Raw genomic sequence first — 55,950 nt, forward strand, 5'->3', positions numbered from 1 at the left:
GAGTGCGCGCCGCGCGAGCCGTCGACACTGCGCAGGGTCCAGCCGTCCGGATCGGTCACGAGCTCGTCGGTGGTCGCCAGCAGCCACGGCTCGAGCGCGAACACGAGACCTTCGCGCAGGGGGAAGCCGCGGCCGGCCCGACCGTCGTTCGGGACGTGCGGGTCGCCGTGCATGATGCGTCCGACGCCGTGTCCGCCGAAGTCGGTGTTGATCGAGTAGCCCTCGCCGTGCGACACCGCGGCGATCGCGGCGGAGATGTCGCCGATGCGGTTGCCGATCACCGCGGCGGCGATCGCGGCGTCCAGCGCGCGCTCGGTGGTCTCGATGAGGCGCAGATCCTCGTCACGCGGAGTGCCGACCACGAAGGAGACGGCGGAGTCCGCGACCCAGCCGTCGACGGACACCGCGAAGTCGAGCGAGACGAGGTCACCGTCGCGGAGGGTGTAGTCGTGCGGGAGACCGTGCAGCACGGCGTCGTTCACGGACGTGCAGATCACCTTGCCGAAAGGGCTGGCGCCGAACGAGGGGTGGTAGTCGATGTAGCACGACTCGGCACCGGCGGCGCGGATCATGTCGTGGGCCCTGCGGTCGATCGACAGCAGGTTGGTGCCGACCTTGGTCTCGTCGCGGAGGGTCGCCAGTGTCTCCGCCACGAAACGGCCGGCGGCGCGCATCTCGTCGATCTCGGCGGGGGTGCGCAGTTCGATCATCGGGTGTTCCTCTCGTCCCCTCCATTCTCCCCGATACCCACGAGGCGGGCGTCCACGTGCTCACAGCGAACACCGGGGCCGTCCGAAGCCGCGCGTCGTACGATCGAGGCATGTGGATCCGTGAGGCGTTCTTCCGGTGGCTGCTCCCCGCGGCGTTCCTGCTGCCGCTCTGGCTCCTCGTCGGGTGGGGAGTGTTCCAGGGTGGCTGGGCGATCCTGTGGGTCCTCTTCATCGCTGTGCCGTCGGTGTTCGTCGGACAGCTCCTGCTGACCCTGCTCACGCGCTCGCGTCCCTCCGTCCGCATCGAGCGGGCGGTCTCCTGGTGGGACGTCGCCGGATTCACGGTGTGGCACGGACTCACGATCGCGGTCGGGTTCTTCCCGGGCGCCGCCTTCGGCTGGCTCCTCGCCGGAGCCGTCATCGCGGGCATCGGTCTCGTCTGGCTGCAGCTGTGGCAGCTCTGGAACGAGGCGAGGGGGAGCGGGGCCCGACTCCGCGAGACGATCACCTGGTCGACGATCCCGCGCGCGGACGCGCCGACTCCCGAGACCACGGCGCACGAGGTGATCGTGGTCCGCGAGGGCGACCAGCACGAGCGCTGATCGCCCGGCGCGGGTTTTGGCCGAGGGAGGCATCCATGGCAGAATGGATGCTTGTGCCGTGACCGGCTCTGCCACAGGGGAGCCCGCGGACGCTTCGGGCGCCGTTCGGCACGCACCCGTTCTTATTCCTTCCAGAACCATGCAACCGACCTGTGGCGAGTGCAGAGAGAGACGATCATGCAGATCCTCGACGCCGTCGACGCGGCTTCGCTCCGTTCCGACATCCCGGTGTTCCACCCGGGTGACACGGTCAACGTCCACGTGAACATCACCGAGGGCAGCCGCTCTCGTATCCAGGTCTTCAAGGGCGTCGTCATCGGTCGCCAGGGCGACGGTGTGCGCGAGACCTTCACCGTTCGCAAGATCAGCTTCCAGGTGGGCGTCGAGCGCACCTTCCCGGTGCACTCGCCGGTGATCGACCACATCGAGGTCGTCACCCGCGGTGACGTGCGTCGCGCGAAGCTCTACTACCTCCGCCAGCTGCGCGGCAAGAAGGCGAAGATCAAGGAGAAGCGCGACAACTGACGCGCAGGTTCTCCACAGCACCCCGGGACACGATGTCCCGGGGTGCTGTGTTCTGCCCGGGGTGTGCGACCCTTGATCATGTCGTCGTCAGACGGCGCCGCTCTGTGAAGGAACCTGATGACGACTGATTCCGCGTCCGCGTCGACGCCCCGCACCCGCCGCCGCGGGATCCTGGTCTTCCTGCGCGATGTCCTCGTCATCATCGTGATCGCGGCGCTGGTGTCGTTCGTGGTGAAGACGTTCATCGTCCGGTCTTTCTACATCCCGTCGGCATCGATGGAGCGCACGCTCCTCATCAACGACCGCATCCTCGTCGACGAGCTCACGCCGCGATGGACGGGCTACGAGCGGGGCGACGTCGTCGTCTTCAAGGATCCGGGCGGATGGCTCGACGGGCAGCCGCAGACACCGGCGCAGCCGCCGCTCGTGGAGGCCGTGGACTGGGTCCTCAACCTGGTGGGCATCTCGGCGTCGGATTCGCAGGATCACCTCGTCAAGCGAGTGATCGGGACCTCCGGCGATCATGTCGTCTGCTGCAATGCGCTGGGGCAGATCACGATCAACGGAGCCCCCGTCGACGAGTTGTCGTACCTCAATCTGCCGGACGGCGACACCGCCGCCTCCAACGAGCCGTTCGACGTCGTGGTCCCGGAAGGCTCGCTGTGGCTCCTCGGCGACAACCGCGACCGTTCCCGCGACTCCCGCGCGCACCAGGACCTTCCGAGCGGCGGATTCGTGCCGCTGGACAACGTGGTCGGCAAAGCCTTCCTCACGACGTGGCCGTTCGACCGCATGGGCACGATCGACGGCCATCACGACATCTTCAACGGCGTGCCAGACCCCGAATGACCGTCGTCGCCCCCCGGCTCACGCTCGAACGTCGGCTGCTCGCCGAGTGCGACCTCATCATCTCGCTCGACGAGGTAGGGCGCGGTGCGCTCGCAGGCCCCGTGGCGGTGGGGGCAGCGGTGATGGACGCGGCCGGCGCACGACGTCGCGTCCCGGAGGGACTTCGCGACTCGAAGCTCGTGACCGAGAGACGACGGCCGGACGTCGCCGCTCGCGCGGCGGCGTGGGTGCAGGCGTCCGGGGTCGGGTGGGCGAGCGCGGCGGAGATCGACGAGGTCGGCATCATGCGCGCTCTGGGTCTCGCGGCGTCCCGCGCGGTGCAGAGCGTCGTCGAGCAGGGCGCCCTCGTGTCGAACGCGCTCGTGCTGCTCGACGGCAATCACGACTACGTGTCGGCCGTGCACCCCGCTCCGCTCCGCGTGCGTCCGGTGGTGAAGGCCGACCGGGACTGCGCGTCGGTGTCCGCTGCATCCGTGATCGCCAAGGTGGCACGCGACACCTACATGGCGGAGCTCCATCTCGACCATCCTGCGTACCAGTGGGACCGCAACAAGGGCTACGCGAGTGCGGAGCATCGCGACGCCATCCGCTCGCTCGGCCTCTCGCCGCACCACCGCTCGTCCTGGGCCATCGCCGACGCTCCGACGTTGTTCTGACCGCTCTTCAGGATCGCGTGCGGCGTCGGCGCCCTCGCCGACTCTAGGATGGAGAGATCATGGATGAGGAAGCCTTCGACGACTACGACCGCGAGCTCGAGCTGGCGCTGTTCCGCGAGTACCGCGACGTCGTGTCGCAGTTCCAGTACGTCGTCGAGACCGAGCGGCGCTTCTACCTCGCGAACGAGGTGAACGTCGTCCGTCGCGACACCGAGCACGACTTCTACTTCGAGATCTCCATGAGCGATGTGTGGGTCTGGGACATCTATCGCGCTGATCGCTTCGTGAAGGCGGTGCGGGTTCTGACCTTCAAGGACGTCAACGTCGAGGAGCTCCAGCGCCGAGAGTTCGAGCTGCCCCAGGAGCTGTCGCTCGACGGCGAGTGACCCTCTCTCCCCACTGCATCCGCTGACGGGATTCTGCACTCCTGCCGAGCGAACGCGGAGATCCGCGCAGTGCTCGTCGGCGCCGCTCGGCAGGCTGTCGACATGGCAGCGAAAGACGACCTCGGCAGAGCCGGCGAAGAACGCGCGGTACAGCATCTGATCGGACTCGGGTACGAGATCCTCGATCGGAACTGGCGGTGCGCGCAGGGGGAGATCGACATCGTCGGGCGGCTGGGCCGTCATCTGGCGATCGTCGAGGTGAAGACACGCAGCTCCTCGCGGTTCGGTCACGCTTTCGAGGCGGTGGATGCGCGGAAGCTGGGGCGGCTGTGGCAGCTCGCGTTCGCATGGTCCGCTGAGCATCGCGACGAGGCGCGCGGGCGGATCCTGCGAGTCGAGGTCGTCGCCGTCACGGGGCCGGATCCCCGGGCGGCGGAGATCGAGCACCTGGTGGACGTCGCATGAGCACGGTGCGGACCTGGGCGGTCGCCCTGTCCGGCGTCGACGGGCACATGGTCGAGGTCGAGGCCGATCTGTCGAACCAGACTCCCGACTTCCGGATCATCGGACTCCCCGACAAATCGCTCGCCGAAGCGGTGCAGCGGGTGCACAACGCCTGCAACAACGCGGGATTGCAGCTGCCGAGGCGGCGTCTCACGGTCAACCTGTCACCGGCGAGCCTGCCGAAACAGGGGTCGGGGTTCGATCTGGCGATCGCCGTGGGCGCTCTCGCCGCCGGCGGGGCGATCGATCCGCGGGCGATCCGCCAGACCGTGCACATCGGCGAGCTCGGCCTCGACGGACGCCTGCGCCCGGTCGCCGGAGTCCTTCCGGCGGTGCTGGCCGCCTCGCGGGCGGGGTTCGCGACGGTCGTCGTACCCTTCGCGAACGCCGGCGAAGCGGCGCTCGTGCCCGGGATAGAGGTGCGTTCGGCGGCCACGCTGTCAGAGGTCGCGCTCTGGCACGGAGCCGAGGTCGACATCCCCGAGGTCGAGCCGGTGAGCTCGTCGGCCGCCGCGGCTCAGGACGACGACGATCTCGACCTCTGCGATGTCGCGGGGCAGGCGGAGGCCGTGGAGGCGCTGATCGTCGCGGCGGCGGGAGGCCACCATCTCCTGCTCAGCGGACCGCCCGGTGCGGGGAAGACGATGCTCGCGCGTCGTCTTCCCGGCATACTCCCCGAACTCACGATCGAGGAGGCGCTGGATGTGGCCTCGATCCGGTCGCTCACGGGGCAGGTCGTCGACGGTCTCGACCTGCGAGCCCCGATCGAGGCCCCTCATCACAGCGCGTCGGTCGCCGCTCTCGTCGGGGGAGGGTCGCGTGCCGTGCGTCCGGGTGCGATCGTCCGTGCCCACCGAGGGGTCCTGCTCCTCGACGAGTCAAACAATCAGGAATACAACTATATAAGCCTGACAGCCATTCCATGTCCTAGTACAATTGAATCAACGGAACACCGGTGGTCGACCGCACATCTGCTGAGCGGAGAGGTTCGAGCTTCTAGCTCCCTCTCGCAAGTCAGAGCCATCCAGCTCGACCCGTGGTCGCGCAACCCATCTCAACGATAGGAGTTGCCATGGACGTTCCGATCCGTGACATTTACGGAGCCGACCGAGGCTTCAACGTTGCGGCGGACATCGTTACGCAGACGGCTGACGGTGTTCCCCTCAACGACATCTACAACGAATTCATCGACGCTCTCAACGAATGGAACCGAGGGCGCTCGGCGCTGTCGGCCATGTTCACGTCGAACACGACCGATTCGTTCGCGCAGCTTCCGAAGGAGCCCGGCAAGGGCGAGGACTTCGAACCGCAGAGCGAGTTTGGCGTACCGCGTTCGAGTCGCCGCGACGTCGACTACTTCCGAATGGGTCTCCCGCTCGAGTGGTTCGACGCCGCATCGCGGTTCACTGCGGCGTTCCTGCGCGACGCATCTCGCGAGCAGGTCGACCTCCAGTTCCAGGACAAGCTGGAGATGGACAACCGACTGGTCTTCCGCAAGACCATGAGCGCGCTCACCGACAAGCGCGTCGCCGGTTCTCGCGATGTCAACGAGAACGGCGTAGACATCTTCGACCTGTGGGACGGGTCGACAGGCGAGGTTCCTCCGTCGTACGACGGCAAGACCTTCACGGACGCCCATTCGCACTATCTCGTGTCGGGTGCTGCAACCGTCGACGGTGGGGACATCAAGGCGCTGACCGACACGATTCAGGAGCACGGCTACGGTCGTCGCGAGTCCGGCGAACAGGTCGTGATCTTCGCTCACCCCACAGAAGCTGACGCAATCGCGACCTTCCGGCGCGACCCGGCGAACCTGGCGGCCAACCCGTACGACTTCATCCCGTCTGTGAGCGCTCCGGCGTACCTCACCGACCTGACGATCGTCGGCGACAAGCCTCCGGCACAGTTCAACGGTCTGCCAATCGAGGGTTCCTACGGCGATGCCTGGATCAGCAAGAACTACCGCGTGCCGCAGGGCTATGTCATCGCTCTTGCGACTTCGGGTCCGAACTCGTCTCGTAACCCGCTCCTGTTCCGCGAGCACATCAGCGCGCAGCACCGCGGCCTTCGCCTCGTGAACCCGAACGACGGTTCGCGGTACCCCCTCGTGAACTCGTACTTCACGCGCGGGTTCGGTGTCGGTGTCCGACACCGTGGCGCTGCTGCGGTGATGCAGATCAAGGCGTCGGGTTCCTACCAGAGCCCGATCTGGCCGTAACGGGGCCACCGTCCTGCCGGGGCTTCTCTTCCTTCACCCGGCAGAACAAGACCAGGGCGCCGTGCCGCGTGGCTCCGGCGCGGCGCCCTGTCATTCTCCGAGCCACACTCATGAAAGGCCACGCTCATGACATTCCTCGAACCGATGCTTTCCGGTCGCGACATCGCGACGGCTCGCGCCGTACTCGACTTCAAGAACACGACGCCGATGGGCGCTGGGTTCGACCCCGAAATCCGGAGGAGCTTCGAAAGCGCGCTGCACAACGAGGTGGAGCCCATCTCTCAGCGTCTCCACGCGGCCGTCAGCGCCCGTGTGAGCGCTGATCCTGGCGTCCGCGCCCTCTCCGAGCAGTTCGAGGTTGAACTCGTCGCTACGCCGCGCAGAGGGCGTCGAGGCTGACATGTCCCGAGTTCACTGCAACGCAATCACCCGAGCCGGTACACCGTGCCGTCGCTGGGCCGTTCACGGCTCGAAGGTCTGCCAGGCGCACGGCGGGGGCAAGCACAAGCCGAACGACGTGATCGCGAAAGCGCTCGACGGCATCGACGCACCGCGGTGCAGGTACACGAAGCGCAACGGCGAACAGTGCAAGAACGCTCCCATCAAGGGCGGCACTGTCTGCAAGAAGCACGGGGGCGCTGCGGCTCACATTCAGCGCAAGGCACAGGAGCGTCTACAGGCGATGGTCATGCCCGCCCTCGTTGAGCTCAACAAGATTCTGGAAGCTCCTAGTACGTCTGACGGCGACAAGCTCCGTGCTGTCTCGATGGTTCTCGACCGCACCGGATTCGGTAAGGGCGTGACCATCGAGCACAAGCAGGACAAGCCATGGGAGGTCACTATGCAGGCGATCATCATGCCCGTGGCAGAGGACTACACGACCGGCACCGAAGACATTGAGGACGCGGAAGTGGTCGAGGAATCCCTGCCACCAGTCCGCGACATGTCGAAGCTCGAACGCTTCGACGGCCCGCGAATCGTGCCCGATGCAGAGACTGGTCGCGGTCGCGTCCGTGGTTCTGCGAATCCGCTTCGATGATCACGCCTGTAGGGGAGCGTGGCTGGCGCTTACGGTCAGTGGGAGAAGGCCAGGCCTGGGGAACGTACAAGCAGATCGTGTTCGCGGTCGCGCCCGAGTGCCCCGCGTCGCCACATGGCTTGCGGGATTGCCAATGCAAGGCATTCAAGCGTCGAGCGCAGGCCGTTGCGTACATCAGGCAGCACGACGACAGCGTTTCCTAGATTCGCCGTCGATCGATTCGACCAGGTAGTCGAGAAAGTCGCTCAGATCGACGCTCAGCAACGCTCAGCCAGTGTTCCACCGCTCCGGGTCGGTGTCGATCAACGGCTAGGTCTGGTGTAACAAAACGGTTCGATAACGGGCTGATCAGACATCAAAATTTATATCGATTCCTAGTATTGTTGAACTATCGAATCAATCCCCACATCGGGGCCGCCGGGTCACTGCGAGTCGCACGAATGCAACTCTGCACACCAGTGGAGCGGGCGAGGCTGACGGCTCCCATCTCTTGAGGCAGTTCTCTGGTCGATCACACCGTTAGGTGGTGATCCCAGATGGGTCTCCCTTTCCGCCGTCAGCCGCTCGGCAACCACATCGGCGCTCGTGAATTCACCCACAAGCAGGTCGCTCGCGCACTCGGTTGCTCCGTGCCGCGAGTCAACGTGCTCATCAGTGGTCGGAGCTATCCGACTGCGCATGAGATCGACGCTCTCGAACGTCTCATTGAGCTGCCTGTTCAGACCATGTTCGAGCCCGCGTTGCTCAAGTACTTCAATGTCAACGGCAGCCGGTTCTCGCGCTCGGGTCGCGACGCGCGAGCGGTCGAACAGTGAGCGCCCCGGCTGAGCAGGCAACTCCTGCTCCGATCCCGGATGAATACGTTGACTGGTTCGTCGCGTTCCTTCGTGGGGGTGAGTCCGATGCCGCTCACGCATGAGAAAAGGGCCGCCCCGACCAAGGCGACCCTTCTCCCCACCGCAGCGAGAAAGAACAGACCGAAGATCACGATTCCAGTCAACAGCGATACTACCAGGAAGCCCAGGTCAGAGCGATTTTCTGTCACGCTCGACGGATGGTCACTGTTCTTGCTCCTACTTGCCAACGCTGCGGTCGTACTCTCCGCGGCTGCAGTGATCGCGGGTGGTCAAGGTGTTTAGTCTCGATGACCTTCACAAGTACACGGACATGGGGTGGGCAATCTTCCCGTGTCACTCGATCCGCGACGGCAACTGCTCGTGCGGTGACGTCAAGTGCTCTGCTGCGGGGAAGCACCCGCGAATCTTCAACGGCGTCAAGGGGGCAACCCTCAGCCGTGAGCAGGTGGCTACTTGGCGGGAGATGTGGCCGGATGCGAACTGGGCGCTTGCAACTGGCGCGCCGTCAGGTATCTGGGTGCTCGACCTCGATCGGAGCGACACCAAGGACGGCGCGGCAGCGATCAAGTCCTGGTTGGAAGAGCGATCCATCGTGCCGTTCGCAACGCACGTCGTTCAGACGGGTAGCGGGGGACTGCATTACTACTTCGAGGGCCGCGGCATCGAACTTCGCAACCGGGTAGGCGTGCTCCCCGGCGTCGATGTTCGAGCGACTGGTGGCTACGTTCTCCTTCCGGGATCGAACCATCTCAAGGGCGACTACCGAGTGATCCGCGACGTACGGATAACGCACGCACCGGAACTCCTGGTGGACTTCCTGTCCTCAACGTCGGGCGCCGGGGGCGGTGAGCACGGGCCGCTACCGTCAGACCTCGATTTCCTGGATGGCGTCGATGAGGGGAGCCGCGACGACACGATCTTCCGGAAGGCTTGTCAGCTTCGGCGCAAGTTCAACGACAACCGAGACATCGTGACAGCCTTCGTGGTCGCTGCTGCCGTCCGATGCAATCCGCCGTTCCCTATCGCTGATGCCATGGTCAAGATCGAGCAGGCGTTCCGGCAAGATCACGAGGACGGAGACCCGTTCTTCCATGACCGCGAGGGATTCTGGGATCGGCGTCCTGTTCTAGCGTCCATCTATGAGAACTCCGAGAAGACGGGAGTGTCGCCCTGGGGCGCACTTGGCGGCGCGATCCTGCGTAGCCTCCATACGGTGCCGTACAACGTCAGCTATCGATCATTCCGTGGTCCGGCATCACTGAATCTCGGAGTCATCAACGTTGGCGAGTCTGGTGGCAACAAGAGCTTGACCGGGCGTCTGCTGGACGACATGCTCGACTTCGGCCCGTTCGCAGAGTTCTCGGAGAGCGAGGCCGGCTCGGGAGAGTCCATCGTCGACTCGTATGCCTACTGGCGAAACATTCCGAAGGACGAGCGCGAAGAAGGTGGGCCGACTCGTGAACTCGCGTGGCTTATGCCGTCGCACGCTCACAGGTTCCGCTTCGATGAGGTCGGCAAGCTCGGTGCTATCGCCAAGCGTGACGGCTCGACGATCTTCGAGTACATCAAGTCGGCTCTGACTGGCGAGCAGATCGGGCGCAAGCTGGCCGGGAACCTGGGTGTCCAACTGGGCAAGGATCAGTACCGATTCACGATCACGATCAACGCGCAGCCCACGCGCGCCGAGGTTCTGCTATCGGAGGCCGAGGTTGCTGGCGGTACGCCCGGACGGTTCTTGTGGTGCCTGATGGACTACCCGCCGTTCGGAGATTCGGCTCTCGATCATGACGACTTCGATGCGGTGTGGGTAGAGCCGTTCGAACTCAAGCCTGTGTCGTGGGACGGCGTGCCATACATCAAGGCACTGGAGGCGATGAACCGCGAGCACCGCGATCACATGCGCGCGGGACACCGAGGGGAGCGTAACGCTATCGACGGTCACGCCGTGATGGTCCGGGTCAAAGTGGCTATCGGTCTCATGGTCCTCGACGGTCGAACGTACTTGAGCGACGAGGACTGGGAACTCGCAGGCGCTGTCATGGATCACAGCAACGCCACCAGAGCGCGTGTGCAACTGGCTTTGGCGGGCATGAGAGAACGCAACCTCGAGGCGTCAGCGAAGCGTGCAGCGTTCGTCCAGACCCGAACGTTGGAGCATGTCGCGGACGCCCACGAGACGCGCATCGGGCGGATCGCAGGCAACCTGCGGCGGATCATCGCGGACAACCCGAACGCAACCGTGAGCCAGCGCAAGCAGAAGTTGAAGTACAAGGACCGCCAGTTCTACGACGAGGCCATCGCACGGCTTGAAGCCGAGATGATTTCTGACGTGACTGGCGACACCGAGAGGGGCGTGGGAGAGTGCTAGTACCCGGAAGTAGTACCCAACTAGTACCCAGTACCTGCCGTACTACCCTCAAATACAAGTTATCGATTGGCTCTATATCGCGAATCGGAATTTACATCTCTCTTTGAGTTTCGATTTTTGTTATTAGGGGTAGTACAGCGGGTACTAGGTACTACATGGGTACTAACTCGGTAGATCTTGGGTTCTTACGGATCGGCCAGCTAAGAGCGGTTGAGGCCTAGAGCGTCATTCTCAGGGACCGAATTAGGATCATCGAGAAGGATTTGACTGAATGATCCATCCCTAGAGCAAAGGCGAAACCTCTACCTACGGCGACTCTAGAGCGCGTGTGGCTGCGGATCGACTGGCCAGGATCGCCAGTAACCTGCCGTCAGCGTTGCTGAGCGTCGATCTGAGACGAGAACTTCGAGGGTTGGTATCGATCGACCTTGGAGCGATTGTGGGCGACGCTGCCGATGCTCTAGGTCGATGCCATTAACGGCTATTGAGAACCCATTTATCGAGTTCGCTCGAACCTGACATGGGCAATGCTTCCTGGTTGAATTGTTGTAACAGGAATTGCATCTCGCAATTCCTGTACGACGTTAACGAAGGAACGAATTCATGGAATCTTTTGCGCCATTCAGTCGCACTAACCACCTGCCTCAGCGAGAGACCCGCGAGTCTGCTCGACAGCTCATCAAGTCGTTGAAGAAGTACCAGCTCAACGAGTTGGCGATGCTCCTTGCCGCGATCCACGAGGAGGACTCAGGGCAGGGAGCTGGTCAGATCGTCTACGAAGAGCTACGCGCTGCCGGTCGCGCTGCCGAGGCCGAGGGCTTCATGGTCGTCCACATGAACATGATCGAGGTCCACTGATGTCGCTCGATCTTTACTGGACGCGGTACGACCAGACCCTTGCCCGTATCCGCGCCGAGCGACCGACCACCTTTGCCGGGGTCAAGCTCGTACTCGATACCTTCGAGCAGAAGAGCAGCGGAGACGCCTTCTTTCCTGGCGGCGCTGACGACACCCTTGCCGACGCGATCATGGACGCGGGTTGGAGCGTTGACTTCGAGGAAGGGGACTACCTCTGGACGGGCGTACACCCGGCTAGCGGTGCGGTGATCCACTATGTCGAGGGTGACCTCTACTGCCTGATGGAAGGCAGGGTCGCACTGTGAGCCAGGCTTACCCGGCCACAGCCTGCAGGATCAGGGAAACGATAGTGGTCGTGACAACACCAGCGAGGAAGCTGATTACCGCCACGATGATCTGGAAGCGACGCTCGGCCTTCGTGTTCCTCGTGACCACCCCTTCGAGCTCCGTCGAAATCACGCCACGCGCGGCTTCGATCGCAGCATCGTATTGCTTTTTCACTGCCTCGGCGTCGTTCGCTTCTCGGCGTGCAGTCTCTGCGTCGGACTTGGCTTTCTTCGCGGCGGCAAACTGCAGGTCGAACTCCGATTTGACCTCGGCGTTCAACTTCGCCGCTTGTTCGCTCAGCTGGTGTGCCTTGGCGATCTTGGCGTCCAGCGATTCTTTCGCCTTGGAGGGGCGTCGGTTTAGGAACATCACCCTGAGCTGCTTCTCAAGGTCCTCCTGCTGGGCTCGAGCATTACGGCTGGACCAGATGACGAAAGCTGCACCGCCAGCAGCGAGCAGTGCAGTCAGCGCTGTGGCGACTGCCGCCCAGAGATCGATGTTCATGCTCATATCATGTCGGAAGTCTGTGAACCACCTCAGCACCTTGGCTGCGTCGTGAACGTAATCGGGTATCTCCGAGTCTCCACGGATCGGCAGGACTACGGCGTTGACGCTCAACGAGAAGTGATCGAGCGCGAAGCCGAGCGCCGCGGCTGGACGGTGCACTACATCGTTGACCACGGCAAGAGCGCTCGCTCCCTCCGACGCGACGGAGTACAGGAGGCTCTATCTCTCCTTGCATCGGGGGAGTACGACACCCTCGTGATCGCGAAGCTCGATCGGTTGTCTCGCTCCGTCGTGGACTTCGGCAACATTCTGCGAACTGCGACGAAGCAGGGTTGGAGTCTGATCGCCCTCGACCTTGGCATCGACATGACCACGGCGACCGGCCAACTCGTCGCCGGGATTCTCATGCAGGTCGCCGAGTGGGAGGCGAAGATCATTGGCGAACGCACCAAGGCCGCTCTAGCGGTCGCCAAAAAGGAGCGCGGTATCGTTCCCGGCCCGGTGTCCGCAGTCCCTGCCGAGGTTGCGGATCAGATAGCTGCCATGCGCGCCGAGGGCCTGACTCTTCAGGCGATCGCGGACGACCTCAATTCGGCCGGCATCGCGTCGCCCAGGGGAGGGCGGTGGTACCCGACGAGCGTTCGACGTGCCGCGTAGTTGGACGTGCTCGCTGGGCTATCGCGTCGGCGGCGAATCTCCGATGATGTCGGCCGTGCGCACGGTCTTCTCCGCTCGCTCGTGATCTTCGTCTTCGGAATCTACAATCCCTGCGAGCCCTGCCAGGAGACAGGTGAGTCGGATTGCGGCATGGGCAGTAGCTAGAAGGCAGACCTCAAGCACCCACATGCCCGGCTCCGCGCCGAAGCCGACCACGATCATCGCTGCGACCAGTGCCCCAAAAGCTCCAGTAAACGAGCTAAGCACGACCGAAATCCAGTTCGCGCGGAGGCGTCGTGAACCCTTGCGTCGAAGGAGGCGGAATCTGTCGTTCTCACTTCCCAAGCCGAAAACCACAACGACGCCTGCGAAGCCGCCAACCATGGCGCTGACGCCTGCGACGCCGAGCGCGAGAGCAGTCAGCGTGCCCTGAACGTCTCCAGCGGAGGTGTTGGCGAGGGCAGCCGCAACGTTCAGGACCGTCCACGACTGTGATGCGTAGAAGTGCGCCACAACCAGACCAACAATGAGGACGCTGACGAACAACGGGTAGTTGGCGAACCAGCCGCCAACCGTTCTAAGCAACTTCACGATCCTCTCCTTCCGAAGAGACCGAGGCTACGCCGGGGTTCCGACACTAGCTTCCGTCGCCGTCCTTTGCGTCGCCGATCGCGATCTTCGCGGTTCCGTTTGTGCCAGCGGCTTGGAAGCCAACGGTCGAGCCGCCCTTGGTGAACTCAGTGATCGCTTGGCCCACTGCGGTCAGGATCGCTTCGTCGGTCGCGCGCTGACCTGCGGCAGTGTGGAACGTCACATTCTTCGTGATCCGATCTTTGAAGATGCTTCGTTCTTCGTCGCGCACCAGGCGACCCTCATCGTCGATGTCTGCGAGCTTCACCTTGGCGTTCGAACTGAACGTGTTCCGCACAACCCAGAGGGCTCCCTTTCGGAGTGCATCTCTTACTGGTCGTGTGCCGCCGGCGCGATCGAGTGACCAGCGGAAAACCATGCGAGCTTCTTCGAGGGACTGATGTTGCGCGTTGCGGAACGCGTCTCCGACTGGTCCGCCTCCGGTAGCCGGAACACTGACCCCGGCGTCCACGTGAACCTCGAGCATGACCGCTCCGTCAGCGCTCATGATCTTCTTCAACACGTCTGGATCGATCACGGGCACAAGCTCCAGCGAGTAGCCCTTGCCGACGAGACCCAGCACAAGCGTGAGCCATCGGGAAATCGTCTCTGAACGAGTGCCCTGTACAGCTGGACTCATGACCGCGACTCGGCCGTGTGTGCCGAACGGAACGAGGAAGGTAGGTTCCGAGACTCGATCATCTGGGTCGTCGAAGTCCAAGGGCTCCACGTCACCATTGGAGAGATTGGAGCGATTGAGCTGTTCGGCTAGGTCACGGATGCGCTCGATCTGAAGGTGCGGGAGCGCTGGTCGCTTGGGAGAAACAGCGCGACCGAAGTAGTCGACTTCAAAGACCTTCCCGCTACGGGCGGTCAGATCCCATTTGGCGAAGGCGCCGATGACCGACGACCAGAAGTCCGGCTCTACGCTCTTGCGTACGTCCTTGTCATCGATCAGTACCGTGTCGTAGAAGCGCACAGTCTTCTTAATTGTCGCCATTGATGCTCCCCTCAGGCGAGACTCAGGATAGGGGGCGAACGTTAAATCCTGGGCGAAGGACATGCTCAACCGTGCGCGTGTCGCCTTTCGAAGCGCGAAGGGCGCATCACGGTCAGCGGACGAACAGATCGACTGGACTGCACTGAACCGCGTCCGCGAGCCGGTAGATATTGTCGAGGCTGATGTTCCGTTCGCCGCGCTCGACCTGACCTACATAGCTCCGGTCAAGTTCCGCGCGATGCGCCAGCTCCTCTTGGCTCAGCCCAGCGGCAAGACGCAACTGTCGGACGCGCGCACCGAACGCCTTGCGCTGGGCAAGCTGCTTCGGCGTGGCGGAGGGCACTCATCAACGCTCGATCCTTGGTGCCTATGAGTCCACGGACTATGAGTACCATGCTGACTATGAGCCAACTTCTCCTGCACACGAAGAGCCGCATCGGTGGCAAGAACGCTGACGTTCACATTTACGACAACCGCATCGAGTGGGCGCGCGAAGCACACGGGATCGGCTGGAACATCACCGCGATCACGCTGGCGGTCGTCACGGTTTGCATCAGCCTGATCTTCATGCGGCCGTCGTTCAAGACTCAGGCGACGGCGGTGATCCCCGCCGCCAAGATCTCATCCATTGAGACGAAGAAGGATGGACCCGTCAACACCAAGGTCACGGTGATCACGTCGGGCAACACAATCGAGTTCCGGACTTCTCACGACAAGGCGGCGGCGCTCAGGTCCACGCTCACTGGCCTGGCGATCTAGAGATTCCACAGTCCGCGCAGAACCAGTCTTCGTCTCGTGGTTCCATCGGCATCAGGCACTGAGGACAGTTCGGTGTCGTCGCGTCCTCGTATCCCGGACGCCAGTTCGGGTGCTCGACGATCATCCGGCAACTCTAGGTCGCTGAGCGTCAACGAGACAACGGCCTACGGCTGCCTCGACAATTGATCCGTCGAGAACCGTCGGCCGGAGTCAGGCAGAGCAGCCTGGACTACTCCGGCAGGAGTCCGGCCTTTCTGAGAGCCTTCTCGATTGCGACGATGCGCAGTTCCAGATCAAGAACGGACTTGAATGTCTGGAGGTCGACTTGGCCCTTTGGCGGATCCATGTTGCCGTGCTCATCGATGTGCACGGCGAAGAGAAACCCGAACTCACGAGAGGATGCGGCTTCAAGCGGGATCATGCTCAGCGTGTCGCTAACCTGGCCGAGTCGCTTAGCGATTATCTCGTGCTTCTCTTCCTCGGTCATCCCAGCAGGGACAAGTGGAGGAGCAGTGGGTTCGAGGTCTTCCGTCATAGCCGAACTCTATCCACAGCCGCGGACATCAGGCTGCCGTCTCCCACTTCCATCGGATCTTGATCCTCGATGCCGTTGCTTCTCTGACGATCTCGTGCTTGGCATCAAGGTACTGCTGTTCTGTCTCGTTCTTGAGGCGTCGGCGCGTTCGGCGCATGCCTTCCGGGTAGGGGCCAACTTCGATGCGCTTGATGAAGCCCTTGAGCGCGGCGCGACGGCGACCGGGGGTCCATGATCGCCAGTCGATGCCCTTCTCAGGGTCGAAGTCCGCGAGGGAGATAGGCAGTCGGAGCAGAGAGTCGTACTCCTTGCCGAGCGAATCGAGCAGACCGTCGATGCGTTGAACCTCGACAACGGAGTCGCGCTCATCCATGATCCCGAGCACGTATGCCTTCTGTGCGCGCTCCTTCTGTACCCGGAGGTCTCTGCGCTCGTGCTCAAGGGTGTCGAGTCGATCATCGGTCTCGGGGTCTTGCTCGGACATGCGCTGGATGAACCGCGGTGTTGCCTTCAGCTTCTCGGTCACCTTCTCCCAGACGACCTCTTCCAGAACGTCATGAACGACGGACACGCGCCCGGTGTCTTCCAGACGTTCGATGCCGCCGCGGGTTCGTAGGACACGAGGGTGCTTCTCTGATGGTCCGTGGACTCTCGCTAGGCACGCGATCGTGGGGGTCTTCGCGCCGTTCTCGATCCGGACGTGCGTGATGAGCGGCTTAAGGCACGCGCCGCAAACTGTCAGACCGCCACCCATGGCATACTTACCGCCCTTGACGCCGGGGGAGTGAACCACTTTGCGGGTGGGGTCTGCGAGAAGCGCATGCATCCGGTCGAAGGTGCGTTGATCGATGATCGGTTCCCACCCGACAACGCCCGGCATCGTTTCTCCGAGCATCGAGCGATTGAGCATGATCGATCTGAGGTTGCCCTGCCGCCAGTGGTTGCCCTTCCGGGTCTGGAAGCCCTGGTTGTTCCAGTCCGTCACGATGCTGTGCATAGACTCGCGGTCGTCCAGCGTGCGACGGGCTACCTCGTGGATGCGAGCGACTTCGGCAGGGTCGGGGATGAGTCTCCCTGCCTCGGCCTGATAGCCGTACGGCGGCGTACCGCCGTGCCACTGGCCGTTCTCGCGGCGGCTCTGCTTGTTGCGCTTCTGGCGGGCGCTCGCGCGCTCGGTCTCACCCTTCGCGACGGCGGCCTTGATGCGGGCGTACATGCGCCCTCCATCGGTGCCGAGGTCGGCTTCTCCGTTTGCCGTGACGATCCGTAATCCGCGGTCCTCGGCGGCGTCGATCCAGTCCTCGAGCTGGCGCGGCTGGCGAGTGAGACGGTCGAGGTCCCAGCACACGAGTGAGTCGAATCGACCCATCTGGAAGTCGGCAACGAGCCGGTCGTACTCCGGGCGCTTGACGAGCTTGTCAGCGGCGGTGAGGTTGCGATCCACATACTCGGCAACGATCGTCCAGCCGCGTTCGTGAGCGAGCTTCCGCGAATCCTCAAGCTGCGTATCGATACCGACCTTTGTGCCGTCGCGGTCAACGGACAAGCGCGCGTAGATTGCGACTGAGGTCCCCATGTTCGTTCCTTCGGTGTTGTCTCCTATTCAATTGTATTTCCGATTGGTCGACGAGGCCGCGGAGTTCTCGCGCGTCGCGTTGGATGCGCTCAGGCAGCCGCTGGAGTCGGGATCGATCGAAGTCAGCCGCACCGGCTTCACGGCGCGGTTCCCCGCCCGGTTCCAACTCGTGATGGCGATGAACCCGTGCCCGTGCGGCAACTACGGCGTGCGTGGAAGCGAATGCACGTGCCCGTCGATCGCCATCCGACGTTACGCTGCGCGACTCTCCGGGCCGCTGCGTGATCGCCTCGACATCGAACTGCACGTCTCGCGCATCGCGACGTCCGACGCCGTCTCGGATGCCGCGTCGCGGACCACGAGCGCGGAGGCCCGACAGCGTGTGGTGTCCGCGCGCGAGCGGGCAGCCGCACGGTGGCGCGGCACCCCGTGGAGCAGGAACGCCGACGTACCCGGCGCGCGACTTCGGCAGGCCGACGTACGAGTGGGCGCCGACGCCCGAGCGCCGCTCGATCGCGCACTCGAGAAAGGGCTGATCACCCTGCGCGGCTACGACCGGGTGCTCCGCGTCGCGTGGACGATGGCCGACCTCGACGACTGCGAGCGACCGGGGCGTGACCAGATCGGTCGCGCGCTCTTCATGAAGCGGGGGTATGCGGCGTGATCGACGCACTATGCGCGGACAGCGAGCTCAGGGCGGCAGTCGCCGGGCTACGGCGACGGTCGACCTCTGGCGAAGACGCCACCACAGCGGAGGTACTCGCCCGGGTGGCGTGGACCGTACTGGCCGAACCGGGCGACGGAGTCGCGGGCGCACTGATCGCCGAACTGGGCGCTGTCGCGGCGCTCAGGCTCGCCGTCGACGACGATCCCGCACGTGGACCCGCCCCGGCGGGCGGGGAGCGGCATCGCGGCGCGGTAGCCGAGGGACTCGCTCGCTGGAGGCTGCGAGCCGACGCGCGGAGCGTCCGGGATGCCGTGCGCGCGGCCACCCAGGTGCGCGCGCGACTGATCGTTCCCGGAGACCCGGAGTGGCCCGCGCAGGTCGACGACCTCGGAGCGCACGCCCAGCTGCTGCTCTGGGTCCGTGGCGACGTCACCGCGCTCTCCTCGTCACCGAAGGTCGCGATCGTCGGGGCCAGGGCCGCGAGCGCCTACGGTGAGCACGTCGCGGGCGAGTTCTCGGGGGAGCTGGCCGCGACCGGGGTCACGGTCGTCTCCGGGGGTGCGTACGGCATCGACGGCGCGGCGCACCGGGCGGCGCTCGCGGTCGAGGGACGAACGATCGCCTTCCTGGCAGGCGGCGTGGATCGCCCGTACCCGCAGGGGCATCGCGACCTCCTGCAACGCATCAGCGGAACGGGCGCCGTGGTCAGTGAGGTGCCGTGCGGCACGGCACCGACGAAGTGGAGGTTCCTCGCCCGAAACCGGCTCATCGCCGCGCTGAGCGACGCGACGGTGGTGATCGAGGCCGGTTGGCGCAGCGGATCCTTGAACACCGCCGGTCACGCCGCATCGCTGGGCCGACCGCTCGGGGCGGTGCCGGGACCTGTGACCTCCGCCGCATCGGCGGGGTGCCACCGGTTGCTGCGCGAGTACGACGCGAGATGCGTCACCACCTCGGGCGAAGTCCGGGAGCTCTGGGGTGCCGACCACGTCGACGAGACCGAGTCACGAGCTCATCCGGACGAGACGCGGGTCCTGGACGCGATGAGCCCTCGAGCGCCGCTCGCGCCCGAAGAGCTCGCACGTCGGAGCGGGCTCTCGCCCGCACGCACGAGCGCGGTTCTCGGGTATCTCGAACTCGGCGGGGCGGTGCGGCGATCGGATCGAGGGTGGTTGCGAGTGCCCGGCGGGACGCAGTGACGATGCGGGCGAGCGCGCGACACCGGGCACGGCCACGCCGATGGTCGGTCCGGCGAGGCTCCGAGGTGAACGCCGGCCGCGCGTGCATGCTGAGGGCATGGAGTTCTCGGAGGCCGCGGAGGCGTTCGTCGCGCACCTCGACCGGGTGCGACGACTGTCACCCGCCACTGTGCGCGCTTATCGCTCCGACCTGCGTGATCTGGCCGTCGACGTCGGCGACACCCCGCTCGAGGGCGTCGACCTCGACACGCTTCGCGACTGGCTGTGGCGCGCCACCCAGCGCGGCGACGCACGAGCGACGTTGGCGCGACGTGCCGCCGCCGCACGGTCCTTCTTCAGCTGGGCACAGGAACAGGAGATCATCCCGCACGATCCGAGCCTCCGACTGATCGCGCCCAAGCGCGGGCGCAGCCTGCCGACCGTCGCCTCACAGGATGCGATGCGCGACCTGCTCGACGCTCAGCGTGCCGCGGCGGCGGACGGTGACCCGATCGCGCTTCGGGATCACGCGATGCTCGAGATCCTCTACGGCGCCGGGATCCGCGTGTCAGAGCTGTGCGGCATCGATGTCGACGATGTCGACCTCGACCGCGCGACGGCTCGGGTGCTGGGCAAGGGCGCGAAGGAAAGGGTGGTTCCTTTCGGGGTACCCGCGCGCGATGCCGTCGGCGCCTACCTGACGCGTGCGCGCCCGGCCCTCGCGGCTCGCGCGTCCGCGGGCGGCGCCGCGCTCCTGCTGGGGAGCCGCGGTGCGCGGTTGGGGCCGCGCACCGTGTACGACGTGGTCGCCGAAGTGCTCTCGCCCCTCGTCGGCGCGGAGACCGTGGGACCGCACGCGCTGCGGCACACGGCCGCGACCCACCTGCTCGACGGTGGCGCCGACCTCCGTGCTGTGCAGGAGATCCTGGGTCACGCGAGTCTCGGAACCACGCAGATCTACACCCACGTCTCGTCCGAGCGTCTCGCGGCGACGTACCGGCTGGCGCATCCCCGCGCATGACCGCCCACGCGTGACGGCGATCACCCCGAGGCGCAGCAAGGGAGCAGGACGGCGCGGGGTACAGGCCCGAACAGCAGCAACGGGTCGATGTAGGCGTCGTCGAGGCGCACACCCAGATGCAGCGCACCCGGAGCCGTGTGTCCGCCGTGGGCGACGACGCCTATGCGATCGCCGGCGGCGACGACGGTGCCGACGGCGAGATCGGAGACGAGGGGCTCGTACGAGGAGACGAGCCCTCCGCTGTGCTGGATGCTGAGCACGTCGCGGTCCACCACCGTCCCACGGAACATCACCACACCGTCGGCCGGCGCGCGCACATCAGACCCGATGGGCGCCTCGATGTCGATGCCCCGATGACCTGCGCCGTACGCGTGAGCGGGAGCGCGGAAGCTCTCGGTCACGCGGTGGGGCCCGTCCACGGGCCAGGTCCAGCCGGCGTCCTCGGGCACGGGGGCGGGCGCGGGGTCGACTGGAGCCGCCGCCGTCGCCCGAGGCGCCGCGACGAGCAGGACGAACGCGAGCAGAAGCAGCGCGGCGAGGTACAGGCGGAGTCTCATTCCCGCATCCTCCCCGTCGCGTCGGTCGCTGCGGCGGGGGTGTCGCTGCGTCAGGCGGGCCGCGTGGAAGACCGGCCGTGAAGCGCATCGGTGGAGAGCGAGTGCGTGATCGCATCCTGTATGCTGGGGGAGCACCTCGATATCGGGGTGACTACGCGTGCCCAGAGCGACGCCGCCGAAAGGTGAACGTCGTGGCATCCACTCCCACAGGTCCCGTCTTCGGTCGGGCGGGTGTGCGCCGGGCACCAGGAAGTCCGATCATCCGATCGGCGACAACCTCAACGGCGCAGAACCGCGCCAGAACCAGGAGACGACCATGGCTGTGGTCACCATCCGCCAGCTGCTCGACAGCGGCGTGCACTTCGGACACCAGACCCGTCGGTGGAACCCGAAGGTCAAGCGCTTCATCCTCACGGAGCGCAGCGGCATCCACATCATCGACCTCCAGCAGTCGCTCGGCTACATCGACAAGGCCTACGACTTCGTCAAGGAGACCGTCGCGCACGGCGGCACGATCCTCTTCGTCGGCACCAAGAAGCAGGCGCAGGAGATCCTCGCCGAGCAGGCCACGCGCGTCGGCCAGCCCTTCGTCAACCAGCGCTGGCTCGGTGGACTCCTCACCAACTTCTCCACCATCGCGAAGCGTCTCGCCCGCATGAAGGAGCTCGAGGAGCTCGACTACGAGAACCCGGCGGCCTCGGGCTTCACGAAGAAGGAGCTGCTGCTCAAGAAGCGCGAGCTCGACAAGCTGCACAAGTCGCTCGGCGGCATCCGCAACCTCACCAAGACGCCGTCCGCCCTGTGGGTCGTCGACGCCAAGCGCGAGCACCTCGCGATCGACGAGGCCAAGAAGCTCGGCATCCCGGTGATCGGCATCCTCGACACGAACGCCGACCCGGACGACTTCCAGTACCCGATCCCCGGCAACGACGACGCGATCCGCTCCGTCTCGCTGCTGACGCGCATCATCGCCGACGCGGCGGCCGAGGGCCTGCAGCAGAAGCACAACCCCGAGTCCGGCGACGTCGAGCCGCTGGCCGAGTGGGAGAAGGAGCTCCTCGAGACTCCCGCCGAGCAGGTCACCGAGGCCGAGGTCGTCGAGACCCCCGCCGACGCGGCCGGCGCCGAGGCGCACGACGAGGCCGTCGCGGCCGCTTCCGGTGAGGAGACCGCAGAGGTCGCCGCCGCCGAGGCCGCAGACGCCAAGTAATTCCGCGACCACCACACACATCACGAAGCAAGGAGCCACCACACATGGCGAACTTCACCATCGCCGACCTCAAGGCGCTGCGTGAGCAGCTCGGCACGGGAATGGTCGACACCAAGAAGGCGCTCGAGGAGGCTGACGGCGACGTCGAGAAGGCCACCGAGATCCTGCGTCTGAAGGGTGCCAAGGGCAACGCGAAGCGCGCTGACCGTTCCACCAGCGAGGGTCTCATCGCCGCTCGTGAGAACGATGGCGCCGTGACGCTCATCGAGCTCGCCTGCGAGACCGACTTCGTCGCCAAGAACGAGCGTTTCATCGCTCTGGCCGACAAGGTCGTCGACGCGGTCGCCGCCGCCAAGGCCGACTCGGTCGAGGCAGCGCTGGCCGCCCCCGCCGGAGACAAGACCGTCGAGACGGTGATCTCCGAGGAGGCCGCCATCATCGGCGAGAAGGTCGAGCTGCGTCAGGTCCGCACCGTGACCGGCGACAAGGTCGAGGTGTACCTGCACCGCACGAGCAAGGATCTGCCCCCGCAGATCGGCGTCGTCGTCGCCTACTCGGGTGACGATGCGGACACCGCTCGCAGCATCGCGCAGCACATCTCGTTCGCGAACCCGTCGTTCCTGTCCCGCGAGGACGTCCCGGCCGAGGCCGTGGAGAAGGAGCGCGAGATCGTGACCGAGATCTCCCGCAACGAGGGCAAGCCGGAGGCGGCTCTGCCCAAGATCGTCGAGGGTCGCGTCTCCGCGTTCATCAAGCAGGTCGCACTGCTCGAGCAGGATTACGCGAAGGACAACAAGCTCTCCGTCGCCCAGGTGGCGAAGGATGCCGGCATCACCGTGACGGGCTTCGCCCGCTTCAAGGTCGGCGCGTAGCAGAGTCGAAGGGGTTCGGATCCAAGAGATCCGGACCCCTTCTTCATGCCCAGAAGGCACTATCTTGAATCGGGATGAGAGGACTACACCCATGACCGAACGCACCGGACGCCGCCGCGTCCTCCTGAAGCTCTCCGGTGAGGCGTTCGGCGCCGGCCAGCTCGGCGTCAACCCCGACGTGGTCAGCCAGATCGCCCGTGACATCGCTGCGGCCGTGGATCGCGTCGAGATCGCGATCGTCGTCGGCGGTGGCAACTTCTTCCGTGGAGCGGAGCTGAGCCAGCGCGGCATGGACCGCGGTCGGGCCGACTACATGGGCATGCTGGGCACCGTGATGAACGCGCTCGCGCTGCAGGACTTCCTCGAGCAGGCCGGCGCCCCCACGCGCGTGCAGTCGGCGATCTCGATGACCCAGGTCGCCGAGCCCTACATCCCGCGTCGCGCTGAGCGCCACATGGAGAAGGGTCGCGTCGTGATCTTCGGCGCGGGCGCCGGTCTCCCGTACTTCTCGACCGACACCGTCGCGGCGCAGCGCGCCCTCGAGATCGGGGCACAGGAGGTGCTCGTGGCCAAGAACGGCGTCGATGCGATCTACACGGCAGACCCGAACAAGCACGCGGACGCCGAGCGCATCGACCGGGTGACCTACCGTGACGCGCTGCAGCGCGGTCTGAAGGTCGTCGACTCGACCGCGTTCAGCCTGTGCATGGACAACAACATGGACATGCGTGTGTTCGGGATGGAGCCGGCCGGCAACGTGACCAAGGCGCTCCTCGGCGAGCCGATCGGCACGCTCGTCACGGCCTGAGCGCCTCACCGGACTCACGAGCCCAGCCCGATAGAATTCTCAGAACACCCCGACGATAGGAGTCACCGTGATCGCGGACGTCCTCGCTGAAACCACCACTCGCATGTCGCGGGCGGTCGACGCCGCCAAGGAGGACTTCTCCACGGTCCGCACGGGCCGGGCGAACCCGCAGCTCTTCCAGAAGCTGCTCGTCGACTACTACGGCACCCCGACCCCGCTAGCCCAGCTCGCGTCCCTGGCGAACCAGGAGGCGCGCACGCTCATCATCACGCCGTACGACAAGTCGGCGCTGAAGGCGATCGAGCAGGCCGTGCGCGAGATGCCGAATCTCGGCGCGAACCCCACGAACGACGGCAACCTCGTGCGCGTCACCATGCCGGAGCTCACGGCCGAGCGTCGCAAGGAGTACGTGAAGCTCGTGAAGTCCAAGGGCGAGGATGCGAAGGTGCACGTCCGCGGCATCCGCCGCAAGGCCAAGGATGAGCTCGATGCGCTGAAGAGCGAGCTCGGCGAGGACGAGATCGTCCGCGGCGAGAAGGAGCTCGACGTCCTCACGCGCCAGCACGTCGACCTGATCGACGACGCTCTCAAGCGCAAAGAGGCCGAACTCCTCGAGGTGTAGGCGGCATGACCGACGACCCCACCGGCGAAGGCACCGACCAGCCGCACACGCGCCGCGAAGCGCGCGACTCGTCGACCTCGACCGGCGGCGCGCCGTTGGCAGACGAGGCATTCCCGCGCTTCGACGCCGAATCCATCCCGCCGCGTCCGCCGCTGCCCGACGACCTTCCGGTCGTCCCGGTGGAGACCCTCGCGACGGGTGATCACAACGCCATCAGGGAGCAGTGGCGGGCGGCGCGCGACGAGTTCGGGACGCATGTCTCGCACGCCCGCGACCAGCTCGACCTCGCGAACGAGCGCATCAAGGAGCGCACCGGACGCGATCTGATCGTCGCGATCCTCATCGGCCTCGCTTTCGGTGGCGCCCTCCTCGCATCGCTGCTGTTCATCAAGGTGCTGTTCGTCCCGTTCGCCCTCGCCGCGGCGCTCATGGGCGTGTACGAGCTCTCGCTCGCACTGCGCACCTCCGGACGTCGCATCGACGTGGTGCCGCAGCTCATCGCGGGCGGCCTGCTGGTGCTGTCGGCGTTCTTCCTGGATCTCTGGCTGGTCTGGATCACTCTGTTCCTGGCGGTCGCGTTCGTGATCGTGTGGCGTCTCGTGGCGCAGATGATCGTGAAGGACGGCCGGACCTACGGTGACGTGCTCGCGGATGTCGTCATCGGCGGATTCGTTCAGATCTACGTGCCGTTCCTCGCCGCGGTGGCGCTGATCCTGCTCAAACAGGACGGCGGCGAATGGTGGGTGCTCAGCTTCATCGCGATCGCGGTCGCCGCGGACACCGGCGCGTACGCCGCCGGGCTCGCCTTCGGCCGGCATCCGATGGCGCCGCGCATCAGCCCGAAGAAGACCTGGGAGGGCTTCGGGGGAGCGGTCGTCGCCTCCATCGCCGCCGGAGTGCTGCTGGCTGTCTTCCTGCTGGGCGTGCCGTGGTGGATCGGTGCGATCTTCGGTGTCGCGATCCTGCTGTCGGCGACGCTCGGCGACCTCGGCGAGTCCATGCTCAAGCGCGACCTCGGCATCAAGGACATGAGTTCCTGGCTCCCCGGTCACGGGGGACTCCTCGATCGGCTCGACAGCATCCTGCCGTCGACGATCCCGGCTCTGTGCCTGTACTTCCTCTTCTCTTCCTGGACGGTGCTGTGATGGCTTCTGACGACTTGCTCGACACGACCGAGACCGCGCAGGAGCGCCCGGCGTTCTCGCTCACCAGCGGCCGTGTCCGCGGATATCACCGAGCTGCGGTCGACACGTTCCTCGCCGCCGCGCGCACGGCATTCGAAGGCGGTGGGGAGCTGACGGCCGCCGAAGTGCGCGTCGCATCGTTCCCGCTCGTCAAAAATGGTTACGTGGTCGCCGAGGTCGACGCGGCCCTCGGACGCGTGGAGGACGCCCTCGCTGCGCGGTCGCGCGACCAGGTGGTGCGCGCCCGCGGCGCCGGAGCCTGGGTCGAGCAGGCCCGTGATGAGGCGCAGGTCATCCTCGATCACCTCGCGAGGCCGCGTCGGCACCGTTTCGCCCGTACCGGCGTCCTGACCTTCGGCTATCGGGTGGATGAGGTCGATCACGTCTCCTCGCGCATCGTCCGCTACCTGCGTGACGGCGAGCCGCTCACCGCCGAACAGCTCCGTGGCGCTGCTTTCCGCATGCAGCGCGGTGGGTACCGGGAGGAGCAGGTCGATGCGCTCCTGGACGCCACGATCGATGTCATCCTGGCTGTTCGCTGAACGTTTCCGTGGCCTGCTCCGCGCTCAGCGGGTAGACTGCCCCCTATCGTGAACTCCCGAGACGACATGACCCCCCAGCGAAAAGACGTCACGCCGATGCCCTCATCGACGGCGTTGTCCGCGCGCGCGGGCACCCGGCGTCGTGGTCTCGTCGGGTTCTTCGCCGCTCTCGCCGTCGTCGGATTCGCAGCCGCGCTCGTCGCCCCGACCGGCGTCGCGCTGGCCGAGCAGCCGACCGAGGATGCGCCCGAGTCTGCGTACGCGGCCGCTCTCGCCGACACCCAGAACCTCACGGTCACGGTCGAAGGCGCAGAGATCGCCCCGGTGCAGCGCGGAACCTTCTCCGTGTACGTGACGCCGAAGCCCACGCCCACGCCGACGCCGACCGTGGCCTCGTCGTCCGATTCCGGATCGGGCGGGGGCCCGCTGTTCTACACCGGCGGAGGTGCTCCGGCGGAGTGGATGGCTGCGGCCGGCATCGCAGAGTCCGACTGGGGCTACGTCGACTACATCGTGTCGCGCGAGAGCGGATGGAACCCGAACGCGACTAACAAGTCGTCCCGTGCGTGCGGACTCGTTCAGGCTCTGCCGTGCAGCAAGGTCCCGGGCAACGGCTACGATCCCGTCGACAACCTGCGCTGGGCGACGGGGTACGCCACCGGTCGTTACGGCAGCTGGGCCGGCGCGCACGCGTTCTGGACCAAGAACCACTGGTGGTGAGCGGCGGCGATGCCCCGCTCGCACCGGAGACGTCCGTCGCGCCCTGACGGCGAGGACTCGCTCGACCGCCTGCTCGCCTCGTGGAAGCGCACCGAGGTGCGTCGCGGGATCGAGTGGACCGTGCAGCCGCTCTCGTCGGCGCAGGCTCAGAAGGATTACATGTGCCCGGGCTGCGGTCGCGTGATCGCCCAGGGGATAGCGCACGTGGTGGCATGGCGAGCCGATGGTGTGCTCGGCGATGCCGCCGATCTCGCCGCACGGCGGCATTGGCATACGCACTGTTGGAGGATGGCGTGAGCATCGAGATCCGTGGACCACTGGAGCTGCCGGCACGGCGCGAGGACATCGAGCTGCAGACGAGCGACGGGCTGACCCTCGTCGGCGAGCTCGCGCGTCCGGAGACGACGGAACCCGTCGCGACCCTCGTGACACTGCACCCCCTGCCGACGGCGGGCGGCTTCATGGACTCGCACATCATCCGCAAGGCGGCAGCGCGTCTACCGGCTCTCGCAGACCTCGCGGTGCTGCGATTCAACACACGGGGCACGACCTCGCCCCGCGGGACGAGCGACGGCGCGTTCGACGGGGGAGCGGCCGAACGGTTCGACGTCGCGGCGGCGATGGATCTCGTGCGTGAACGCGGACTTCCGCGGCCCTGGCTGCTCGGCTGGTCGTTCGGCACCGAGCTCGCACTGAAGTACGGGCGCGAGCACGACATCGAGGGCATCATCCTGCTGTCGCCTCCGCTGCATCGGGCGACCGAGGCCGAGGTCGCCGCATGGAGCGATGCGGACGCCGAGGTCGTGATCCTGGTGCCTGAACTCGACGACTACCTGCGACCGGCGGAGGCACGTGACCGGTTCGTCGCGATCCCGCATGCCAACCTCATCGCGGTCGAGGGCGGCAAGCATCTGTGGGTGGGGGAGAGCCAGACGCGCCGTGTGCTGACCGAGATCGTCGCGGCGGTGAACCCGTCGGCGCTCCCGCTGGCGACGCACTGGCCAGTGGTCTAGAGCCGCGCCTCAGAGTTCGTTCATCCGCGGCATCAGCACCTGCCGGTAGATGATCAGGATGCTGGCGGCGACCGGGATGGCGATGAGAGCGCCCAGCAGACCGAGCAGGCTGCCCCCGGCCAGAGCCGCGACCACGACGACGGCTCCGGGAACGGAGACCGCGCGGCTCATGATCCTCGGGGAGATCACGTAGGCCTCGATCTGCATGTAGATCAGGTAGTAGATCGCGGCGGCGATCGCGAGACCCGGCGATCCGAGCCCCGGGATCAGGCACACGAGCACGATGATCGTGGACCCGGTGAGGGTTCCGACCAGGGGGATCAGCGAGAAGAAGAACGCGACGACGGCGAGCACGGCCGGGAACGGAGCGCCGATGATCGACAGATAGATCATGCTCAGGATGCCGTTGATGACGCCCAGAGATACCTGCCCCATCACGTAATAGCCGACGGAGTCGGTGATCTGCTCGGCGAGGTCGACGAAGCGATCACGCTTGGAGGCGGGAGCGAGCTGGTAGACCGCGCGCTTTAGCGAAGGCGTGGATGCCGTGAGGTAGATCGTGAGGATCAGGACGATGAACGCGCCGAACAGCCCGGTCACGACCGAGAGGCTCGCGTTGATCACCCGATTGGTGATGTCGCCCAGGTTCGCGATGACCCAGGCCTGCGACTCCTCGAGCACACGCTGCACGTCGAGGTTGGGGAACGCGCCGGTGATCCACTGTTCGATGTCGCCGAGCAGGCTGGGGCGGCTCACGATCACCGTCACCTGCGTGACCAACTGCGAGATCTGATCGACGAGCACCGGGATCACGATGAGGATGATGCCCGCGAAGACTCCGAGGACGGCCACGATCGTGATGAGCACCGCGAGCCACCGCGGAAGCCGGCGCCGCTCGAGGAACGACACGAGCGGGTCGAGGCCGAGGCTGAGGAACAGTGCCGTGCCGACGTAGAGCAGGACCGTCGACAGGCTCTGCACACTTCCGATCAGGAGGATCCCGAGACCCACGCCGAGCGTCGCCACGAGGGCGGTGCGGAACGGACTGTGGATCTTCATGGGACTCCTCGGATCGGCTACCTAAGGGTATCCACCGGAGGACGGGCGCCGATCGCGACGTGCCGCCCGACGCACTCGGCGAAGCGCTCGTGGGCAACACACAGGTGGTTTCGCTAGTCTGAAACGTCGAGTGTTGCGACTCGGGCGTGCGTCCGGGGCGCGTGAGGAGAATATTCGTGCGTTTCGTGTGGGCCGTCGTGGCCTTGGTGCTGGCCGCGGGCCTGATCGGCGCGGGCATCGCTCAGCGCACCGTCTTCATGGGTCCGTCGAGCCAGAATGTCGCGGTCGAGATCGATGAACCGGCGCCGTTCGTGCTGCTGGACGGCGAGGTGCTCCGCGAGCACCCGGGGGCGCAGACCCTGCTCGTGAAGGGCGACGGCGACGTGTTCGCGGCGTACGGTCGTACCGCCGACATGGAAGCATGGCTCGCCGACGCCGACTACAACCACGTCAGCGTGGGGGATGACGGTGCACTCGACGTCGAGCACATCACGGCGTCTGGTACATCGACGGACGACGACGGGGCAACGGACCCCTCCGCGACGCCTGCGCCGTCCGAGACGCCGGTCGCCGGCGACGCTGATGCGGATGCCGCAGCGCAGCCCGGGCGCAACCCGGCGGGTTCCGACCTGTGGCTCGACTCGTTCAGCGAGACCGGGTCCCTGAGCGCTGACATGCAGGTTCCCGAGGGCGTGAGTGTGCTGATCGCTCAGGACGGGACCGCCGACGCTCCCGACGACATCGTGGTGTCGTGGCCGCTGGACAACTCCACTCCGCTCGCAGGTCCGCTCCTGGTCGCCGGAGCGGTCGTGCTGGCCGCGGGTCTCGTGCTGTACGTGCTCGCGATCCGTCACCAGCGTCGTGGGCGCGGCCCACGACGCAAGGGACCCGGCCCTCTCCCCGCGACCGAGCCGATCGACGTCGCCCAGCTTCCTCCGGCGGAACGTGCGGTGATCGAGTCGTCGAACGGAGACGTCGAGTCCCCTGTCCAGGATGCCGAGATCGTGGACGAGCCGACCGGCGACGCCGCCGGTAGCGGATCCGACGACGGTGAGGCGCGACGCACCGAGAGCCGTGCGATCGCCCCTCGACGGCACCGGCTCCTGGCGATCCCGGCGCTCGCGCTGACCGCGGTGATCGCAACCGGATGCTCGCCCGATTCCTGGCCGCAGTTCGGGGCCGGCACGCCGACGCCGTCGCCGAGCGCGACCGTGATCGCACCGGACAACCAGAAGCCCCCTGCGGTGACCGAGGCTCAGGCGAAGCGCATCCTCCAGGAGGTGTCATCGACCCTGAGCGATGCCGACACGGCGATGGACCTCGACCTCGCGAAGACCCGTCTGGACGGCCCCGCCCTCGCGGCCAGAACCACCGAGTACGCGCTGCGCGCGGCGATCCCGGAGACACCGGTGCCCGCTGTCATCCCGACCGACGATGTCGAGGTCGTGCTGCCGGAGGCGACCGATCGCTGGCCGCGCACCGTGCTCATGCTCTCGCAGAGCGAGGGAGACGACACGGTTCCGCCCGTCGTGCTCACCATGACGCAGCAGGACCCGTGGTCGAACTACAAGGTCACGAACATCGCCGAGATGTCTGCCGACGCCGTCTTCCCCGACGTCGCCGCAGCGTGGCTCGGAACCTCGCTCGTGCCGGCCGACTCGGCGTTCCTCAGCCTGCCGCCCGGACAGGTCGCAGCGGCGTTCGCCGATGTCGTGGATGCCGGTGACGCGAGCGCGTCGTACGGAATCTTCGACGACACGGCGCTGGCGCTCGCGAAGTCGATTCAGGACAGCCGTCAGGCCGTGGTGCAGAACCTCGCCGACAACGATGCGGCTGAGACCTCGCAGACATCGTTCGACATCGTGCCGGCCGACTCCGCACCGGTATCGATGACGACGCTCGGCAGCGGCGCGATCGTCGCCGTGTCGCTGATCGATGCCGAGGCCGTGACGCCGACGTCATCCGACGCCGTCATCCGCTTCGGCGAGAACGCGCAGGCGAAGGCGCTCACGGGCGTCTCGGAGTCCGCCAAGGGTGTGACCACCAAGTACGAGTTCCAGCTGTTCTTCTCCGTCCCGGCGCAGGGGTCGACCGAGCAGATCAAGCTGCTCGCCGTGCACCAGGACCTTCTCTCTGTAGAGGTGATCAAGTGACCGATATCTCTCCCGCTGCGCTGCGCGGTGCCGTCGATCTGTCGAGCCTCCGCAACCGTCCGGCTCCGGGGGCTCCGGGTGCTGCGGCGCCCGTTCCCGCCGGAGCCGTGGCCGACGTCGTGGTGGACGCGACCGATGAGTCGTTCGGGCAGATCCTCGAGATCTCGCGCACGGTGCCGGTCGTCGTCGATCTGTGGGCCGAGTGGTGCGGACCGTGCAAGCAGCTCAGCCCCATCATCGAGAAGGTCACCCGTGAGCTCGGCGGCCGTGTGCTGCTGGCGAAGGTCGACGTCGATGCGAACCCGCAGTTGGCTCAGGGCTTCCGCGCCCAATCGATCCCCATGGTGGTGGCGCTGATCGCCGGACAGCCGGTGCCGATGTTCACGGGAGCGGTGCCGGAGGAGCAGGTGCGCGAGGTGTTCGCTCAGCTGCTGCAGGTGGCGGCGCAGAACGGCGTGACCGGCACCCTTCCCGTCGGGGACAGCGCAGACGGCGATGCGGGAGAGTCTGCGGAGCCTATCGAGCCGCCGATGCCGCCTCTGCACGCGGAGGCGTTCGCGGCGATCGAGCGCGGGGACTACGCCGCAGCGATCACCGCCTACGAGAAGGCTCTCGCCGAGAATCCCCGTGACGAGGATGCGAGCGCCGGCCTCGGCCAGGTCCGTCTCCTCGACCGCGTGCAGAACCTCGACCTCCAGCAGGCGCGGGCGGCCGCGGCGGCCGGTCCGCTCGACGTGCAGGCGCAGTTCGACGTCGCCGACCTGGATCTCGCCGGCGGCCATGTCGACGATGCTTTCGGGCGCCTCCTCGACCTGTTCGCCCAGCTGCCCTCCCCGGAGCGTGCACCCGTGCGCGAACGTCTGGTCGAGCTGTTCGGCCTGATCGGGGCTGCGGACCCGCGCGTGGTGTCGGCGCGCAACCGACTGTCCTCGCTGCTGTTCTGAGACGGCGCCCTGAGGGCGCGATGCGCCCGGTCCTCAGCCGTGCGTCACGGTCGGGATATGCGGGTCGCCCTGGTATCGCAGCCAGATCGTCGAGAGCGCGGGCAGCGTGATCGTGGCGATCGACGCATCCGAGCCGTCCTCGGGATGCGCCACGACGATGCCGAGGTTGCCGGATCCGCGTCCGCCGAAGCCCTCCGCATCCGAGTTGAGGATCTCCTGCCAGACGCCCTCCCGGGGCAGCGTCAACCGGTAGCCGCCGCGTTCGACGCCCGCGAAGTTGCTCACCACGACCACGCGGCCGCCATGAGCGTCGCGACGCTCGAAGGCGATCACCGTGGGGTCCCAGTTCGGTGCCCCGAGACGTGAGAACGACGAGGCGTCGTTATCGCGCTCCCAGAGCGGCGCCTGCGCGCGATAAGTGCGGTTCAGCTCGGCCACGAAGCCCTGAAGCTGCGCGTGGGAGGGCTGATCGAGCAGCCACCAGTCGAGCTCGCGCGACTCCGACCATTCGGCGAGCTGCCCGAACTCCTGGCCCATGAAGAGCAGCTTCTTGCCGGGGTGGCCCCACATGTAGGCGAGGTAGGCGCGCACGTTCGCCAGCTTGTGCCAGTGATCACCCGGCATCTTGGCGAGCAGGCTGCCCTTGCCATGCACGACCTCGTCGTGGCTGATCGGCAGCAGATAGTTCTCGCCGAAGGCGTACACGAACGAGAACGTCATCTCGCCCTCGTGATGCGCGCGGTACATGGGGTCGCGTTCGATGTACTGCAGCGAGTCGTTCATCCATCCCATGTTCCACTTGAAGCCGAAGCCGAGGCCCGCGTGGTCGGTGGGGGCGGTCACCCCGGGGAAGCTCGTCGATTCCTCCGCGATCATGAGGATGCCGGGGTGCAGCCGGTACGCGGTCGCGTTCACCTCCTGCAGGAAGCGGATCGCCTCGAGGTTCTCGCGTCCGCCGTGGATGTTGGGCTCCCACTCGCCGTCCTTGCGCGAATAGTCCAGATACAGCATCGAGGCGACTGCGTCGACGCGGAGGCCGTCGACGTGGAACTCCTGCAGCCAGTAGAGAGCGTTCGCGACGAGGAAGCCGCGCACCTCGGGGCGACCGTAGTCGAAGATCAGTGTGCCCCAGTCCTGGTGCTCTCCACGCCGCGGATCCGGGTGCTCGTAGAGCGGCTGGCCGTCGAACCCGGCGAGAGCGAAGGCATCCTTCGGGAAGTGTCCCGGCACCCAGTCCATGAGCACGCCGATGCCGGCCTGGTGGAGGCGGTCGATGAGGTAGCGCAGGTCGTCGGGGCTGCCGAAACGACTCGTCGGCGCGTAATATCCGCTCACCTGGTAGCCCCAGGAACCGCCGAACGGGTGCTCTGCGAGGGGCATGAACTCGACGTGCGTGAAGCCCGCCTCGGTGACGTGACCGATGAGCTGGTCTGCCGCCTCGCGGTAGCCGAGACCTGCGCGCCAGGACCCGAGATGAACCTCGTACACCGACAGGGGCTGCGCGACGGCGTGCGTGGCGGCCCGGCGGGTCATCCATGCGCCGTCGTCCCAGGCGTACGACGAGCTCGTGACGACCGAGGCCGTCTCCGGTGGCACCTGGGCGGCCTGAGCCATCGGATCGGCCTTCAGCAGCCACGCGCCCGATCTCGTGCGGATCTCGTACTTGTAGACGGCCCCGACCGGGATGTCGGGGATGAACAGCTCCCACGCGCCGCTGACGCCCATCGAGCGCATCGCGTGGCCCTGTCCGTTCCACCCGTTGAAGTCGCCCACCACGCGGACGGCCGACGCGTTCGGCGCCCAGACCGCGAACGAGACGCCCACATCGCCGTCGAGTTCCCGTTCATGCGCCCCCAGCGCCTCCCAGAGGCGTTCGTGGCGCCCTTCGGCGATGAGGTGCAGGTCGAGGTCGCCCAGTACGGGGACGTGCCGGTACGGGTCGCCGCTCAGGGTCTCCTCGTCCTCGCCGTATGCGGTCGCGATGCGGTAGGCCACCGGTGATCCGTCGTGCTGGGCCTCCCAGATGCCGTGTGCGACGTGCGCGAGCTCGAGGCGCGTGCCGTCGCGGAACACGGCCGCAACGGTCGCTGCGAGGGGTCGCCGGACGCGGATGACCGTGACGGTGCGATCCGCGGCATCCGGGTGGGGGTGCGCGCCCAGCACGGCGTGGGGGTCGTGGTGGGCCCCGTCGGCGACGGCCGCCCACTCGGCGGACGACGTGACGTCTTCGAGATAGCTCATGCTCTCTGCCTCACCTTCAGGATGTGCACGGGCTCGGCGAAGGCGTCGAGCCGCACGTAGTTGTGGTCGCTCCACGTCCAGACCGCTCCCGTCAGGAGGTCTTCGACCTCGAAGGGCTCTCCGGGAGTGACGCCCCAGATCGTGGTGTCGAGGTGCACGGTCGTCTCGCGCACGGAGTGCGGATCGACGTTCGCGACGACGATGACGGTGTCGGCGTGACCCGTGCCGGTGAACGCGGCGTCGAGATGCTTGCTGTACACGAGGACCGCGTCGTCGTCGCTCCAGTGCGCCGAGAAGTTGCGCAGCTGGCGCAGGGCGGGATGATCGCGACGGATCTCGTTGAGTCGGCGCAGCAGGGGAGCGAGCGAGTCGCCCGCGAGCTCCGCCCCCTCCCAGTCGCGCAGCTTGTACTCGTACTTCTCGTTGTCGATGTTCTCCTCGGAACCCGGGCGCGCGACGTTCTCGAAGAGCTCGTAGCCGGCGTAGACGCCGTAGATCGGAGCGGCGGTCGCGGCGATGCAGGCACGGATGCGGTACGCGGCGCGCCCGCCGAACTGCAGGTACTCGGTGAGGATGTCGTGCGTGTTCACGAAGAGATTCGGGCGCATGTAATCGCTCGTGTCGTGCGCGATGCCGTTCAGGAACTCCTCGAGCTCCGACTTGGTGTTCCGCCAGGTGAAGTAGCTGTAGCTCTGCTGGAATCCGACGGCCGCGAGCGCGCGCATGACCGCGGGCCGCGTGAACGCCTCGGCGAGGAAGATCACATCGGGGTCTGCCGCGTTCACTGTCGCGATCAGCCACTCCCAGAACTGCAAGGGCTTGGTGTGCGGATTGTCGACGCGGAAGATCTTCACGCCCTGGCGCACCCAGTGCTGCACGACGCGGAGCATCTCGGCGTAGATGCCCTCGGGGTCGTTGTCGAAGTTCAGCGGATAGATGTCCTGGTACTTCTTGGGCGGGTTCTCGGCGTAGGCGATCGTGCCGTCGGGGAGCGTCGTGAACCACTCGGGGTGTTCGGCGACCCAGGGGTGGTCGGGAGAGGCCTGCAGCGCCAGGTCGAGTGCGACCTCGAGCCCCTCGCGCTGCGCGGCGCGGACGAACGAGCGGAAGTCCGCCGCCGTGCCGAGATCGGGATGGATCGCGTCGTGGCCGCCCTCGGGCGACCCGATCGCGTACGGTGAGCCGGGGTCGCCCGGCTCGGTCGTGAGCGTGTTGTTGCGTCCCTTGCGATTGCTCGTGCCGATCGGGTGGATCGGCACGAGATACACGACGTCGAACCCCATCGCCGCGACCCCGGGGAGTCGCTTCGCGGCGGTGCGGAACGTGCCGCTCTTCACGGTGCCGTCCTTCAGGCGCTTCGCGCCCTCGGAGCGCGGGAAGAACTCGTACCAGGCGCCCACGCCGGCCGCGGTGCGCTCGACGAGGAGCGGCTGCGGAGCGGATGCCGAGCGCAGCGTCATGAGTGGGCGTTCGGCGAAGAGCGCGCTCAGCTCGGCGTCGGTCGCGACAGCGAGGACGTGCTCTGGATCCGCGGCGCTCAGCTCCGCGGCGATCGCCGTGAGGCGTCGGCGCTGCGCGACCGGACGATCCTTCTCGGCGGCCGCTCTGATCAGCAACTCGGCCCCGAGGGCGGCCATGACCGGCGTGTCGACACCGACCGCGACCTTGAGCGCGGTCGCGTGGGCCCACGTGGCGAAGTCGTCGGAGAACGCCTCGAAGCGGAAGGTCCAGGACCCCTGCACGTCGAGAGCGATGTCGGTCACCCACCGATCGGTGCCGTCGAGCCGGGGGCGCAGCCGGTGCAGCGACTCCTCTCCGTCGGGAGAGGTCACACGGACCTGCACGCCGATGAGGTCATGCCCCTCGCGAAAGGCGACGACGCCGAAGGGCACGACTTCGCCGACGACGGCCTTCGGGGCGAAGCCGCCGGGGACGTGAGGCGTGGGGGAGAGGAGCGGGATGCGCGACGTCAGGGTCTCCGGGGTATCGAGCCCCGCCCCCAGCGTGCGCAGCGGGATCTGAGAGGTGCTCCGGAGAGCCTTCGGACGGGTGCTCGTTCGTGCGGCCACCCCCCGACAGTACCGCGATGCCCGGACGGCGGATAGCGCGCAGGACATGCGGCGCGCCGTGTGGTCAGCAGCGACCGCGGGGCGGCGTCATTCCACGCGGAACAGCCGCATCGAGGTTCCCGGAACGGGCAGGATGTCGCCCGGTGCGAACACCTCTTCGTCGGTCGTCGGGCGCTCGTCGGCGCTCGACCACAGCGACACGAAGCGCGTCGCGCCCTCGACGTCGTCCGGCAGCCGGACGACGATGGGCGACTCCGTGCCATGCACGATGAGGAGGATCCGGTTGGCGGCCTCACGATCGGGGGTCGAGGCCGCGACGTACTGCAGGGTGCGGTTGCCGGGGTCGGTCCACTGATCGCTCTCCATGGTCTCGCCGTTCTGGTCGTACCAGTCCATGACGGAGGCGTTGGGGATGTGTTCGCCGAGCCGGGCGTACCGGCTCGGGCGCAGTGCCGGGTTCTCGCTGCGGAGCCGGGTCAGTCGCGAGACGTGCGCGCGAAGGTCCTCCTGCCACGGCTCGGGCTCCCAGCTCAGCCACGTCAGCGCCGAATCCTGCGCGTAGGCGTTGTTGTTGCCCCGTTGCGTGCGGCCGACCTCGTCGCCCGCCGTGAGCATGGGGATACCCGCTGAGAGGAGCAGCGTTCCCAGAAGGTTCCGCATCGCTTTGCGACGGGCGGCGATGATGGCCGGGTCATCCGTGGGTCCTTCGATGCCGTGGTTGAAAGCACGGTTCGTGTCGGCGCCGTCGCGATTGTGCTCGCCGTTCGCCTCATTGTGCTTGACGTCGTACGACACGAGATCGTGCAGCGTGAACCCGTCGTGCGCGGTGACGAAGTTCACACTCGCGAGCGGACCGCGCTCATCGGAGAACGTGTTCGACGAGCCTGCGAGGCGTGTCGCGAAGCCGCCGATGCCGACCGGAGCGGAGGCACGACGCGCGTAGTCGATGTCGCTGAGCCAGAAGTTGCGGACGCGGTCGCGGTACCGGTCGTTCCATTCGTGCCACCCGCTCGGGAAGTTGCCGGTCTGCCAGCCGCCGAGGCCGACGTCCCACGGCTCGGCGATGAGCTTCGTGTCGCGCAGGATCGGATCGTCCGCGATCGCGGTGAGCAGCGGATGCTCCGGGGTGTAGGTGTGCGAGGCATCGCGGGCGATCGCGGTGGCGAGATCGAAGCGGAACCCGTCTATCTGCATCTCCTGCGCCCAGTAGCGCAACGAGTCCAGCACGAGACGTGCGCCGGCATCCGTGGCCGTGTTGAGGGTGTTGCCGACCCCGGTGGTGTCGATGTAGACCCCGGAGGCGTCTTGACGGTAGTAGCTCGCGTTGTCGATGCCGCGCAGACTCGAGCGCGGGCCGCCGATGCCCTCTTCGGAGGTGTGGTTGTAGACCACGTCGAGGATCACTTCGAGCCCCGCTTCGTGCAGCAGGCGCACCATGCCCTTGAACTCGGCGAGCACGGCTTCCGGGCCCTCCTTGCGGGCGTCGTCGGTCGCGTAGGCGGTGTGCGGCGTGAAGAAGTTCAGGGTGTTGTAGCCCCAGTAGTTCGTCAGGCCGCGCTCGAGGAGCCGAGGTTCCGGTACGAACGCGTGCACGGGGAGGAGCTCGATCGAGGTGACTCCGAGCTCGCGGAAGTACGCGATCATCGCGGGGTGCGCGAGTCCCGCGTACGTGCCGTGCAGTGCGGGCGGGACGTCGGGCTGCCGTTTGGTCAATCCCTTGAGGTGGCCCTCGTAGATCACGGTGCGGTCGAGCGGGATGCGCGGCTTGGCCGAGTCGCCCCAGTCGAAACCGTCCTCGATCACCACGGAGCGCCACTCCTCGTACCCGTCTCCCTGAGCGAGCCCGCGGGAGTACGGATCGAGGAGGAGAGTCTCCGGATTGAACGTGTTGCCGGGGCCGTGCGGTCCGCCGACGCGGAGCGCGTAGCGGGTTCCCGGCTGCAGGAGCGGTGTGGTGACCTCCCAAACCCCGCCCGGCAGGCGCTCGAGACCGACCTGGTCGGTGGCCCAATCGAGATCCTCGGCGTCGAACACGACGAGCTCGACGGAAGAAGCGTTCTGCGACCAGACGCGCAGCGTGCCGACGCCGTCATGCAGGCGCACGCCGAGGTCGTCGAGGGTGGTGCCGCCGGGCACGGAGAGGACGCGGTTCGCGGGCATGTGTACACACTAGAGCGCTCAGCCCGGGTGTCATGACAGGTCGAATCCGCCGTCGGGGGTCCGGCCCGCAGCGCGCGGCCTGGAAATGGGGGAGAGTGGAGGGATGCAGCACTATCTCGATCACGCCGCGACGACTCCGCTGCGCCCCGAGGCGCGCGAGGCGTGGCTGCGCGCGAACGAGGTGATCGGAAACGCGTCGTCGACGCACGGCGCCGGTCAGGACGCCCGACGGCTGCTCGAGGAGTCCCGTGAGCGGATCGCCGCGGTGCTCGACTGCGATCCCATCGAGGTCGTGCTGACGTCAGGGGGCACCGAGTCGATCAACCTCGCGCTGCAGGGGCTCTGGGCGGAGCGTTCGGCCGGTGCCGATGCCGTCGTGCTCCCGGATGCCGAGCACCACGCGACGATGGACACCGTCGCGTCCCTGGTCTCCGCCGGTGCCGTGCTCCGTCGCGTGCGGGTGTCGCAGACGGCGGCGATCGATGCGGCGGACTTCGCTTCCGCGCTGCCCGGAGCGGCGCTGGCGACGGCACTCGTGGCGAACAATGAGGCAGGGACCGTGAACGACTCGGCGGCCCTCGCCGGCTCCGCGGCTGCGGCGGCGGTGCCGCTGCACCTCGATGCCGTCGCCGCCCTGGGGCACGTGCCGCTGTCTTTCCGCGCGCTGCGCGGTGACGCCGCCGCGGGGACCGGACTCGTCGCGCTGAGCATCGCCGGGCACAAGGTCGGGGCACCCGTCGGCGTCGGGGCGCTGGTCGTCTCACGGTCGGCCAGGCTCCGTGGGCTGCTGCACGGAGGGGCGCAGCAGCGGGGGCTGCGCGCAGGCACGCAGGACGTCGCCGGTGCAGCGGCTCTCGCGGCGGCGGTCGAACTCGCCGAGACGGAGCGCGAGTCGGAGGCGATACGCCTCGCCGTGCTGCGCGATCGGCTGATCGACGGCATCCGCTCACGCGTTCCGTCGGCGGTGCTGCTCGGCGATCCTCTCGACCGACTGCCGGGCAACGCTCATCTCCTGTTCCCGGGGGCAGTGGGGGAGAGCCTGCTGTTCCTGCTCGACATGAACGGAGTCGCCGCGTCGACCGGGTCCGCCTGCCAGGCGGGCGTGGCGGAACCCTCTCACGTCGTGATGGCGATGGGACGGAGCGAGGAGGACGCGCGCAGCGTGCTCCGCTTCACGCTGGGACGCACCTCGACGGACGCGGACGTCGACGCGGTGCTGTCGGCGATCGCAGAGGTCTACGCCCGCGCATCCGGCTCCGGCCCAGGCGCACGCTCGTAGACTGGTCGTATGAGGATTCTCGCGGCCATGAGCGGTGGCGTGGACTCCGCCGTCGCGGCCGCACGAGCCGTCGAGGCGGGCCACGACGTCGTCGGAGTGCATCTCGCCCTGTCCCGTGCCGGCGGAACGCTGCGCACCGGCAGCCGTGGCTGCTGCACCATCGAGGATGCGTTGGACGCACGACGGGCGGCTGACGTCCTCGGCATCCCGTTCTATGTGTGGGATTTCTCGGAGCGCTTCCGCGACGACGTGATCGCCGACTTCGTGTCGGAGTACCAGGCCGGTCGCACGCCGAACCCGTGCATGCGCTGCAACGAGAAGATCAAGTTCGCGGCCCTGCTGGAGCGTGCGATCGAGCTGGGGTTCGACGCGGTGTGCACCGGGCATTACGCGACGCTCGTCCGGACCGACGCGGGGTTGGAGCTGCATCGCGCTGCCGACAACGCGAAGGATCAGTCGTACGTGCTCGGGGTGCTGACCGCAGAGCAGCTCGCGCACACCTTCTTCCCGCTGGGCACCACGCCGTCGAAGGCGATCGTGCGCGCCGAGGCGGCGGAGCGCGGGTTGAGCGTGGCGCAGAAGCCCGACAGCCACGACATCTGCTTCATCCCCGATGGCGACACGCGCGGATGGCTGGCCGAGAAGGTCGGGACGGCGACGGGTGAGATCGTGGATCGCACCGGCGCGGTGGTGGGGTCGCACGAGGGTGCTCATGCGTTCACGGTCGGCCAGCGTCGCGGGCTCAAGCTGGGCGTTCCGGCTGCCGACGGCAAGCCCCGTTTCGTTCTCGAGGTGCGCCCGGTGTCGAACACGGTCGTCGTCGGCCCCAAGGAGGCGCTCGCGACTCGCGAGATCGCCGGAGAGCGCTTCAGCTGGGCGGGGGCGGCTCCCGTCGAGTCCGAGTTCGCCTGCGATGTGCAGATCCGTGCGCACGCGGAGCCCGTGCCCGCGCGTGCCGTGGTGTCCGAGCAGGGCGTGACGGTGACTCCCGAGCAGCCCCTCGACGGCGTCGCGCCGGGACAGACGGCGGTGCTGTACGTCGGCACCCGCGTGCTCGGACAGTTCACGATCGATCGCACGGTCTCGGCGGTTCCGGTCGACGCGTAGCGCGTCCCCGCGGATGTCGGTCCCCGCTCGTAGACTGAACGGGTGCCGGAGAACATCTCGCTGGAAGACGCCCGTACCGAGGCCGAGGAGCTGACCACACGCATCCTCGAGGCGAAAGACGCCTACTACGGACGCGACACGTCGCTCGTCGACGATGCGACCTACGACGGGTGGATGCACCGCCTCGAAGAGATCGAGCGTCTGCACCCCGAGCTGCAGGGTCAGGACTCGCCGACACAGATGGTGGGTGCCGCGGAGGCGACCGGCCTCGCGACGATCGAGCACGCCGAGCGGATGCTGAGCCTCGACAACGTCTTCTCGATCGAGGAGCTCAGGGAGTGGGCGGCGAAGACGCGCGCCTCGGCGGGGCGCGACGTGGACTGGCTCACGGAACTGAAGATCGACGGGCTCGCGATCAACCTGCGGTACGAGAACGGTCGCCTCACATCGGCGGCGACGCGCGGCGATGGTCGGGTGGGCGAGATCGTCACGGAGAACGCCCTGCGTCTGCCGATGATCCCGGCGCAGTTGAGCGGCACGGGGCATCCCTCGATCGTCGAGGTCCGCGGCGAGGTCTTCATCCCGGTCGCTGCCTTCGAGCGTCTGAACGCGGCGCAGGCGGAGTTCCGTGAGCGTGCGTACACCGAGGCACTCGCGCGCTGGGAGTCCCGCGCCGGCGTCAAGAAGCCCTTCGATGAGGAGAAGGCTCGCACGGCGGCGGCCCGCCGGTTCCCCTCCTTCGCGAACCCCCGCAACGCCGCGAGCGGCGGTCTGCGTCAGCAGATCGACAAGAAGAACGGGATGGAGCTCGAGGCGGGGCTCCTCCGCATCGAGTCGCTCGACCTCTACGTGCACGGTATCGGCGCGTGGGAGAACCCGCCCGTCGCCGCGCAGAGCCAGGTGTACGACCTGCTGTCCGAGTGGGGCTTGCCGACCAGTCCGCACACGAAGGTGTGCACCACCGTCGATGAGGTCGCGGACTTCGTCGCGTACTTCGGCGAGCACCGGCACGACATCGAGCACGAGCTCGACGGGATCGTGGTGAAGGTCGACGAGCTCGCGCTGCACGATGAACTGGGAGCCACGAGTCGTGCGCCGCGCTGGGCGATCGCATACAAGTATCCGCCCGAAGAAGTGCAGACGACGCTCCTCGACATCGTCGTGTCGGTGGGCCGGACCGGTCGTGCCACACCGTTCGCGGTGATGGCGCCGGCACACGTCGCCGGCTCCGTCGTGCGCCAGGCGACACTGCACAACAAGGACGTCGTGAAGGCGAAGGGCGTGCTCATCGGCGACACCGTCGTGCTGCGCAAGGCCGGGGATGTGATCCCCGAGGTGCTCGGACCGGTGGTCGAGAGGCGCGACGGCACCGAGCGCGAGTTCGTGATGCCGGCCGACTGCCCGGAGTGCGGCACGCCGTTGCGTCCGATGAAGGAGGGCGACATCGATCTGCGCTGCCCGAACGCCCGGTCGTGTCCCGCACAGGTGCGCGGGCGTGTCGAGCACATCGGTTCGCGCGGCGGCCTCGACATCGAAGCCCTCGGTGAGGTCACAGCGGCCGCGCTGACGCAGCCGACATCGCCCTCGACACCGCCGCTCGAGACCGAGGCCGGACTCTTCGCCCTCACGCTCGAGCAGATCGTGCCGATCGAGCTCGTGGTGAAGGATGCCGAGACCGGGCTGCCCAAGGAAGACGATGACGGGCTCGTCAAGACGCGGGCGCCCTTCCGCCGCAACCCCACGGCCGCCGAGAAGAAGTCCGGCGTCGAGGGGCCGCAGCCGTCGTCGCAGGCGGTCACCCTGCTCGCGGAGCTCGAGAAGGCCAAGACGAAGGATCTCTGGCGTCTGCTCGTGTCTCTCAACATCCGTCACGTCGGGCCGTCCGCGGCGCGCGCGCTCGCGCAGTGGTTCGGTTCGCTCGACGCGATCCGTGCGGCCTCCCGTGACGAGCTCGCGGCCGTTGAGGGCGTGGGCGGCATCATCGCCGACTCTCTGCTCGCCTGGTTCGACGTCGACTGGCACCAGGAGATCGTGCGGCAGTGGACGGATGCCGGGGTGCAGTGGGCGACCCCGGGGCACCCCGGTCCCGGCGGAGCGGTCGCGGAGGGCGGCGTCCTCGAAGGGCTGACAGTCGTCGCGACCGGGTCTCTCGACGGCTACACGCGCGACGGCGCCCAGGAGGCGATCATCCAGGCGGGTGGCAAGGCCGCGTCGAGCGTCTCGAAGAAGACGGACTTCGTCGCGGCGGGTCCCGGGGCGGGGTCGAAGCTCGCGAAGGCCGAGGAACTCGGCGTCCGGGTGCTCGACGCCGCGCAGTTCCACATTCTGGTGACCGAAGGGCCGGACGCGCTCGGGTAAACGTGAGGCAGGGGCGGGATCGCGCGAGTTCAGAGCGAGCGCGACATCCGCAGCTCGTGCAGACCGTCGACGCTCCCGCCCTCACCGAACTTCTCACCGCCGTCGATCGTCCACCCCTGCGCGCGGTAGAAGCCGATCGCGCGCTCGTTGCCGTCGAGCACCCACAGGTATCCCTGCCTACGCCCCTCGCCGCGGAGAGCGTCCTCGACGTGGTGGATGAGCGCACGCCCCACGCCGTGTGACCAGACGTCGGGGTGCGCGTACAAGCCCGCGATCTCCCCCTGATCATCACTGCCGGCATCGCGGCCGCCGCCGAAGCTCGCCCATCCGACGATGCGACCGTCGAGGTCCGCGACGACCAGCCGATGGGGGACCGGACCGTACGCGTCGGTGGACTCCCCGGCCAGGGAACGCTCGATCCACGTGGTCCACATCGCCGTGCGCGCGTCGACGCTCTGCCGGTCGAGCACATCCTGGTCGATGAGTCCCACGTACGCGGAGCGCCAGGAATCCACATGCACGACGGCCACGCCGCGCGCATCTCCGACGGTCGCGTCTCTGATCACCAGCATCCGGTCACCCTAGCGTGGGCACAGCTGCGGAGCAGGAGACCGACACTCCGCAGCGCAGTGGGATGCCTCGACGTCGCTCGCGGCATCCGAAGCAGTGCCCGGTTCCGACCCAGGTGGGGCAGACGTCAGCCCTTGTGGCGGGGCTTGCGCGCCGGGCGGTCGTCGCGGCTCGGGCGGTCGTCACGGCGGTCGTAGCGCGGACGCTCGTCACGACGCTCGAAGCGGTCGCGCCCGCCCTCGCGTGGTGCACGGCGGGCGCCCGGACCGCGATCCGGCTTGATCTCGATCAGGCGGCCGGAGATCCTCGTGTCGCTCAGCTTGGCGAGCACGGCCGGATCGAGGTTCGCAGGCAGTTCGACGATAGAGAAGTCGGGGCGGATGTTGATCGCGCCGAAGTCGTCGCGACCGAGACCGCCCTCGTTCGCCAGCGCGCCGACGATCTGGCGGGGCTCGACGCGGTGGCGACGCCCGACCTCGATGCGGTAGGCCGCGTAGTCGCCGCGCCCTCGCCGCTCGCGGGGTTCGCGGTTCTCGCGCGGCTCGCGGGTCGTGCGCTCGCGCGGTGGGCGGTTGTCGAACTCGACGGCGCGTGCGAGGGCGTCGTCCTGCGGGTCGAGCAGGAGCGGGCGATCGCCCTGCGAGACCACCGCGAGTGCCGCCGCGACATCCGCCTCGGGCACATCGTGGTTGCGCACGTAGTGGGCGATGATGTCGCGGAACTTCTCGATGCGGGAGGTCTCGCCGAGCGCGGTGGTGATCGCATCGTCGAAACGCGCGAGGCGCGTGGTGTTGACGTCTTCCGTGGTCGGCAACTGCATCTGCGTCGGCTGCTGACGCGTGGCCTTCTCGATGTGCTTGAGGAGGTAGCGCTCGCGCGGGGTGATGAAGCTGATCGCGTCACCCGTGCGGCCTGCGCGGCCGGTGCGGCCGATGCGGTGCACGTACGACTCGGTGTCGGTGGGGATGTCGAAGTTCACGACGTGGCTGATGCGCTCCACGTCGAGGCCGCGCGCGGCGACGTCGGTCGCCACGAGGATGTCGAGCTTGCCGTCCTTGAGCTGGTTCACGCTGCGCTCGCGCTGCACCTGCGGCACGTCGCCGTTGATCGCGGCCGCAGAGTAGCCCCGGGCGCGGAGCTTCTCGGCGAGGGTCTCGGTCTCGTTCTTCGTGCGGACGAAGACGATCATGCCGTCGAAGTTCTCGACCTCGAGGATGCGGGTGAGGGCGTCGACCTTCTGCGCGTACGACACGACGAGGTAGCGCTGCGTGATGTTCGTGTTCGTCGCGGTCTTGGATTTGATCGTGATCTCCTCGGGATCACGGAGGTACTGCTGCGCGAGGCGACGGATCTGCGCGGGCATCGTGGCCGAGAACAGGGCGACCTGCTTCTCGACGGGTGTCTGCGCCAGGATCTGCTCGACGTCTTCCGCGAAACCCATTTTGAGCATCTCGTCGGCCTCGTCGAGCACGAGGTACTGCAGCTCCGAGAGGTCGAGCGTGCCCTTGGCGAGGTGGTCCATGATGCGACCGGGGGTGCCGACGACGACGTGCACGCCGCGTCGCAGGGCCGACAGCTGCACGCCGTAGCCCTGACCGCCGTAGACCGGCAGCACGTGCACGCCCTTCATCTTCGAGGCGTAGGACTCGAATGCCTCGCACACCTGGAGCGCGAGTTCGCGGGTCGGCGCGAGCACGAGGGCCTGAGGGGTCTTCTGCGCGACGTCGAGGCGCTCGAGCACGGGCAGCGCGAACGCGGCGGTCTTGCCGGTGCCGGTCTGGGCCATGCCGACCACGTCGCGGCCCGAGAGCAGGGTCGGGATCGTCGCGGCCTGGATGGGCGAGGGGGTCTCGTAGCCGAGATCCTTGATGGACTTGAGGACGGGGCCGGTGATCCCGAGCTCCTCGAATCCGGGGGTCGAGGGGGCGTCGGTGGGCGCAGCGTCTTCAGGAGTCACTGATCAAGGGTAGCGTCTTGCGCGTCCCGCCACCTGGAGGTGCGCTCAGGAGCCGCTGGTGAGCGCGACGAGCCGCTCCTTCACCTGTCGACGCAGGACCTTGCCGATCAGCGATTTCGGCAGCTCGTCGACCACGAAGACACGACGGGGCACCTTGTACGGCGTGAGGATGCCGCGGGCGTACTCACGGATCGCCTCCACGTCGACGTCGGCTCCGGGGTCGACCACGATCGCCGCGACGACCTCCTCGCCCGAGTGCTCGCTCGGGAGTCCGACCACCGCGGCGTCGGCGACCTGCGGGTGCTGCCGCAGCGCGTTCTCGACCTCGGTGGGGGCGACGTTGAAGCCGCCGGTGATGATGAGCTCCTTGATGCGGTCGACGATGCGGATGAAGCCGGCGTCGTCGACCGTGACGATGTCGCCGGTGCGGAACCAGCCGTCCACGAACACGGCATCCGTCTCCTCGGGCTTGCCGTAGTAGCCCGAGAACACCTGCGGGCCGCGCACCACGAGCTCACCGGCCGAACCCGCGGGAACATCCTGCGTGGGGTTCTCCGGGTCGACCACCCGGCACTCGGTGCCGGGGAGGGGGAGTCCGACGGTCCCGGGCACGCGGTTCTCCGCCACCGGATTGGCCATGAGGACCGGCGAGCACTCGCTGAGGCCGTACCCCTCGACGAGGAATCCGCCTGTCGCCTCTTCGAACGGCACGACGAGCTCGTGGGGGAGCGCCATGGCGCCGGAGATCGCGACCTCCACACCGGCGAGCGAGATGCCCTTCGCCTGCGCGGCGGTCAGCAGCCGATCGGCGATGGGCGGCACGAGCGGCAGGAACGTCGCGGGGTGCTTCTTCATGACGTCGAGCACGAGGTCGGGGTCGAACTTCGGGAAGAGCACGAGGCGGGCGCCCATCGACATCGCGAAGGTCAGACACAGGGTGAGGCCGTAGGCGTGGAACATCGGCAGCACGGCGTAGACCACGCATCCGTTGCCGCGCTGGATCGACGGCACCCACGCCTGGGCCTGCGCCGCGTTCGCGAGGAGATTGCGATGCGTGAGGGATGCGCCCTTCGGAGTGCCGGTCGTGCCCGAGGTGTACTGGATGATCGCGAGGTCATCGGTGTCGGGGCGCGGGTGCGACGCGGGCAGGGGCTCCGAGCCCACGAGCGTCTCCCACGTCATGGTGCCGCGCACGCGCTCGGTCAGCGCGGCGCGCGACTCCCGCGCCTTCGCGACCGGCAGGCGCAGCGCCACCCGGGTGAGGAACGGCATCGCGCGGGTGACGTCGACCGAGACGAGGTTCGTGACGGCGAGGTCGGCGGGGAAGTCCTGCACGGTCGCGACGACCTTGTTCCATACGATCGCGTGCTTCGCGCCGTGGTCCTCGAACTGCTTGCGCAGCTCTCTCGGCGTGTACAGCGGGTTGTGCTCGACCACGACGGCGCCGAGTCGCAGCACCGCGTAGAACGCCACGATGTGCTGTGGGCAGTTCGGGAGCACGATCGCGACGGGATCGCCTGCACGCACCCCGAGGTCGCGGAGGCCGGCGGCGGCGCGATCGATCGCATCCTGCATCTCGGCGTACGTGGTCTCTCGGCCGAAGAACTGCAGTGCGGGAGCGTCGGGGTAGTCACGGACGGACGCGGCGACGATGTCGATCAACGATCCGGAGACGGGGGCGAGGTCGTCGGGAACGCCGTCGGCGTAGCTGGCGATCCACGGGCGAGGAGGCTCATACGTGCTCACGTGCCCAGCATAGGGCGGGCCCCGTCGCGGCGGGCGTCCCCGTGGCTGCGGGTGACGTCGGGGCCGCTGACTAGACTGGAGGGGTGTCTGAAATCACCCCTGATCTTGTGCGCCATCTCGGCGTGCTCGCGCGCATCCAGCTGAACGACGACGAGGTGACGCGGCTCACGGGCCAGCTCGACGCCATCGTCGACAACATCGCCAAGGTGTCGGAGGTCGCGACGGCGGATGTCGCCGCGACGAGTCACCCGATCCCGCTGAGCAACGTCTTCCGCCCCGACGTGGTCGGGCAGACGCTCACGCACGAGCAGGTGCTCCAGAACGCGCCCGACCAGGCCGACGGCCGGTTCCGCGTCACCGCCATCCTGGGAGAAGAGCAGTGAGCGACATCATCCTCCTGACCGCGGCCGAACTGGCCGACAAGCTCGCTTCGCGCGAGATCTCGAGCGTCGAGGCCACCCAGGCCCACCTCGACCGGATCGCGGCCGTCGACGGCGACGTCCACGCGTTCCTCCACGTGAACGAGGGCGCGATCGCCGCAGCCTCCGAGGTCGACTCCCGCCGCGCGGCGGGGGAGCAGCTCGGTCCGATCGCCGGTGTGCCGCTCGCGATCAAGGACGTCCTCGTCACGACCGATCAGCCGACGACCAGCGGCTCGCGCATCCTCGAGGGGTATCGCTCGCCGTACGACGCGACGGTCGTCGCGCGCTCGCGCGCCGCGGGTCTGATCCCGCTCGGCAAGACCAACATGGACGAGTTCGCGATGGGCTCGTCGACCGAGCACTCGGCGTACGGCCCGACGCGCAACCCCTGGGACCTCGATCGGATCCCCGGCGGTTCCGGAGGTGGCTCGGCCGCGGCCGTCGCGGCCTTCGAGGCTCCGCTCGCGCTGGGCTCCGACACGGGCGGATCGATCCGCCAGCCTGCGCACGTGACCGGCACGGTCGGAGTGAAGCCGACCTACGGAGGCGTGAGCCGGTACGGGGCGATCGCTCTCGCATCCAGCCTCGACCAGGTCGGCCCGGTCACGCGCACCGTGCTCGACGCGGGTCTGCTGCACGACGCGATCGGCGGCCACGACCCCAAGGACTCCACGTCGCTCACCGACGCCTGGCCGTCGTTCGCCGAGGTCGCCCGCGAGGGTGCTCGCGGCGACGTGCTCAAGGGCCTCAAGGTCGGCGTGATCCGCGAGCTCCCCGACAGCGGCTTCCAGCCGGGCGTCGCCGAGTCGTTCCGCAGCGCGCTCGCGCTCATGGAGGCACAGGGCGCCGAGATCGTCGAGGTCGGGGCACCGCACTTCGAGTACGGCGTTGCTGCGTACTACCTGATCCTCCCCGCCGAGGCATCGAGCAACCTCGCCAAGTTCGACTCCGTGCGCTTCGGTCTGCGTGTGACGCCCGACGGCAACCCGACAGTCGAGGACGTCATGTCCGCGACCCGCGACGCCGGCTTCGGCGACGAGGTGAAGCGCCGCATCATCCTAGGCACGTATGCCCTGTCGGCCGGATACTACGACGCCTACTACGGCAGTGCCCAGAAGGTGCGCACGCTCATCCAGCAGGACTTCGCGAACGCGTTCGCCGACGTCGACGTGATCGCGACGCCTTCGGCGCCTACCACGGCGTTCAGGCTCGGCGAGAAGATCGACGACCCGCTGCAGATGTACCTCAACGACATCACCACGATCCCCGTGAACCTCGCCGGTGTGCCCGGCATCTCGATCCCGAGCGGGCTGGCCTCCGACGACGGGCTGCCCGTCGGCATCCAGTTCATCGCGCCTGCGCGCGAAGACGCCCGTCTGTACCGGGTGGGCGCCGCGCTCGAGACCCTGCTCGTCGACTCGTGGGGGGCCCCGCTCCTCACCCGCGCACCCCAGCTCGTGGGAGGGACCCGCTGATGGCCACCGCCAAGCTCATGGACTTCGACAAGGCGCTGGAGCTGTTCGAGCCCGTTCTCGGGTTCGAGGTGCACGTCGAGCTCAACACGAACACGAAGATGTTCTCCGATGCTCCGAACCCGGCGAACGAGGCGTACCACGCAGCCGAGCCGAACACGCTCATCGCCCCGGTGGATCTCGGCCTGCCCGGATCCCTTCCGGTCGTGAACGAGACGGCGATCCGTTCGTCGATCAGCCTGGGCCTCGCACTCGGATGCTCGATCGCCGAGTCGAGCCGCTTCGCGCGGAAGAACTACTTCTATCCCGACCTCGGCAAGAACTACCAGATCTCGCAGTACGACGAGCCGATCGCGTTCGAGGGCTCCGTCGAGGTCGAGCTCGAAGACGGCACGCTCATCCAGGTGCCGATCGAGCGCGCGCATATGGAGGAGGACGCGGGCAAGCTGACCCACATGGGTGGCGCGACCGGTCGCATCCAGGGCGCGGAGTACTCGCTGGTCGACTACAACCGCGCGGGAGTCCCGCTCGTCGAGATCGTGACGAAGACGATCTTCGGCACCGAGCACCGTGCTCCTGAGGTCGCGAAGGCCTACGTCGCCGCGATCCGTGACATCGTTCGTGGTCTGGGTATCTCCGAGGCGCGTCTGGAGCGCGGGAACCTCCGCTGCGACGCGAACGTGTCGCTGCGGCCCCGTGGCGTCGAGAAGCTCGGAACCCGCACCGAGACCAAGAACGTCAACTCGATGCGGTCGGTCGAGCGCGCGGTCCGCTACGAGATCCAGCGTCAGGCGCAGATCCTCGCCGACGGCGGCACGATCACCCAGGAGACCCGTCATTGGCACGAGGACACCGGCACGACGTCTCCCGGTCGTCCGAAGTCGGATGCCGACGACTACCGCTACTTCCCGGAACCCGATCTGCTGCCTGTGCAGCCGGCTCGTGAGCTCGTCGAAGAACTGCGCGCGGCGCTGCCCGAGCAGCCGGTGGCCCGCCGTCGCCGCCTGATGGGCGAGTGGGGTTTCACGGACCTCGAGTTCCAGGACGTCCGCAACGGCGGGCTCGTCGAGGTCGTGGAGGCCACGGTCGCCGCCGGTGCGGCCCCGGCCACCGCACGGAAGTGGTGGACGGGTGAGATCACCCGCCTCGCGAACGCGCAGGAGAAGGACGCGACCGAGCTCGTGTCTCCCGAGAACGTTGCCGCCCTGCAGAAGCTCGTCGATGCCGGCACCCTCACCGACAAGCTCGCCCGTCAGGTGCTCGAGGGCGTGATCGCGGGCGAGGGCACCCCGCAGGAGGTCGTCGACGCCCGCGGTCTGGCCGTCGTATCGGACGATGGTGCGCTGATCGCGGCCATCGACGAGGCCCTCGCGGCGCAGCCCGACGTCCTCGCGAAGATCAAGGACGGCAAGGTGCAGGCCGCCGGAGCCGTGATCGGCGCCGTCATGAAGGCGATGAAGGGCCAGGCCGACGCCGCCCGCGTACGCGAGCTGGTCCTGGAGCGCGCAGCGCAGTGACCCGACGGCGGACTCGGTGCCCCGTGGGTCGTCGAGTCCGCCGCTCCGGATGTCCGCGACCCGGAGGACAATGGACTCATGGGTCACGGTGACGGCAGAGGCCGGATGGTGTCGTCTGCGGACGCCGACGACACCGGCACGCGCATCCTGCACGTCGACATGGATGCGTTCTATGCCGCAGTCGAGGTGCTCGACGATCCGAGCCTGCGCGGTCTCCCGCTGATCATCGGGGCGCCCGACGGTCGATCGGTGGTGTCCAGCGCGTCCTACGAGGCGCGGCGCTACGGCGTGCGCTCCGCGATGCCGGTGTCGCAGGCGATCCGCCTGTGCCCGACCGCGCGCATCGTGCCCCCGCACTTCCACCGCTATCAGGAGGTCTCGCGCCAGGTGATGGCGATCTTCGAGTCCTTCACCCCGCTGGTCGAGCCGCTCTCGGTCGACGAGGCGTTCCTCGATGTGCAGGGCGTCCGTCGATTGTGGGGCAGTCCGGCGCGCATCGCGCAGCTCGTCCGTGAGCGCGTGCAGGCGGAGGTGGGCATCACGTGCAGTGTCGGCGTCGCCGCGACCAAACATGTCGCCAAGATGGCCTCCACGATCGCCAAGCCCGACGGGATGCTGGTGATCGCGGGCCCCGACACGCAGGCGTTCCTCGACCCGCGCCCGGTGCGGGCGATGTGGGGTGTGGGGCCGAAGGCCGCGGAGGCGCTGGAGGGTCGCGGCATCCGCACGATCCGGGACATCCGGGAGTCGTCGAGCGACATGCTCGACCGTGCCGTCGGGCCCGCGCTCGGATCGCGCCTCGTCGCGCTCTCACGAGGCGAGGACGCGCGTGCGGTGGAGACGGAGCGGGTCGAGAAGAGCATCGGGCACGAGGAGACGTTCGACACCGATGTGACGGATCGGACGTTTCTCGGCGCCGAGCTCGCACGCCTGGCCGATCGTGTCGCCGCACGCCTTCGCCGAGCGGAGTGGGAAGCCGCGACGGTGTCGATCAAGGTGCGGTTCGATGACTTCCGCACGCTCACAAGGTCGCAGACGCTGCCGGAGCCGACCGCGGTCGGGCAGCGCATCGGCGAAGCGGCGCGCGGTCTGTTCGCGCAGATCGACCGCCATGACCCGATCCGTCTCATCGGCGTACGGGCGGAGAACCTGCGACCTGCCGGCGGCGGAGGGATCGCGCTCTGGGACGACGACGAGGACTGGCGCAGAGTCGAAGGAGCCATGGACGATGCGGTCGCGCGTTTCGGGAACGCCTCGATCACGCGGGCGCGCCATATCGGACGAGGAGAAGGCCGAGGGGCGGCGCGTCACCCCAAGGACCACGGCGTCGATTGACCCTGCGCGGTTCGCGGTCCTGGACTAGCGTGGACCCATGCCCAACATCGCACTCGAACTCGGCAAGCAGGCCGCGGCCTTCGGCGTCAAGAGCGCCTACGGCGAACCGCAGGACGTCGACGGCGTGAGCATCACGCCCGTCGCCTTCACGTACTCCGGCTTCGGCGGAGGAACCGGCGACGGCGCCGAGGGTGGCGGCGGGGGCGGCGTCTCGGTGCCTGTCGGCGTGTACGTGCGCCGCGAAGAGGGCCTGCGCTTCGAGCCGAACATCGTCACGCTGCTTGTCGTCGCCGTGCCTTTCGTCTGGGTCGCCGGACGCGCTCTCTCCCGCATCATCCGTGCGCTCAAGAAGTGACGATCCGGTCGCGGCGGCGCTTGATGACGCCGCGAACCTGATCGTCGCGGATATCCGCGCCCTGGCCGCCACGAATCCGGTGGTCCTGATCGACGGGCGCAGCGGGGCAGGCAAGACGACCCTCGCGCGCCTGCTGGTCGAACGCTGGCCCGTGCGCGGTCGTGTGCAGCTCATTGCGCTCGACTCGATCTACCCGGGCTGGGACGGCCTGGAATCGGGCGTACAGCGCGCTGTCGACGGCATCCTCCGCCCGCACGGTCGCGGGCTGCTCGGCACCTGGCGGCGCTGGGACTGGGAGCACGGACGCGATGCGGAGTCGCACGCCGTCGACCCGGCGCTCAGTCTGCTGGTGGAGGGAAGCGGCATCCTCACTCCGACCACGGCCGCGATCGCCGACGTGCGGATCTGGGTGGATGCCGGCGACGAGGCCCGTAAGCGACGCGCGCTGGCTCGGGATGGCGATGCCTACCGGCCGCACTGGGAGCGCTGGGCGAGCCAAGAGGAGAAGCATCTCTCGGAGGACGGCCCTCGCGCGCTGGCCACGCGGATCGTCGCGGTGCCGTGATCGCCGATTGCCGGCCCCGAGAGATCAGTCGAGTTCGTCCGCTGCCTGGACGATGATCTCGAGGCGGTACCCGAGCCAGTCGTAGACGCCGTATCGGGCGTCGTCCGGATCGTGGTCGTCCTCGCTATCGACGCCCAGTCGTGCGGCGATCACGAGTCTGAGCGCCGTGAGGGTGCGCAGCCAGGCATCGGCGTCCGATTCCGTCAGATGCAGATCATGTTCGGCGAACGCGTCATGCTCCGACAGCTCCGTGTCCGAGCGGAGCGGCGCGAGAAGGTTCCGCACGACCTCCGCATCGTTCAGCCGGCGATCGAAGAGGTCGCCGCGCGTGGCGTCGCGGAACTCGCGCGACGCCTCGATGTCGTCGGGGTAGGCGTCGGGGGCGAGGCGGGCGACCGCCGGGTCCGAGAGATCGCGGTCGGCGCCGACGAGTTCGACGAAATCATCGACCAGCCGCAGGAGCTGGATGCCTTCGATCCGAGCCATGCGCATCTCGAACGTCGTCATGCGGCGACCTTCCGCACGGTGGCCCACAGCCCGTAGTCGTGCATCGCCTGCGCATGCACCTCCATGGTCTCGCGCGGACCCGTCGCGACGATCGCGTGGCCGTCGTTGTGCACGGCGAGCATCAGACGGGTCGCGTGTTCGGGGGAGTAGCCGAAGTACGTGCGGAAGACACGGACGACGTAGCTCATGAGGTTGACCGGGTCATTCCACACGACGACCTCCCAGGGCTCCATGGGGGCGGCCGAGAGGTCGAGAGTCTCGTCGAGCTCCGGGGTGGCGAGCGGCATCACGCCCATCCCAGTTCGTGGAGCTGCTCGTCGTCGATCCCGTAGAAGTGAGCGATCTCGTGCACGAGGGTCGTGTGGATCTCGTCGCGCAGCTCGCTCTCGTCGTCGCAGGCCGCCAGGTGCGGTTCGCGATAGACGACGATGCGATCGGGTAGCTCTCCCATGCCGTACTGCGTCCGTTCCGTGAGCGCCAGCCCGTCGTAGAGGCCGAGGAGGTCGAGACTCCCGTCTTCGGGGCGGTCCTCGACTACGAACACCACGTTGTCGAGCCCGTCGACCATATCGTCCGGCAGTCGGTCGAGTTCGTCGACGACGATCTCTTCGAAGGCTGCTGCTTCCATCTCCATCGTCCCCAGCCTATTGCCGCAGGAGGCACGACGCGTCAGTGCAGGAAGACGAGAAGTGCGGCGACAGCGATGAACAGGACCCCGAAGATCGCGTTCAGCACCCGCTGTCCGCGCACCGACCGTGTGAGTCGGCGGAACGGTCGTGCCGCGGCCGCGAAGAACCCCCACATCACGATCACGTCGACCACGATCACGGTGATGATCAGCGTCAGGTACTGCGGCAGCTGCGGCTCGTCGAGGCGCACGAACTGCGGGATGAACGCGAGGAAGAACACGATCGCCTTGGGGTTGAGGAGGTTCACCCAGAACCCCCGTCGGATCATCGACCAGTGGCCTTCCCTGGTGTCGTCGAGCTCTTCGTCGACACCCGTCACCGGAGCCGCACGCGTAAGGATCAGCCGGACGCCGAGGTACACGAGGTACGCCGCGCCCGCGTACCGGATGACGTTGAAGAGCACCTCGGAGCGGGAGACGATGAGACCGACGCCGGCGGCGACGATCACGACGTGGACGATCAGCGCGAGCTGTTGCCCGACGATGCCCCAGATCGACCGCCGCCAGCCCTGGCTGAGAGCGTTCGACATGGTGTTGATCGCGCCCGCGCCGGGCGTGAAGCTGATGACGACGCACGCCGTGAGGAGGGAGAACCAGACAGCGAGCGACACCCCGCAATCCTATGGCTCTTCCGCACCTCTCCCGACGTCAGACGGGCGTGCGTTCAGGGGTGGCGAGATCACGCGGTCGCAGCTGCACCCGGCGCAGCAGCTGGGCGTTCAACGCCACGACTATCGTCGACAGCGACATGAGGATCGCGCCGACGGACATCGGCAGCACGAACCCCCAGGGAGCAAGGACGCCCGCGGCGAGAGGCACGGACAGGAGGTTGTAGCCGGCCGCCCACCAGAGGTTCTGCGTCATCTTGCGGTAGCTCGCGCGTGACAGCACGATCACCGAATCCACCATGCGCGGATCGTCGCTCGCGAGGATCACGCCGGCGGATCCGATCGCCACGTCCGTGCCCGCGCCGATCGCGAGTCCGACGTCGGCCTGCGCGAGCGCCGGGGCGTCGTTGACGCCGTCGCCGACCATCGCGACGATGCGTCCTTCGGACTGGAGCGCGCGCACGGTCGCGGACTTCTCCTCCGGGCGCACGCCGGCGAACACACGACGGATGCCGACCTCGGCTGCGACGTGCTCAGCGACCGCCTCCGCGTCACCCGTGATCATGATCACCTCGATCCCGCGTGCGCGCAGCTCGCGAACGGCGGCATCCGATTCGGGGCGCACGTCGTCGGCGAGCCGCAATGCACCGGCGACGCGTCCGTCGATGACGACGTGAAGGATGATGGCGCCTTCGGCACGCCACACCTCAGCGCCGGCGAACTCCGAGAGCGACTCCTCGTCCAGCAGGTGGGGTCCGCCGACGGCGACGCGGTGTCCGTCGACGACGGCACGGACGCCGACCGCCGGAGACGACGTGAATCCGGTGGCCGCGGGAAGCGCGAGGCCTCGCCGCCGAGCGGCGTCGACGATCGCTTGAGCG

Annotated in this window: 59 protein-coding genes (2 of these 59 only partly in view); 39 read left to right on the forward strand and 20 right to left on the reverse strand. The window is 67.4% G+C overall.

What is annotated here, in order from left to right:
• On the reverse strand, nt 1-710 hold the 5' portion of the coding sequence (gene map / locus ACIPYT_RS12050) for a type I methionyl aminopeptidase (RefSeq protein WP_401074195.1). Its footprint begins 73 nt before the window's first position; only the first 710 of its 783 coding nucleotides appear in the window; it begins with the start codon at nt 708-710; the stop codon falls past the left edge of the window.
• A 110-nt stretch (nt 711-820) separates the two neighbouring features.
• Here map and ACIPYT_RS12055 point away from each other — a divergent pair, with 110 nt between their 5' ends.
• The 14 genes from ACIPYT_RS12055 to ACIPYT_RS12120 all read left to right on the forward strand — a co-directional run bounded on the left by ACIPYT_RS12055 (nt 821) and on the right by ACIPYT_RS12120 (nt 11,877).
• On the forward strand, nt 821-1,312 hold the full coding sequence (locus tag ACIPYT_RS12055; protein ID WP_401074197.1) for an MFS transporter permease: 492 nt from the start codon (nt 821-823) through the stop codon (nt 1,310-1,312).
• Nucleotides 1,313-1,489: 177 nt separating this feature from the next.
• Complete coding sequence (gene rplS / locus ACIPYT_RS12060; RefSeq protein ID WP_096716150.1) at nt 1,490-1,837, forward strand: 50S ribosomal protein L19; 348 nt, start codon at nt 1,490-1,492, stop codon at nt 1,835-1,837.
• A gap of 117 nt (nt 1,838-1,954) precedes the next feature.
• Entirely contained in the window at nt 1,955-2,686 is a 732-nt protein-coding gene (lepB, locus tag ACIPYT_RS12065; protein ID WP_401074199.1) for a signal peptidase I, read from the forward strand.
• Nucleotides 2,683-3,342: a ribonuclease HII gene (locus tag ACIPYT_RS12070; protein WP_401074201.1), complete on the forward strand. Its 660-nt coding sequence runs from the start codon at nt 2,683-2,685 to the stop codon at nt 3,340-3,342. The genes lepB and ACIPYT_RS12070 overlap by 4 nt, the downstream gene beginning before the upstream one ends.
• A gap of 59 nt (nt 3,343-3,401) precedes the next feature.
• A complete protein-coding gene (locus tag ACIPYT_RS12075) occupies nt 3,402-3,728 on the forward strand; it encodes a DUF2469 family protein (RefSeq protein WP_017204525.1) in 327 nt (108 codons plus the stop codon).
• Nucleotides 3,729-3,797: 69 nt separating this feature from the next.
• On the forward strand, nt 3,798-4,193 hold the full coding sequence (locus ACIPYT_RS12080; protein WP_401074203.1) for a YraN family protein: 396 nt from the start codon (nt 3,798-3,800) through the stop codon (nt 4,191-4,193).
• Nucleotides 4,190-5,296: an ATP-binding protein gene (locus tag ACIPYT_RS12085; RefSeq protein WP_401074206.1), complete on the forward strand. Its 1,107-nt coding sequence runs from the start codon at nt 4,190-4,192 to the stop codon at nt 5,294-5,296. The genes ACIPYT_RS12080 and ACIPYT_RS12085 overlap by 4 nt, the downstream gene beginning before the upstream one ends.
• A gap of 8 nt (nt 5,297-5,304) precedes the next feature.
• Complete coding sequence (locus ACIPYT_RS12090; protein ID WP_401074208.1) at nt 5,305-6,450, forward strand: hypothetical protein; 1,146 nt, start codon at nt 5,305-5,307, stop codon at nt 6,448-6,450.
• Nucleotides 6,451-6,576: 126 nt separating this feature from the next.
• Nucleotides 6,577-6,849, forward strand: coding sequence for a hypothetical protein (locus ACIPYT_RS12095; protein ID WP_401074211.1), 273 nt, complete (start codon nt 6,577-6,579; stop codon nt 6,847-6,849).
• Between the two features lies 1 nt (nt 6,850).
• Nucleotides 6,851-7,489 (forward strand): HGGxSTG domain-containing protein, encoded by a 639-nt coding sequence (locus tag ACIPYT_RS12100; RefSeq protein ID WP_401074213.1) that lies wholly within the window; start codon nt 6,851-6,853, stop codon nt 7,487-7,489.
• Between the two features lie 536 nt (nt 7,490-8,025).
• Nucleotides 8,026-8,304, forward strand: coding sequence for a helix-turn-helix domain-containing protein (locus ACIPYT_RS12105; RefSeq protein ID WP_401074215.1), 279 nt, complete (start codon nt 8,026-8,028; stop codon nt 8,302-8,304).
• A gap of 307 nt (nt 8,305-8,611) precedes the next feature.
• Nucleotides 8,612-10,714 carry a bifunctional DNA primase/polymerase gene (locus ACIPYT_RS12110; RefSeq protein WP_401074217.1) on the forward strand — a complete coding sequence of 701 codons (2,103 nt, stop codon included), beginning with the start codon at nt 8,612-8,614 and terminating at the stop codon, nt 10,712-10,714.
• A gap of 603 nt (nt 10,715-11,317) precedes the next feature.
• Nucleotides 11,318-11,572 carry a hypothetical protein gene (locus tag ACIPYT_RS12115; protein WP_401074219.1) on the forward strand — a complete coding sequence of 85 codons (255 nt, stop codon included), beginning with the start codon at nt 11,318-11,320 and terminating at the stop codon, nt 11,570-11,572.
• A complete protein-coding gene (locus ACIPYT_RS12120; RefSeq protein ID WP_401074221.1) occupies nt 11,572-11,877 on the forward strand; it encodes a hypothetical protein in 306 nt (101 codons plus the stop codon). Before ACIPYT_RS12115 ends, ACIPYT_RS12120 begins: the two co-directional genes overlap by 1 nt.
• A gap of 7 nt (nt 11,878-11,884) precedes the next feature.
• Here ACIPYT_RS12120 and ACIPYT_RS12125 read toward each other — a convergent pair whose 3' ends face one another.
• Entirely contained in the window at nt 11,885-12,403 is a 519-nt protein-coding gene (locus tag ACIPYT_RS12125) for a hypothetical protein (protein ID WP_401074224.1), read from the reverse strand.
• A gap of 51 nt (nt 12,404-12,454) precedes the next feature.
• Between ACIPYT_RS12125 and ACIPYT_RS12130 the strand changes: the two genes are divergently transcribed.
• A complete protein-coding gene (locus ACIPYT_RS12130; RefSeq protein ID WP_401074226.1) occupies nt 12,455-13,063 on the forward strand; it encodes a recombinase family protein in 609 nt (202 codons plus the stop codon).
• Nucleotides 13,064-13,081: 18 nt separating this feature from the next.
• Here the strand turns inward: ACIPYT_RS12130 and ACIPYT_RS12135 are convergent, their stop codons facing one another.
• From ACIPYT_RS12135 to ACIPYT_RS12145, 3 genes are all read right to left on the reverse strand, one after another.
• Entirely contained in the window at nt 13,082-13,654 is a 573-nt protein-coding gene (locus ACIPYT_RS12135; RefSeq protein ID WP_401074228.1) for a hypothetical protein, read from the reverse strand.
• A 46-nt stretch (nt 13,655-13,700) separates the two neighbouring features.
• The gene (locus ACIPYT_RS12140) at nt 13,701-14,693 is read right to left on the reverse strand and encodes a hypothetical protein (RefSeq protein ID WP_401074230.1); all 993 of its coding nucleotides are present in this window, start codon (nt 14,691-14,693) and stop codon (nt 13,701-13,703) included.
• A gap of 112 nt (nt 14,694-14,805) precedes the next feature.
• The gene (locus ACIPYT_RS12145) at nt 14,806-15,036 is read right to left on the reverse strand and encodes a helix-turn-helix domain-containing protein (protein ID WP_401074233.1); all 231 of its coding nucleotides are present in this window, start codon (nt 15,034-15,036) and stop codon (nt 14,806-14,808) included.
• Nucleotides 15,037-15,095: 59 nt separating this feature from the next.
• Here ACIPYT_RS12145 and ACIPYT_RS12150 point away from each other — a divergent pair, with 59 nt between their 5' ends.
• Nucleotides 15,096-15,452, forward strand: coding sequence for a hypothetical protein (locus ACIPYT_RS12150; protein ID WP_401074235.1), 357 nt, complete (start codon nt 15,096-15,098; stop codon nt 15,450-15,452).
• A gap of 229 nt (nt 15,453-15,681) precedes the next feature.
• On the opposite strand, the gene ACIPYT_RS12155 is transcribed toward ACIPYT_RS12150, so the two are convergent.
• Nucleotides 15,682-15,987, reverse strand: a complete 306-nt coding sequence (locus tag ACIPYT_RS12155) for a hypothetical protein (RefSeq protein ID WP_401074237.1) — start codon at nt 15,985-15,987, stop codon at nt 15,682-15,684.
• A gap of 28 nt (nt 15,988-16,015) precedes the next feature.
• The gene (locus ACIPYT_RS12160; RefSeq protein WP_401074239.1) at nt 16,016-17,563 is read right to left on the reverse strand and encodes a recombinase family protein; all 1,548 of its coding nucleotides are present in this window, start codon (nt 17,561-17,563) and stop codon (nt 16,016-16,018) included.
• On the opposite strand from ACIPYT_RS12160, the gene ACIPYT_RS12165 reads away from it, so the two are divergent.
• The 3 genes from ACIPYT_RS12165 to ACIPYT_RS12175 all read left to right on the forward strand — a co-directional run bounded on the left by ACIPYT_RS12165 (nt 17,562) and on the right by ACIPYT_RS12175 (nt 20,429).
• On the forward strand, nt 17,562-18,227 hold the full coding sequence (locus ACIPYT_RS12165; protein WP_401074242.1) for an ATP-binding protein: 666 nt from the start codon (nt 17,562-17,564) through the stop codon (nt 18,225-18,227). The genes ACIPYT_RS12160 and ACIPYT_RS12165 overlap by 2 nt on opposite strands.
• 104 nt (nt 18,228-18,331) lie before the next feature.
• Entirely contained in the window at nt 18,332-19,429 is a 1,098-nt protein-coding gene (gene dprA, locus ACIPYT_RS12170; RefSeq protein WP_401074244.1) for a DNA-processing protein DprA, read from the forward strand.
• A 97-nt stretch (nt 19,430-19,526) separates the two neighbouring features.
• Nucleotides 19,527-20,429, forward strand: coding sequence for a tyrosine recombinase XerC (locus tag ACIPYT_RS12175; RefSeq protein ID WP_401074247.1), 903 nt, complete (start codon nt 19,527-19,529; stop codon nt 20,427-20,429).
• A gap of 20 nt (nt 20,430-20,449) precedes the next feature.
• On the opposite strand, the gene ACIPYT_RS12180 is transcribed toward ACIPYT_RS12175, so the two are convergent.
• Nucleotides 20,450-20,986 (reverse strand): M23 family metallopeptidase, encoded by a 537-nt coding sequence (locus tag ACIPYT_RS12180; RefSeq protein ID WP_401074249.1) that lies wholly within the window; start codon nt 20,984-20,986, stop codon nt 20,450-20,452.
• A 316-nt stretch (nt 20,987-21,302) separates the two neighbouring features.
• Between ACIPYT_RS12180 and rpsB the strand changes: the two genes are divergently transcribed.
• The 9 genes from rpsB (at nt 21,303) to ACIPYT_RS12225 (ending at nt 27,957) form a co-directional block, all read left to right on the forward strand.
• A complete protein-coding gene (rpsB, locus tag ACIPYT_RS12185; protein WP_401074252.1) occupies nt 21,303-22,196 on the forward strand; it encodes a 30S ribosomal protein S2 in 894 nt (297 codons plus the stop codon).
• A 44-nt stretch (nt 22,197-22,240) separates the two neighbouring features.
• Nucleotides 22,241-23,068, forward strand: coding sequence for a translation elongation factor Ts (gene tsf / locus ACIPYT_RS12190; protein ID WP_401074255.1), 828 nt, complete (start codon nt 22,241-22,243; stop codon nt 23,066-23,068).
• Nucleotides 23,069-23,159: 91 nt separating this feature from the next.
• Entirely contained in the window at nt 23,160-23,876 is a 717-nt protein-coding gene (gene pyrH, locus ACIPYT_RS12195) for a UMP kinase (protein WP_401074257.1), read from the forward strand.
• Between the two features lie 67 nt (nt 23,877-23,943).
• Nucleotides 23,944-24,498 carry a ribosome recycling factor gene (gene frr / locus ACIPYT_RS12200; RefSeq protein ID WP_401074259.1) on the forward strand — a complete coding sequence of 185 codons (555 nt, stop codon included), beginning with the start codon at nt 23,944-23,946 and terminating at the stop codon, nt 24,496-24,498.
• A 5-nt stretch (nt 24,499-24,503) separates the two neighbouring features.
• Nucleotides 24,504-25,643, forward strand: coding sequence for a phosphatidate cytidylyltransferase (locus tag ACIPYT_RS12205; RefSeq protein WP_401074261.1), 1,140 nt, complete (start codon nt 24,504-24,506; stop codon nt 25,641-25,643).
• Nucleotides 25,643-26,224, forward strand: a complete 582-nt coding sequence (locus ACIPYT_RS12210; protein ID WP_401074263.1) for a DivIVA domain-containing protein — start codon at nt 25,643-25,645, stop codon at nt 26,222-26,224. Before ACIPYT_RS12205 ends, ACIPYT_RS12210 begins: the two co-directional genes overlap by 1 nt.
• Before the next feature lie 66 nt (nt 26,225-26,290).
• Entirely contained in the window at nt 26,291-26,944 is a 654-nt protein-coding gene (locus ACIPYT_RS12215; RefSeq protein ID WP_401074266.1) for a transglycosylase SLT domain-containing protein, read from the forward strand.
• Between the two features lie 9 nt (nt 26,945-26,953).
• Entirely contained in the window at nt 26,954-27,241 is a 288-nt protein-coding gene (locus ACIPYT_RS12220; protein WP_401074269.1) for a hypothetical protein, read from the forward strand.
• Between the two features lie 2 nt (nt 27,242-27,243).
• Nucleotides 27,244-27,957 (forward strand): alpha/beta hydrolase, encoded by a 714-nt coding sequence (locus tag ACIPYT_RS12225; RefSeq protein ID WP_401074836.1) that lies wholly within the window; start codon nt 27,244-27,246, stop codon nt 27,955-27,957.
• Between the two features lie 9 nt (nt 27,958-27,966).
• Here the strand turns inward: ACIPYT_RS12225 and ACIPYT_RS12230 are convergent, their stop codons facing one another.
• Complete coding sequence (locus tag ACIPYT_RS12230) at nt 27,967-29,016, reverse strand: AI-2E family transporter (RefSeq protein ID WP_401074271.1); 1,050 nt, start codon at nt 29,014-29,016, stop codon at nt 27,967-27,969.
• A gap of 176 nt (nt 29,017-29,192) precedes the next feature.
• Between ACIPYT_RS12230 and ACIPYT_RS12235 the strand changes: the two genes are divergently transcribed.
• Both ACIPYT_RS12235 and ACIPYT_RS12240 read left to right on the forward strand, forming a co-directional pair.
• On the forward strand, nt 29,193-31,169 hold the full coding sequence (locus ACIPYT_RS12235; protein WP_401074274.1) for a glycosyl transferase: 1,977 nt from the start codon (nt 29,193-29,195) through the stop codon (nt 31,167-31,169).
• Nucleotides 31,166-32,113 carry a tetratricopeptide repeat protein gene (locus ACIPYT_RS12240; RefSeq protein WP_401074277.1) on the forward strand — a complete coding sequence of 316 codons (948 nt, stop codon included), beginning with the start codon at nt 31,166-31,168 and terminating at the stop codon, nt 32,111-32,113. The genes ACIPYT_RS12235 and ACIPYT_RS12240 overlap by 4 nt, the downstream gene beginning before the upstream one ends.
• Before the next feature lie 33 nt (nt 32,114-32,146).
• On the opposite strand, the gene glgB is transcribed toward ACIPYT_RS12240, so the two are convergent.
• The 3 genes from glgB to glgX all read right to left on the reverse strand — a co-directional run bounded on the left by glgB (nt 32,147) and on the right by glgX (nt 38,583).
• Nucleotides 32,147-34,354: a 1,4-alpha-glucan branching protein GlgB gene (gene glgB, locus ACIPYT_RS12245; RefSeq protein ID WP_401074279.1), complete on the reverse strand. Its 2,208-nt coding sequence runs from the start codon at nt 34,352-34,354 to the stop codon at nt 32,147-32,149.
• Nucleotides 34,351-36,423: an alpha-1,4-glucan--maltose-1-phosphate maltosyltransferase gene (locus tag ACIPYT_RS12250; RefSeq protein WP_401074282.1), complete on the reverse strand. Its 2,073-nt coding sequence runs from the start codon at nt 36,421-36,423 to the stop codon at nt 34,351-34,353. The genes glgB and ACIPYT_RS12250 overlap by 4 nt, the downstream gene beginning before the upstream one ends.
• A gap of 87 nt (nt 36,424-36,510) precedes the next feature.
• Entirely contained in the window at nt 36,511-38,583 is a 2,073-nt protein-coding gene (gene glgX / locus ACIPYT_RS12255) for a glycogen debranching protein GlgX (protein ID WP_401074285.1), read from the reverse strand.
• Nucleotides 38,584-38,686: 103 nt separating this feature from the next.
• On the opposite strand from glgX, the gene ACIPYT_RS12260 reads away from it, so the two are divergent.
• The 3 genes from ACIPYT_RS12260 to ligA are packed head-to-tail and all read left to right on the forward strand — an operon-like array spanning nt 38,687 to nt 43,327.
• Nucleotides 38,687-39,862 carry a cysteine desulfurase family protein gene (locus ACIPYT_RS12260; protein ID WP_401074287.1) on the forward strand — a complete coding sequence of 392 codons (1,176 nt, stop codon included), beginning with the start codon at nt 38,687-38,689 and terminating at the stop codon, nt 39,860-39,862.
• A gap of 9 nt (nt 39,863-39,871) precedes the next feature.
• Nucleotides 39,872-40,969 (forward strand): tRNA 2-thiouridine(34) synthase MnmA, encoded by a 1,098-nt coding sequence (mnmA, locus tag ACIPYT_RS12265; RefSeq protein WP_401074289.1) that lies wholly within the window; start codon nt 39,872-39,874, stop codon nt 40,967-40,969.
• A gap of 42 nt (nt 40,970-41,011) precedes the next feature.
• Complete coding sequence (gene ligA / locus ACIPYT_RS12270) at nt 41,012-43,327, forward strand: NAD-dependent DNA ligase LigA (RefSeq protein WP_401074292.1); 2,316 nt, start codon at nt 41,012-41,014, stop codon at nt 43,325-43,327.
• A 29-nt stretch (nt 43,328-43,356) separates the two neighbouring features.
• Here the strand turns inward: ligA and ACIPYT_RS12275 are convergent, their stop codons facing one another.
• The 3 genes from ACIPYT_RS12275 to ACIPYT_RS12285 all read right to left on the reverse strand — a co-directional run bounded on the left by ACIPYT_RS12275 (nt 43,357) and on the right by ACIPYT_RS12285 (nt 47,600).
• Complete coding sequence (locus tag ACIPYT_RS12275) at nt 43,357-43,899, reverse strand: GNAT family N-acetyltransferase (RefSeq protein WP_401074295.1); 543 nt, start codon at nt 43,897-43,899, stop codon at nt 43,357-43,359.
• Nucleotides 43,900-44,024: 125 nt separating this feature from the next.
• Nucleotides 44,025-45,854 (reverse strand): DEAD/DEAH box helicase, encoded by a 1,830-nt coding sequence (locus tag ACIPYT_RS12280; protein ID WP_401074297.1) that lies wholly within the window; start codon nt 45,852-45,854, stop codon nt 44,025-44,027.
• 45 nt (nt 45,855-45,899) lie between these two features.
• On the reverse strand, nt 45,900-47,600 hold the full coding sequence (locus tag ACIPYT_RS12285; protein ID WP_401074299.1) for a long-chain-fatty-acid--CoA ligase: 1,701 nt from the start codon (nt 47,598-47,600) through the stop codon (nt 45,900-45,902).
• 83 nt (nt 47,601-47,683) lie between these two features.
• Between ACIPYT_RS12285 and gatC the strand changes: the two genes are divergently transcribed.
• The 6 genes from gatC to ACIPYT_RS12315 all read left to right on the forward strand — a co-directional run bounded on the left by gatC (nt 47,684) and on the right by ACIPYT_RS12315 (nt 53,266).
• A complete protein-coding gene (gene gatC / locus ACIPYT_RS12290; RefSeq protein WP_050721041.1) occupies nt 47,684-47,983 on the forward strand; it encodes an Asp-tRNA(Asn)/Glu-tRNA(Gln) amidotransferase subunit GatC in 300 nt (99 codons plus the stop codon).
• The gene (gatA, locus tag ACIPYT_RS12295; protein WP_401074301.1) at nt 47,980-49,497 is read left to right on the forward strand and encodes an Asp-tRNA(Asn)/Glu-tRNA(Gln) amidotransferase subunit GatA; all 1,518 of its coding nucleotides are present in this window, start codon (nt 47,980-47,982) and stop codon (nt 49,495-49,497) included. Before gatC ends, gatA begins: the two co-directional genes overlap by 4 nt.
• Nucleotides 49,497-51,011, forward strand: coding sequence for an Asp-tRNA(Asn)/Glu-tRNA(Gln) amidotransferase subunit GatB (gene gatB, locus ACIPYT_RS12300; protein WP_401074304.1), 1,515 nt, complete (start codon nt 49,497-49,499; stop codon nt 51,009-51,011). The genes gatA and gatB overlap by 1 nt, the downstream gene beginning before the upstream one ends.
• Before the next feature lie 78 nt (nt 51,012-51,089).
• Nucleotides 51,090-52,346: a DNA polymerase IV gene (dinB, locus tag ACIPYT_RS12305; RefSeq protein WP_401074307.1), complete on the forward strand. Its 1,257-nt coding sequence runs from the start codon at nt 51,090-51,092 to the stop codon at nt 52,344-52,346.
• Between the two features lie 37 nt (nt 52,347-52,383).
• On the forward strand, nt 52,384-52,701 hold the full coding sequence (locus tag ACIPYT_RS12310; RefSeq protein WP_401074309.1) for a hypothetical protein: 318 nt from the start codon (nt 52,384-52,386) through the stop codon (nt 52,699-52,701).
• Nucleotides 52,685-53,266, forward strand: coding sequence for a hypothetical protein (locus ACIPYT_RS12315; protein ID WP_401074312.1), 582 nt, complete (start codon nt 52,685-52,687; stop codon nt 53,264-53,266). The genes ACIPYT_RS12310 and ACIPYT_RS12315 overlap by 17 nt, the downstream gene beginning before the upstream one ends.
• Before the next feature lie 24 nt (nt 53,267-53,290).
• Here ACIPYT_RS12315 and ACIPYT_RS12320 read toward each other — a convergent pair whose 3' ends face one another.
• The 5 genes in view from ACIPYT_RS12320 to ACIPYT_RS12340 are tightly spaced (at most 37 nt apart) and all read right to left on the reverse strand, a layout consistent with a single transcriptional unit that may run on beyond the window.
• On the reverse strand, nt 53,291-53,773 hold the full coding sequence (locus ACIPYT_RS12320) for a DUF2017 family protein (RefSeq protein WP_401074315.1): 483 nt from the start codon (nt 53,771-53,773) through the stop codon (nt 53,291-53,293).
• Nucleotides 53,770-54,069 carry an ATP-dependent Clp protease adapter ClpS gene (gene clpS, locus ACIPYT_RS12325; RefSeq protein ID WP_401074318.1) on the reverse strand — a complete coding sequence of 100 codons (300 nt, stop codon included), beginning with the start codon at nt 54,067-54,069 and terminating at the stop codon, nt 53,770-53,772. The genes ACIPYT_RS12320 and clpS overlap by 4 nt, the downstream gene beginning before the upstream one ends.
• Entirely contained in the window at nt 54,060-54,407 is a 348-nt protein-coding gene (locus ACIPYT_RS12330; protein WP_401074321.1) for a metallopeptidase family protein, read from the reverse strand. The genes clpS and ACIPYT_RS12330 overlap by 10 nt, the downstream gene beginning before the upstream one ends.
• Nucleotides 54,408-54,442: 35 nt before the next feature.
• Nucleotides 54,443-55,072, reverse strand: coding sequence for a LysE family transporter (locus ACIPYT_RS12335; RefSeq protein ID WP_401074324.1), 630 nt, complete (start codon nt 55,070-55,072; stop codon nt 54,443-54,445).
• A gap of 37 nt (nt 55,073-55,109) precedes the next feature.
• Nucleotides 55,110-55,950, reverse strand: partial view of a heavy metal translocating P-type ATPase gene (locus ACIPYT_RS12340; protein ID WP_401074327.1) — the 3' end only. The gene runs 1,220 nt beyond the window's last position; 841 of the gene's 2,061 nt are visible here — the last part of the coding sequence; its start codon lies beyond the right edge, outside the window; the stop codon is at nt 55,110-55,112.

This window comes from Microbacterium sp. NPDC089695 (assembly GCF_044749085.1).
Lineage (GTDB): Bacteria > Actinomycetota > Actinomycetes > Actinomycetales > Microbacteriaceae > Microbacterium.

Coding starts and splice junctions, on each gene's coding strand:
- ACIPYT_RS12055 (WP_401074197.1), top strand. CDS start 821: ATGTGGATCCGTGAGGCGTTCTTCCGGTGGCTGCTCCCCGCGGCGTTC.
- rplS (WP_096716150.1), top strand. CDS start 1,490: ATGCAGATCCTCGACGCCGTCGACGCGGCTTCGCTCCGTTCCGACATC.
- lepB (WP_401074199.1), top strand. CDS start 1,955: ATGACGACTGATTCCGCGTCCGCGTCGACGCCCCGCACCCGCCGCCGC.
- ACIPYT_RS12070 (WP_401074201.1), top strand. CDS start 2,683: ATGACCGTCGTCGCCCCCCGGCTCACGCTCGAACGTCGGCTGCTCGCC.
- ACIPYT_RS12075 (WP_017204525.1), top strand. CDS start 3,402: ATGGATGAGGAAGCCTTCGACGACTACGACCGCGAGCTCGAGCTGGCG.
- ACIPYT_RS12085 (WP_401074206.1), top strand. CDS start 4,190: ATGAGCACGGTGCGGACCTGGGCGGTCGCCCTGTCCGGCGTCGACGGG.
- ACIPYT_RS12090 (WP_401074208.1), top strand. CDS start 5,305: ATGGACGTTCCGATCCGTGACATTTACGGAGCCGACCGAGGCTTCAAC.
- ACIPYT_RS12095 (WP_401074211.1), top strand. CDS start 6,577: ATGACATTCCTCGAACCGATGCTTTCCGGTCGCGACATCGCGACGGCT.
- ACIPYT_RS12100 (WP_401074213.1), top strand. CDS start 6,851: ATGTCCCGAGTTCACTGCAACGCAATCACCCGAGCCGGTACACCGTGC.
- ACIPYT_RS12105 (WP_401074215.1), top strand. CDS start 8,026: ATGGGTCTCCCTTTCCGCCGTCAGCCGCTCGGCAACCACATCGGCGCT.
- ACIPYT_RS12115 (WP_401074219.1), top strand. CDS start 11,318: ATGGAATCTTTTGCGCCATTCAGTCGCACTAACCACCTGCCTCAGCGA.
- ACIPYT_RS12120 (WP_401074221.1), top strand. CDS start 11,572: ATGTCGCTCGATCTTTACTGGACGCGGTACGACCAGACCCTTGCCCGT.
- ACIPYT_RS12125 (WP_401074224.1), bottom strand. CDS start 12,403: ATGAACATCGATCTCTGGGCGGCAGTCGCCACAGCGCTGACTGCACTG.
- ACIPYT_RS12140 (WP_401074230.1), bottom strand. CDS start 14,693: ATGGCGACAATTAAGAAGACTGTGCGCTTCTACGACACGGTACTGATC.
- ACIPYT_RS12150 (WP_401074235.1), top strand. CDS start 15,096: ATGAGCCAACTTCTCCTGCACACGAAGAGCCGCATCGGTGGCAAGAAC.
- ACIPYT_RS12155 (WP_401074237.1), bottom strand. CDS start 15,987: ATGACGGAAGACCTCGAACCCACTGCTCCTCCACTTGTCCCTGCTGGG.
- ACIPYT_RS12165 (WP_401074242.1), top strand. CDS start 17,562: ATGTTCGTTCCTTCGGTGTTGTCTCCTATTCAATTGTATTTCCGATTG.
- ACIPYT_RS12160 (WP_401074239.1), bottom strand. CDS start 17,563: ATGGGGACCTCAGTCGCAATCTACGCGCGCTTGTCCGTTGACCGCGAC.
- ACIPYT_RS12175 (WP_401074247.1), top strand. CDS start 19,527: ATGGAGTTCTCGGAGGCCGCGGAGGCGTTCGTCGCGCACCTCGACCGG.
- ACIPYT_RS12180 (WP_401074249.1), bottom strand. CDS start 20,986: ATGAGACTCCGCCTGTACCTCGCCGCGCTGCTTCTGCTCGCGTTCGTC.
- rpsB (WP_401074252.1), top strand. CDS start 21,303: ATGGCTGTGGTCACCATCCGCCAGCTGCTCGACAGCGGCGTGCACTTC.
- tsf (WP_401074255.1), top strand. CDS start 22,241: ATGGCGAACTTCACCATCGCCGACCTCAAGGCGCTGCGTGAGCAGCTC.
- pyrH (WP_401074257.1), top strand. CDS start 23,160: ATGACCGAACGCACCGGACGCCGCCGCGTCCTCCTGAAGCTCTCCGGT.
- ACIPYT_RS12205 (WP_401074261.1), top strand. CDS start 24,504: ATGACCGACGACCCCACCGGCGAAGGCACCGACCAGCCGCACACGCGC.
- ACIPYT_RS12210 (WP_401074263.1), top strand. CDS start 25,643: ATGGCTTCTGACGACTTGCTCGACACGACCGAGACCGCGCAGGAGCGC.
- ACIPYT_RS12215 (WP_401074266.1), top strand. CDS start 26,291: ATGACCCCCCAGCGAAAAGACGTCACGCCGATGCCCTCATCGACGGCG.
- ACIPYT_RS12220 (WP_401074269.1), top strand. CDS start 26,954: ATGCCCCGCTCGCACCGGAGACGTCCGTCGCGCCCTGACGGCGAGGAC.
- ACIPYT_RS12230 (WP_401074271.1), bottom strand. CDS start 29,016: ATGAAGATCCACAGTCCGTTCCGCACCGCCCTCGTGGCGACGCTCGGC.
- glgB (WP_401074279.1), bottom strand. CDS start 34,354: ATGAGCTATCTCGAAGACGTCACGTCGTCCGCCGAGTGGGCGGCCGTC.
- glgX (WP_401074285.1), bottom strand. CDS start 38,583: ATGCCCGCGAACCGCGTCCTCTCCGTGCCCGGCGGCACCACCCTCGAC.
- ACIPYT_RS12260 (WP_401074287.1), top strand. CDS start 38,687: ATGCAGCACTATCTCGATCACGCCGCGACGACTCCGCTGCGCCCCGAG.
- mnmA (WP_401074289.1), top strand. CDS start 39,872: ATGAGGATTCTCGCGGCCATGAGCGGTGGCGTGGACTCCGCCGTCGCG.
- ACIPYT_RS12275 (WP_401074295.1), bottom strand. CDS start 43,899: ATGCTGGTGATCAGAGACGCGACCGTCGGAGATGCGCGCGGCGTGGCC.
- gatB (WP_401074304.1), top strand. CDS start 49,497: ATGGCCACCGCCAAGCTCATGGACTTCGACAAGGCGCTGGAGCTGTTC.
- dinB (WP_401074307.1), top strand. CDS start 51,090: ATGGGTCACGGTGACGGCAGAGGCCGGATGGTGTCGTCTGCGGACGCC.
- ACIPYT_RS12310 (WP_401074309.1), top strand. CDS start 52,384: ATGCCCAACATCGCACTCGAACTCGGCAAGCAGGCCGCGGCCTTCGGC.
- ACIPYT_RS12320 (WP_401074315.1), bottom strand. CDS start 53,773: ATGACGACGTTCGAGATGCGCATGGCTCGGATCGAAGGCATCCAGCTC.
- clpS (WP_401074318.1), bottom strand. CDS start 54,069: ATGGGCGTGATGCCGCTCGCCACCCCGGAGCTCGACGAGACTCTCGAC.
- ACIPYT_RS12330 (WP_401074321.1), bottom strand. CDS start 54,407: ATGGAGATGGAAGCAGCAGCCTTCGAAGAGATCGTCGTCGACGAACTC.